Annotated in this window: 62 protein-coding genes and 1 tRNA gene (3 of these 63 cut by a window edge); 41 read left to right on the top strand and 22 right to left on the bottom strand. The window is 64.5% G+C overall.

Annotation, left to right across the window (positions count from 1 at the left end):
- The 9 genes in view from EPO50_RS06460 to EPO50_RS06420 are tightly spaced (at most 16 nt apart) and all read left to right on the top strand, a layout consistent with a single transcriptional unit that may run on beyond the window.
- Positions 1-439: the 3' portion of a sugar phosphate isomerase/epimerase gene (locus tag EPO50_RS06460; protein ID WP_296342125.1), read on the top strand. The gene continues 380 nt to the left of window position 1, outside the view; the window shows 439 of its 819 coding nt (coding positions 381-819); its start codon lies beyond the left edge, outside the window; it ends in the stop codon at positions 437-439.
- Positions 436-1,881, top strand: coding sequence for a mandelate racemase (locus tag EPO50_RS06455; RefSeq protein WP_296342123.1), 1,446 nt, complete (start codon positions 436-438; stop codon positions 1,879-1,881). Before EPO50_RS06460 ends, EPO50_RS06455 begins: the two co-directional genes overlap by 4 nt.
- Positions 1,878-2,909, top strand: coding sequence for an NAD(P)-dependent oxidoreductase (locus tag EPO50_RS06450; RefSeq protein ID WP_296342121.1), 1,032 nt, complete (start codon positions 1,878-1,880; stop codon positions 2,907-2,909). The genes EPO50_RS06455 and EPO50_RS06450 overlap by 4 nt, the downstream gene beginning before the upstream one ends.
- Positions 2,896-3,765, top strand: a complete 870-nt coding sequence (locus EPO50_RS06445) for a GNAT family N-acetyltransferase (protein ID WP_296342118.1) — start codon at positions 2,896-2,898, stop codon at positions 3,763-3,765. Before EPO50_RS06450 ends, EPO50_RS06445 begins: the two co-directional genes overlap by 14 nt.
- 9 nt (positions 3,766-3,774) lie before the next feature.
- The gene (locus EPO50_RS06440; protein ID WP_296342117.1) at positions 3,775-4,848 is read left to right on the top strand and encodes a dihydrodipicolinate synthase family protein; all 1,074 of its coding nucleotides are present in this window, start codon (positions 3,775-3,777) and stop codon (positions 4,846-4,848) included.
- A gap of 4 nt (positions 4,849-4,852) precedes the next feature.
- Entirely contained in the window at positions 4,853-6,271 is a 1,419-nt protein-coding gene (locus EPO50_RS06435; RefSeq protein WP_296342115.1) for an amidase, read from the top strand.
- Between the two features lie 16 nt (positions 6,272-6,287).
- A complete protein-coding gene (locus tag EPO50_RS06430; RefSeq protein ID WP_296342112.1) occupies positions 6,288-6,716 on the top strand; it encodes a hypothetical protein in 429 nt (142 codons plus the stop codon).
- 16 nt (positions 6,717-6,732) lie between these two features.
- Positions 6,733-7,569, top strand: coding sequence for an amidohydrolase (locus EPO50_RS06425; protein ID WP_296342110.1), 837 nt, complete (start codon positions 6,733-6,735; stop codon positions 7,567-7,569).
- The gene (locus tag EPO50_RS06420) at positions 7,569-7,772 is read left to right on the top strand and encodes a hypothetical protein (RefSeq protein ID WP_296342109.1); all 204 of its coding nucleotides are present in this window, start codon (positions 7,569-7,571) and stop codon (positions 7,770-7,772) included. The genes EPO50_RS06425 and EPO50_RS06420 overlap by 1 nt, the downstream gene beginning before the upstream one ends.
- A 6-nt stretch (positions 7,773-7,778) precedes the next feature.
- On the opposite strand, the gene EPO50_RS06415 is transcribed toward EPO50_RS06420, so the two are convergent.
- The 6 genes from EPO50_RS06415 to EPO50_RS06390 form a co-directional block, all read right to left on the bottom strand.
- Positions 7,779-8,750: a hypothetical protein gene (locus tag EPO50_RS06415; protein WP_296342107.1), complete on the bottom strand. Its 972-nt coding sequence runs from the start codon at positions 8,748-8,750 to the stop codon at positions 7,779-7,781.
- Positions 8,747-9,784, bottom strand: a complete 1,038-nt coding sequence (locus tag EPO50_RS06410; protein WP_296342105.1) for a hypothetical protein — start codon at positions 9,782-9,784, stop codon at positions 8,747-8,749. The genes EPO50_RS06415 and EPO50_RS06410 overlap by 4 nt, the downstream gene beginning before the upstream one ends.
- Positions 9,781-9,948 (bottom strand): hypothetical protein, encoded by a 168-nt coding sequence (locus tag EPO50_RS06405; RefSeq protein ID WP_296342103.1) that lies wholly within the window; start codon positions 9,946-9,948, stop codon positions 9,781-9,783. The genes EPO50_RS06410 and EPO50_RS06405 overlap by 4 nt, the downstream gene beginning before the upstream one ends.
- 66 nt (positions 9,949-10,014) lie before the next feature.
- Positions 10,015-10,296: a hypothetical protein gene (locus tag EPO50_RS06400; RefSeq protein WP_296342101.1), complete on the bottom strand. Its 282-nt coding sequence runs from the start codon at positions 10,294-10,296 to the stop codon at positions 10,015-10,017.
- Between the two features lie 17 nt (positions 10,297-10,313).
- A complete protein-coding gene (locus EPO50_RS06395) occupies positions 10,314-11,183 on the bottom strand; it encodes an FAD-dependent oxidoreductase (RefSeq protein ID WP_296342099.1) in 870 nt (289 codons plus the stop codon).
- 36 nt (positions 11,184-11,219) lie between these two features.
- Positions 11,220-11,996, bottom strand: coding sequence for an enoyl-CoA hydratase/isomerase family protein (locus tag EPO50_RS06390; protein WP_296342098.1), 777 nt, complete (start codon positions 11,994-11,996; stop codon positions 11,220-11,222).
- Between the two features lie 89 nt (positions 11,997-12,085).
- Here EPO50_RS06390 and EPO50_RS06385 point away from each other — a divergent pair, with 89 nt between their 5' ends.
- The 17 genes from EPO50_RS06385 (at position 12,086) to EPO50_RS06305 (ending at position 28,291) form a co-directional block, all read left to right on the top strand.
- Entirely contained in the window at positions 12,086-13,000 is a 915-nt protein-coding gene (locus EPO50_RS06385) for a branched-chain amino acid ABC transporter permease LivH (RefSeq protein ID WP_296342096.1), read from the top strand.
- 4 nt (positions 13,001-13,004) lie between these two features.
- Positions 13,005-14,420 (top strand): high-affinity branched-chain amino acid ABC transporter permease LivM, encoded by a 1,416-nt coding sequence (livM, locus tag EPO50_RS06380; RefSeq protein ID WP_296342094.1) that lies wholly within the window; start codon positions 13,005-13,007, stop codon positions 14,418-14,420.
- Entirely contained in the window at positions 14,417-15,238 is an 822-nt protein-coding gene (locus EPO50_RS06375) for an ABC transporter ATP-binding protein (protein ID WP_296342092.1), read from the top strand. Before livM ends, EPO50_RS06375 begins: the two co-directional genes overlap by 4 nt.
- A complete protein-coding gene (locus tag EPO50_RS06370) occupies positions 15,231-15,959 on the top strand; it encodes an ABC transporter ATP-binding protein (protein ID WP_296342090.1) in 729 nt (242 codons plus the stop codon). The genes EPO50_RS06375 and EPO50_RS06370 overlap by 8 nt, the downstream gene beginning before the upstream one ends.
- Before the next feature lie 10 nt (positions 15,960-15,969).
- Positions 15,970-16,332 (top strand): DUF6867 family protein, encoded by a 363-nt coding sequence (locus tag EPO50_RS06365; RefSeq protein WP_296342088.1) that lies wholly within the window; start codon positions 15,970-15,972, stop codon positions 16,330-16,332.
- Positions 16,333-16,385: 53 nt separating this feature from the next.
- Positions 16,386-17,498, top strand: coding sequence for a branched-chain amino acid ABC transporter substrate-binding protein (locus EPO50_RS06360; RefSeq protein ID WP_296342086.1), 1,113 nt, complete (start codon positions 16,386-16,388; stop codon positions 17,496-17,498).
- Positions 17,499-17,659: 161 nt separating this feature from the next.
- Entirely contained in the window at positions 17,660-18,100 is a 441-nt protein-coding gene (gene rpiB / locus EPO50_RS06355; protein WP_296342084.1) for a ribose 5-phosphate isomerase B, read from the top strand.
- A gap of 5 nt (positions 18,101-18,105) precedes the next feature.
- Positions 18,106-19,413 (top strand): serine hydroxymethyltransferase, encoded by a 1,308-nt coding sequence (gene glyA / locus EPO50_RS06350; RefSeq protein WP_296342080.1) that lies wholly within the window; start codon positions 18,106-18,108, stop codon positions 19,411-19,413.
- Positions 19,414-19,448: 35 nt separating this feature from the next.
- Complete coding sequence (gene nrdR / locus EPO50_RS06345) at positions 19,449-19,913, top strand: transcriptional regulator NrdR (protein WP_020695692.1); 465 nt, start codon at positions 19,449-19,451, stop codon at positions 19,911-19,913.
- 7 nt (positions 19,914-19,920) lie between these two features.
- Positions 19,921-21,009 carry a bifunctional diaminohydroxyphosphoribosylaminopyrimidine deaminase/5-amino-6-(5-phosphoribosylamino)uracil reductase RibD gene (gene ribD, locus EPO50_RS06340; RefSeq protein WP_296342078.1) on the top strand — a complete coding sequence of 363 codons (1,089 nt, stop codon included), beginning with the start codon at positions 19,921-19,923 and terminating at the stop codon, positions 21,007-21,009.
- Between the two features lie 9 nt (positions 21,010-21,018).
- Positions 21,019-21,621, top strand: a complete 603-nt coding sequence (locus tag EPO50_RS06335; RefSeq protein WP_296342076.1) for a riboflavin synthase — start codon at positions 21,019-21,021, stop codon at positions 21,619-21,621.
- Positions 21,618-22,769 (top strand): 3,4-dihydroxy-2-butanone-4-phosphate synthase, encoded by a 1,152-nt coding sequence (gene ribB, locus EPO50_RS06330; RefSeq protein WP_296342074.1) that lies wholly within the window; start codon positions 21,618-21,620, stop codon positions 22,767-22,769. Before EPO50_RS06335 ends, ribB begins: the two co-directional genes overlap by 4 nt.
- A gap of 2 nt (positions 22,770-22,771) precedes the next feature.
- Positions 22,772-23,260, top strand: coding sequence for a 6,7-dimethyl-8-ribityllumazine synthase (locus tag EPO50_RS06325; RefSeq protein ID WP_296342072.1), 489 nt, complete (start codon positions 22,772-22,774; stop codon positions 23,258-23,260).
- A complete protein-coding gene (nusB, locus tag EPO50_RS06320) occupies positions 23,257-23,724 on the top strand; it encodes a transcription antitermination factor NusB (RefSeq protein ID WP_296342070.1) in 468 nt (155 codons plus the stop codon). The genes EPO50_RS06325 and nusB overlap by 4 nt, the downstream gene beginning before the upstream one ends.
- A 6-nt stretch (positions 23,725-23,730) precedes the next feature.
- Positions 23,731-24,717, top strand: a complete 987-nt coding sequence (gene thiL / locus EPO50_RS06315; protein ID WP_296342069.1) for a thiamine-phosphate kinase — start codon at positions 23,731-23,733, stop codon at positions 24,715-24,717.
- A 78-nt stretch (positions 24,718-24,795) separates the two neighbouring features.
- On the top strand, positions 24,796-26,028 hold the full coding sequence (locus EPO50_RS06310; RefSeq protein WP_296342068.1) for an MFS transporter: 1,233 nt from the start codon (positions 24,796-24,798) through the stop codon (positions 26,026-26,028).
- Positions 26,029-26,182: 154 nt separating this feature from the next.
- Positions 26,183-28,291, top strand: a complete 2,109-nt coding sequence (locus EPO50_RS06305; protein WP_296342067.1) for a sodium-translocating pyrophosphatase — start codon at positions 26,183-26,185, stop codon at positions 28,289-28,291.
- Between the two features lie 80 nt (positions 28,292-28,371).
- Here the strand turns inward: EPO50_RS06305 and EPO50_RS06300 are convergent, their stop codons facing one another.
- Positions 28,372-28,872: an outer membrane protein assembly factor BamE gene (locus tag EPO50_RS06300; protein WP_296342063.1), complete on the bottom strand. Its 501-nt coding sequence runs from the start codon at positions 28,870-28,872 to the stop codon at positions 28,372-28,374.
- Between the two features lie 100 nt (positions 28,873-28,972).
- On the opposite strand from EPO50_RS06300, the gene EPO50_RS06295 reads away from it, so the two are divergent.
- From EPO50_RS06295 to EPO50_RS06260, 8 genes are all read left to right on the top strand, one after another.
- Positions 28,973-29,467, top strand: a complete 495-nt coding sequence (locus EPO50_RS06295; RefSeq protein ID WP_296342062.1) for a ubiquinol-cytochrome C chaperone family protein — start codon at positions 28,973-28,975, stop codon at positions 29,465-29,467.
- A gap of 72 nt (positions 29,468-29,539) precedes the next feature.
- A complete protein-coding gene (locus EPO50_RS06290) occupies positions 29,540-30,061 on the top strand; it encodes a DUF177 domain-containing protein (protein WP_296342060.1) in 522 nt (173 codons plus the stop codon).
- 123 nt (positions 30,062-30,184) lie between these two features.
- Positions 30,185-30,379, top strand: a complete 195-nt coding sequence (rpmF, locus tag EPO50_RS06285; RefSeq protein ID WP_020695704.1) for a 50S ribosomal protein L32 — start codon at positions 30,185-30,187, stop codon at positions 30,377-30,379.
- Between the two features lie 52 nt (positions 30,380-30,431).
- Positions 30,432-31,508 carry a phosphate acyltransferase PlsX gene (plsX, locus tag EPO50_RS06280; RefSeq protein ID WP_296342058.1) on the top strand — a complete coding sequence of 359 codons (1,077 nt, stop codon included), beginning with the start codon at positions 30,432-30,434 and terminating at the stop codon, positions 31,506-31,508.
- Positions 31,505-32,476, top strand: coding sequence for a beta-ketoacyl-ACP synthase III (locus tag EPO50_RS06275; protein ID WP_296342056.1), 972 nt, complete (start codon positions 31,505-31,507; stop codon positions 32,474-32,476). Before plsX ends, EPO50_RS06275 begins: the two co-directional genes overlap by 4 nt.
- Positions 32,477-32,625: 149 nt before the next feature.
- On the top strand, positions 32,626-32,937 hold the full coding sequence (locus EPO50_RS06270; protein ID WP_020695707.1) for an integration host factor subunit alpha: 312 nt from the start codon (positions 32,626-32,628) through the stop codon (positions 32,935-32,937).
- A 25-nt stretch (positions 32,938-32,962) separates the two neighbouring features.
- A complete protein-coding gene (locus tag EPO50_RS06265; protein WP_296342052.1) occupies positions 32,963-33,493 on the top strand; it encodes a MerR family transcriptional regulator in 531 nt (176 codons plus the stop codon).
- 187 nt (positions 33,494-33,680) lie between these two features.
- A complete protein-coding gene (locus tag EPO50_RS06260) occupies positions 33,681-33,986 on the top strand; it encodes a hypothetical protein (protein ID WP_296342051.1) in 306 nt (101 codons plus the stop codon).
- On the opposite strand, the gene EPO50_RS06255 is transcribed toward EPO50_RS06260, so the two are convergent.
- Positions 33,949-35,169, bottom strand: a complete 1,221-nt coding sequence (locus EPO50_RS06255) for a TCR/Tet family MFS transporter (protein ID WP_296342049.1) — start codon at positions 35,167-35,169, stop codon at positions 33,949-33,951. The genes EPO50_RS06260 and EPO50_RS06255 overlap by 38 nt on opposite strands.
- Before the next feature lie 68 nt (positions 35,170-35,237).
- Between EPO50_RS06255 and EPO50_RS06250 the strand changes: the two genes are divergently transcribed.
- The 4 genes from EPO50_RS06250 (at position 35,238) to EPO50_RS06235 (ending at position 39,743) form a co-directional block, all read left to right on the top strand.
- Positions 35,238-36,293: a hypothetical protein gene (locus EPO50_RS06250; protein WP_296342048.1), complete on the top strand. Its 1,056-nt coding sequence runs from the start codon at positions 35,238-35,240 to the stop codon at positions 36,291-36,293.
- Positions 36,294-36,372: 79 nt separating this feature from the next.
- On the top strand, positions 36,373-37,170 hold the full coding sequence (locus tag EPO50_RS06245; RefSeq protein ID WP_296342046.1) for a hypothetical protein: 798 nt from the start codon (positions 36,373-36,375) through the stop codon (positions 37,168-37,170).
- Positions 37,171-37,259: 89 nt separating this feature from the next.
- Positions 37,260-38,141: a carbohydrate ABC transporter permease gene (locus EPO50_RS06240; protein ID WP_296342044.1), complete on the top strand. Its 882-nt coding sequence runs from the start codon at positions 37,260-37,262 to the stop codon at positions 38,139-38,141.
- A 333-nt stretch (positions 38,142-38,474) separates the two neighbouring features.
- On the top strand, positions 38,475-39,743 hold the full coding sequence (locus EPO50_RS06235) for a GAF domain-containing sensor histidine kinase (protein ID WP_296342042.1): 1,269 nt from the start codon (positions 38,475-38,477) through the stop codon (positions 39,741-39,743).
- A gap of 72 nt (positions 39,744-39,815) precedes the next feature.
- Here the strand turns inward: EPO50_RS06235 and EPO50_RS06230 are convergent.
- Positions 39,816-39,892: transfer RNA gene (locus EPO50_RS06230), tRNA-Pro, on the bottom strand.
- Between the two features lie 107 nt (positions 39,893-39,999).
- Here EPO50_RS06230 and EPO50_RS06225 point away from each other — a divergent pair.
- Positions 40,000-41,274, top strand: coding sequence for a nitrate/nitrite transporter (locus EPO50_RS06225; RefSeq protein ID WP_296342040.1), 1,275 nt, complete (start codon positions 40,000-40,002; stop codon positions 41,272-41,274).
- 19 nt (positions 41,275-41,293) lie between these two features.
- On the opposite strand, the gene EPO50_RS06220 is transcribed toward EPO50_RS06225, so the two are convergent.
- The 12 genes from EPO50_RS06220 to EPO50_RS06165 form a co-directional block, all read right to left on the bottom strand.
- Positions 41,294-41,902, bottom strand: a complete 609-nt coding sequence (locus EPO50_RS06220; RefSeq protein WP_296342039.1) for a glutathione S-transferase family protein — start codon at positions 41,900-41,902, stop codon at positions 41,294-41,296.
- Positions 41,903-41,969: 67 nt separating this feature from the next.
- The gene (locus EPO50_RS06215; protein WP_296342037.1) at positions 41,970-43,307 is read right to left on the bottom strand and encodes a Rieske 2Fe-2S domain-containing protein; all 1,338 of its coding nucleotides are present in this window, start codon (positions 43,305-43,307) and stop codon (positions 41,970-41,972) included.
- Positions 43,307-44,641 carry a Rieske 2Fe-2S domain-containing protein gene (locus tag EPO50_RS06210; protein ID WP_296342035.1) on the bottom strand — a complete coding sequence of 445 codons (1,335 nt, stop codon included), beginning with the start codon at positions 44,639-44,641 and terminating at the stop codon, positions 43,307-43,309. Before EPO50_RS06210 ends, EPO50_RS06215 begins: the two co-directional genes overlap by 1 nt.
- Before the next feature lie 15 nt (positions 44,642-44,656).
- Entirely contained in the window at positions 44,657-45,946 is a 1,290-nt protein-coding gene (locus EPO50_RS06205) for an O-acetylhomoserine aminocarboxypropyltransferase (protein ID WP_296342033.1), read from the bottom strand.
- A gap of 91 nt (positions 45,947-46,037) precedes the next feature.
- Positions 46,038-46,733, bottom strand: a complete 696-nt coding sequence (locus EPO50_RS06200; RefSeq protein WP_296342031.1) for an ABC transporter ATP-binding protein — start codon at positions 46,731-46,733, stop codon at positions 46,038-46,040.
- The gene (locus EPO50_RS06195; RefSeq protein WP_296342029.1) at positions 46,733-47,491 is read right to left on the bottom strand and encodes an ABC transporter ATP-binding protein; all 759 of its coding nucleotides are present in this window, start codon (positions 47,489-47,491) and stop codon (positions 46,733-46,735) included. The genes EPO50_RS06200 and EPO50_RS06195 overlap by 1 nt, the downstream gene beginning before the upstream one ends.
- Positions 47,488-48,753 (bottom strand): branched-chain amino acid ABC transporter permease, encoded by a 1,266-nt coding sequence (locus EPO50_RS06190; RefSeq protein WP_296342027.1) that lies wholly within the window; start codon positions 48,751-48,753, stop codon positions 47,488-47,490. Before EPO50_RS06190 ends, EPO50_RS06195 begins: the two co-directional genes overlap by 4 nt.
- Complete coding sequence (locus EPO50_RS06185; RefSeq protein ID WP_296342025.1) at positions 48,750-49,700, bottom strand: branched-chain amino acid ABC transporter permease; 951 nt, start codon at positions 49,698-49,700, stop codon at positions 48,750-48,752. Before EPO50_RS06185 ends, EPO50_RS06190 begins: the two co-directional genes overlap by 4 nt.
- Positions 49,701-49,786: 86 nt before the next feature.
- Positions 49,787-51,019: a branched-chain amino acid ABC transporter substrate-binding protein gene (locus EPO50_RS06180; RefSeq protein WP_296342024.1), complete on the bottom strand. Its 1,233-nt coding sequence runs from the start codon at positions 51,017-51,019 to the stop codon at positions 49,787-49,789.
- A gap of 137 nt (positions 51,020-51,156) precedes the next feature.
- Complete coding sequence (locus EPO50_RS06175) at positions 51,157-51,981, bottom strand: GntR family transcriptional regulator (protein ID WP_296342022.1); 825 nt, start codon at positions 51,979-51,981, stop codon at positions 51,157-51,159.
- Positions 51,982-52,120: 139 nt separating this feature from the next.
- Positions 52,121-52,666, bottom strand: coding sequence for a TetR/AcrR family transcriptional regulator (locus tag EPO50_RS06170; protein ID WP_296342021.1), 546 nt, complete (start codon positions 52,664-52,666; stop codon positions 52,121-52,123).
- 4 nt (positions 52,667-52,670) lie between these two features.
- Positions 52,671-53,144, bottom strand: coding sequence for a DUF4442 domain-containing protein (locus EPO50_RS06165; RefSeq protein WP_296342019.1), 474 nt, complete (start codon positions 53,142-53,144; stop codon positions 52,671-52,673).
- A 188-nt stretch (positions 53,145-53,332) separates the two neighbouring features.
- On the opposite strand from EPO50_RS06165, the gene EPO50_RS06160 reads away from it, so the two are divergent.
- The gene (locus tag EPO50_RS06160; RefSeq protein ID WP_296342017.1) at positions 53,333-53,782 is read left to right on the top strand and encodes a tripartite tricarboxylate transporter TctB family protein; all 450 of its coding nucleotides are present in this window, start codon (positions 53,333-53,335) and stop codon (positions 53,780-53,782) included.
- A 1-nt stretch (position 53,783) separates the two neighbouring features.
- Positions 53,784-55,257 carry the 5' portion of a tripartite tricarboxylate transporter permease gene (locus EPO50_RS06155; protein WP_296342015.1) on the top strand. The gene runs 29 nt beyond the window's last position, so the window shows 1,474 of its 1,503 coding nt (coding positions 1-1,474); it begins with the start codon at positions 53,784-53,786; the stop codon falls past the right edge of the window.
- Positions 55,246-55,257, bottom strand: partial view of a lactonase family protein gene (locus EPO50_RS06150; RefSeq protein ID WP_296342013.1) — the 3' end only. The gene runs 1,083 nt beyond the window's last position; only the last 12 of its 1,095 coding nucleotides appear in the window; the start codon falls outside the window, past its right edge; the stop codon is at positions 55,246-55,248. The two genes, EPO50_RS06155 and EPO50_RS06150, sit on opposite strands and share 41 nt — an antisense overlap.

Here is a 55,257-nt window from a genome sequence, read left to right as displayed (position 1 = left end):
CGAGGAGGCCTGGGCCAAGGCTGCCGAGGCGTCGCAAAAAGCAGGCGTGGTCTATTGCCTGGAGCCGCTCGCCCGGCCGGACTGCAACTTCGTCAATACGCTGGCCGAAGGGGCGGCTGTGGCGCGCCGCATCGCCAACCCTGCTTTCAGGATCATGGTCGACACACTCGCCAGCAGCCTGGAAGAGAAGGAGCCGGTGGCCGACGCCATCCGGCGCTGGATGCCGACGGGCCTGATGGCGCACGTGCAGTTCAACGACCGCAACAAGCGGGGGCCGGGGCAGGGCGACGATAGGTTCGCTTCCGTCGTCGGCGCGTTGCGCGAGACCGGCTATACCGGCTGGGTCGCCATGGAACCCTTTATCTACGAGCCCGACGGGCCGACCTGCGCGGCGCGCATGATCGGCTATGTGCAGGGGCTGCTGGAGCAAGACGTATGAAAGTGAAACTGGAGGCGGTCGATCGGTTCGAGCGCGATCATCGCCTGCGTCTGCCGTTCCGCTTCGGCGTGATCACGGTCACCCAGGGCATCCAGGCGATCATCCGCGTGCGCATCGCGCTGGAGGACGGCCGGACCGGCGAGGGCGTCGCGGCGGAAGCGCTGGGCGCCAAGTGGTTCGAGAAGAGCCCCGAGTTCTCCGATGCCCAGAACCTCGACCAGCTTCGCCAGGCGTTGCAGCTCGCCATCGAGCACTACACGGCGCAGGGCTTCGCCACGCCGTTCGGTCTCTATGCCGGCGCCTACCGCCAGCAGATCGCCCGCGGCGCCGAGCTGGGATTGAACCCGCTGGTCGCTTCCTATGGTCCGGCGCTGCTGGATCGGGCGATCATCGACGCCTTGGGCAAGATCACCGGCCAGTCCTTTGCCCAGATGATCGCGGCGAACGTGCCGGGCATCGAGGCGACCGACCTCACGCCCGATATCGACGCCACGCATCTGGCCGCTTTCCTGGCAGGCCTGAAGCCGAGCACGTCCATCGATCTTCGCCATACCGTGGGCCTCGTCGATCCGCTGACGACGGCCGAGCGGCCGGCGTCGGAGCGGGTGAACGACGGCCTGCCGGAAACGCTGGAAGAGGTCGTGTCGTACTATGGCGGCCGCTACTACAAGCTGAAGGTCGGCGGCGATGTCCGTGCCGATCTCGACCGGCTGACCCGCATCGCCGCCGTCCTCGATGCCGGCGCCGGCGACTATCGCGTCACCTTCGACGGCAACGAGCAGTACGACGACGTCGACGGCATCGTCGAGCTCTGGCGCAAGGTCGAGGAGACGCCGGCGCTGGCGAAGATGGTGAAGGCGACGCTGTTCATCGAGCAGCCGATCAAGCGTCAGGCGGCGTTGAGCCGCCCGGTCACGGCACTGGCAAAGTACCGCCCGGTGATCATCGACGAATCCGACGGTGAACTCTCGACGTTCCCGCAGGCGCTCAAGCTCGGCTATGCCGGCGTTTCCAGCAAGAACTGCAAGGGCTTCTACAAGTCGATCCTGAACGGCGCCCGCGTGGCCAAGCTCGGGCCGGGCTACTTCATGTCGGCCGAGGACCTGACGACGCAACCCGGCGTCAGCGTCCAGCAGGACCTGGCCCTGGTCTCGCTGCTCGGCCTCACGCATGTCGAGCGCAACGCCCATCACTTCATCGACGGCATGTCGTCGGCCTCCGAGGCGGAGCAGACGGCCTTCGTGAAGGCCCATCCCGATCTCTACGAGCGGCAGCCCGGCCGGCCGGCGCGACTGCGTGCCAAGGGAGGCAAACTGGCGCTGGGTTCGCTGGGATGTCCGGGCTTCGCGGTCGGCGTCGATCTCGACTTTGCAGCGTTGCGGGCGATGCCGGCGGCGCCTAAGGACCGGCTGCAGCCCGCCCATCCCGGAGGCAAGACATGAGCGCCAATCTTCCCGCCGGCTTCGCAAGCGTCGAGGCGGTCGAGGATTTCATGACCGCGCCGTCGGCCGAACTCGTGGCCGACCTGGCCGCGACGCCGGGCGACATCATGGTTCTGGGCGTCGGTGGCAAGATGGGTCCGACCCTTGCCCGCATGGCCAAGCGCGCCGCGCCAACCAAGCGCGTGATGGGCGTCGCGCGTTTCAGCGAGCCCGGCGTGCGCGAGGCGCTGGAGAAGGCGGGTGTCGAGCCGATCGCCGCCGACCTGCTGGATCGTGCTGCACTGGAGCAACTGCCGAAGGCTACCAACGTCGTCTTCATGGCCGGCCGTAAGTTCGGCGCAACGGGCAATGTGCCGCTCACCTGGGCAATGAACGTCCAGGTGCCAGCCATGGTGGCGGAGGTCTTCAGGGAGTCGCGCATCGTCGTCTTCTCGACGGGCTGCGTTTATCCCTTCGTGCCCGTCGAAAGCGGCGGGGCGACCGAGGACGTGGCGCCCGTGCCGCCGTCGGGCGACTACGCCAACTCCTGCGTCGGCCGCGAGCGCATGTTCGAGTACTTCTCCGCGCAACATGGCACGCCGGGCCGGCTGTTCCGGCTGAACTACGCCATCGACATGCGCTACGGCGTGCTGCACGACGTCGGCCGCAAAGTGCGCGATGGCGAACCGATCGATCTCTCGATGGGCCATGTCAATGTGATCTGGCAGGGCGATGCCAACACCGTGGCGCTGCGCTGCCTCGCGCGCGCCACCACGCCGACCACGCCGATCAACGTGACCGGCCTCGAAACCATCGAGATCCGCTGGCTTGCCGCGGAGTTCGGCAAGCTTTTAGGCAAGATCCCGACGCTCACCGGCAAGGAAGCGCCGACCGGCTGGCTGAACGATGCCAGCCGCATGGCCAAGGAGTTCGGGCCGCCTAGCGTACCGCTGTCGAAGATGATCGAGTGGACGGCGGACTGGCTGGAACGCGACATGGTCACCTTGAACAAGCCGACGCATTACGAGGTGCGCGATGGCAAATACTGACGCGCTCGACGTCAGGCCGATCGCGCCGGAGCAAAGCGACGCGGTATGGCCGCTGTCGATCGAAGCCGGCTGGAACCAGAACATCGCCGACTGGCGCTTCATGTTGGGTGCCGGTCGCGGTTTCGGCTGTACCGGCGCCGACGGCACATGGCAGGCGAGTTCGCTGGTCCTGCCGCTGGGACAGAAACTCGCCTGGATCAGCATGGTGCTGGTCACGCAGGCGCGGCGCCGGGGTGGAGTCGGGACGGAGCTGTTGAAACGCTGCATCGAGGAGGTCCGCTCGGCCGGTGCCGTCGCCGGTCTCGATGCGACTGATCAGGGCCGGCCGATTTATCTCGGCCTCGGCTTCCGCGATCTCTATCGCATCGCCCGCTGGCATTTCGACCGTGCGGCGGGCGGGGCGGTGGCGCCTCCCCAGGGCGTCACGGTTCGGCCGATTGCCCACGCAGACCTGCCACGCCTCGCGACTTACGACCGACCGCTCACCGGCATGGAGCGGCCATCCATCCTGGTGCATCTCGCGCTGCGCCAGCCGGCGCGGGCGTGGATCGCCGAGGATGCGGCCAGCAAGATCGTGGGCTTCGTGCTGGGACGCGAAGGCAGGACGGCCACATCGTTGGGCCCTGTCGTGGCCGACAGCGAAGCCGTCGCGCTGGCGTTGATATCGAAGGCCGCAGCGGCGGCGCCTGGTCCTTTCATCATCGACGTACCGGACGCGCATCGCGCAGTGCGGGAATGGCTCGAGGCGCAGGGCGCAACGTCGCCGCGAGGCTATATGCGAATGACCTTGGGCGAGGCGAAGGGGCTCGACGATCCCGGCCATGTCTTTGCTCTCGCCGGTCCGGAACTGGGTTAGGATACGATCATGACGACCGACAAGGCTCTCCACTGGCGCGACCTGCCGGCGCCTGTCCTGTCTCTCCTGCGGCAAGGCACGGTGATCCCGGCGCACCCGCTGGCGCTCGACACCGACCGCAAGTTCGACCAGCGCTCGCAACGTGCCATCAGCCGCTACTACCTCGATGCCGGTTCCGGCGGTCTGGCGGTCGGCGTGCATTCGACCCAGTTCGCGATTCGCGAGGTCGGGCTCTACAAGCCGGTGCTGGAACTCGCCATCGAGACGGCGCGCGACTGGACCGACCGGCCCTTGGTGATGATCGCAGGCGCTGTCGGCAAGACCGCGCAGGCGGTCGAGGAGGCACGGACCGCTCGCTCGCTCGGCTATCACGCCGTTCTTCTGTCGCTCGCCGCCTTGAAGGGTGCGAGCGAGGACGAGCTGATCGAGCATTGCACGGCCGTGGCCAGGGAAATGCCGCTGATCGGCTTCTACCTGCAGACGGCGGTGGGTGGCATTCCGCTATCGCGCGCCTTCTGGGCTCGCTTTGCCGCGATCGACAATGTCGTGGCGATTAAGGTCGCGCCCTTCAATCGCTACCGCACCCTCGATGTCTGCTTCGGCATTGCAACGGCGCAGGCCGAGGATCGGATCACGCTCTACACCGGCAATGACGATCACATCGTCGCTGATCTCGTGACACCGATGGTCGTACGCACTGGCAATCGCGAGGTCACTCTGCGTTTCCAGGGCGGCTTGCTGGGGCACTGGAGTGTCTGGACACGCGGGGCAGTGAAGATGCTGGAGCGGCTGAAGCTGTCGGTTTCGGCCGGCGCCATTCCTCCCGAAGTGCTGGCGCTCGATTCCTTCGTGACCGACTGCAACAGCGTCGTCTTCGATGTCGATCACGACTTCGCCGGCTGCATTCCGGGCTGCCACGAAATCCTGCGGCGGCAGGGGTTGCTGACGTCGATCGAATGCCTCGATCCGCACGAGAAGCTGAGCGAAGGGCAAAGCGCCGGCATCGACCGGCTCTATGCGACCTATCCCGAATTGCATGACGATGCCTTCGTCGCGGCCAATATCGAGCGCTGGCGGAACTGACGTCGTGGAGAACCTATTTGCGACGCTCGATGCGCTCGCCGTCGCGGATCTGATCAAGACCCGGAAGGTCGGCGCGCGTGAACTGCTGGACGCCACGCTCGCGCGATTGCGCGCCGTCAACGGCAGGCTGAACGCGATCACGGATTTCTACGAAGGCGATCTGCTCGAACGGTCGATTGCCGCGGCCGGCGAGGGGCCGTTTCAGGGCATTCCCTTCGTGGTCAAGCAGCTCATGGCCGATTGTGCCGGGACGGCAACCACCCTGGGCTCGAGGTTCTTCGCCAAGGAGCCCGTTGCAGCCGCCGACAGTACGGCGGTCGCGAGGATGCGTCGGGCTGGCCTTGTGATTGTGGGCCGGAGCAACACCAGCGAGTTCGGCCTGGCGCCCACGACTGAGCCGGCCTTTGGCGGCGCAACGGTGAGTCCCTGGCGCGACGACCTTTCTCCCGGCGGATCGTCAGGCGGCTCCGCGGCCGTCGTTGCGGCGCGGGCTCTGCCTGTCGCGCATGCCACGGATGGTGGTGGTTCGATCCGCATTCCGGCATCACTTTGTGGCTTGTTCGGCCTGAAGCCATCGCGTGGCCGCGTGAGCCTGGCGCCGCTCGGCGAGACTCTTGCCGGGGCAGGCGCGCAACTCGGCGTCTCGATCTCGGTGCGTGACAGCGCAGCGCTGCTCGATGCCATTGCCGGCGATGCGCCCGGCGATCCCTACAGCACGCCTCCTGCCAGTGGCAGCTTCCTTGACGCCACCCAACGGCCGCCCGGGCGGCTGCGGATCGCCTTCATGCATGCGCTCAAAGGCAGAGTGCCGCTCGATCCGGCGCTGGTCGCAGGTGTCGAGCAGACGGCAGCCCTGTTGAGCGAGCTCGGCCATCATGTCGAGCAAGCTGAGCCCGAACTCGATGGCGCGGCGATGGGTGCGGCGTTCGGAACGGTCATGGCCGCCAACACATTCACCAACATTCAGCTACGCGCCAACGGCCGCGTGCCGGGGGCGGGCGATCTCGAATCGGCGACCCGGCTCACCGCCGAAGCGGGCAGCAAGATCAGCGCAGATACCTATATCCGCGCCGTTCAGACGTTCCATCGCACCGGCCGGCAGCTCGGCAGCTTCTTCGAGCGCTACGATATCCTCCTTTCGCCGACAGTGGCGCGCACGCATCTGCCGCTCGGGACCGTGCGCATGGACGGCAGCCTCGCGCTTTACGAGGAGGGATTGGCACCGATGGTGCCGTTCACGTCCGTCTGCAACATGACGGGTGTGCCAGCGATGTCGGTCCCGCTCGCGTGGACGGGCGACGGGCTGCCGATAGGTATGCATTTCGTAGGCCGCCTTGGCGCGGAGGAGATGCTATTCTCGCTTGCAGCCCAGCTCGAACAGGCGCGTTCATGGCGCGAGCGACGGCCACCTCTGCAGGCGTAACCGAAGGAAAGACGAGATGCGCACGATCATCGTGGGTTTCATCGCGGGCTTCCTGAGTGTGCTGATCTTCCATCAGCTCGGCTTCTTCATCGCCACCGAGCTCGGGTTCGGCCGCTCCGTCATCTACAACATGCGGCCGGTGCCACCGTTCGGCGTGCCCCTGATCCTGTCGGCGGCGTTCTGGGGCGGCCTGTGGGGCATCGTCGGTGCCTACATCGTGCCGCGCCTGCCGGTGTGGCTGGACGGCCCAACCGGCTGGATCCTGTTCGCTGGGATCGTGGTGACCCTGGTCAACTGGTTCATCGTGCTGCCGATCAAGGGTTTGCCAGTCGGCAACGGATTCAACCTGCCCGGCGTCGTCGTGGTGCCGATCGTCTATGCCTTCTGGGGCTTCGGGATGTGGGTATTCGTCGGTCTGCTGCGACGAGCGCTCGGCTGGCGCTAGAACGGGAGTCGTCTCAATGCTGATCGCTGATGCCCAGGTGCACATCTGGGCAGCCAATACGCCTGAGCGTCCGTGGCCGGCCCGCGCCGAGCCTCACCGCGCGCCGTTGGGCAAGGACGAGCTGCTGGCCGAGATGGACAAGGCCGGCGTCGATCGCGTGATCCTGGTGCCGCCATCGTGGGAGGGCGATCGCAATGATCTCGCCCTCGATGCAGCGGTGCACCACCCAGATCGCTTCGCCGTCATGGGCCGCTTTGATCCCGAAGCGCCGGGCGCGCGCGGCCAGGTCGCGGGCTGGAAGAAGCAGAAGGGCATGCTCGGCATGCGTTTCACTTTCCATACGGAGATCCTGCGCAAGCCATTGCTCGACGGCAGCTTCGACTGGGTCTGGGGCGAGATGGAGAAGGCAGGCATTCCCGCCATGGTGCTGTTTCATCACGAGTACATGCACCTCGCCGATGGCATCGCCGAACGTTATCCAGGGCTGCGCTTGGTGCTCGATCATCTCGGGCTGAAGAGCGGCAAGGGCGTCACGGAGGCGTCGAATTTCGCGACGCTCGACAACGTGTTGGCATTGGCGAAGCGACCGAATGTGGCGGCCAAGGTTTCAGCGTTGCCGTGCTACGCGGACGACAAGGCTTATCCTTTCAAATCGCTACACGCACATATCGAGCGCGTACTCGATGCCTTTGGACCAAAGCGTACTTTTTGGGGAACCGATTGGTCGCGTCTGCCTTGTAACTACCGCCAGGGCGTCACCATGTTTACGGAGGAATTGCCGTGGCTCAAAGGCCATGACCTCGAATGGGTGGTGGGCCGTGGCATATGTGAGTGGATCGGATGGAGGATCTGATGCTTGGCACCAAGCGTACCGTCCCGCTGTGGCAAAAGCAGCCTCGGCGTCTGCCTGTGGAGCAGTCGCTGACGGCTGGTCGAACGAGCAGCCGCGTGGCCAAGCCCGCGATCGCGGCGAAAGCTAAGGCCATCGAGGTTGCCCGGATGAGAAGCCGGATGATGGCTGAGGCCAAGCGGATGGGGCGTTTCTCCGAAGCGTAGCAGAGCCTAGAGGGGACGCGTGACCGTCTCCGAGCCGCCGCCCCAGATCGGCAGATAGCTCATCTTGTAACCGGCGCCGCCGGTCACGATGACATGGATCGCCTCGGGCGCACGCGCGACGCCCTGGCCCTCATCGAAGAGATGGCGTTGCACGCGCGCGAGGTCCCAGGCGTCGTGACGCACGATCTTCTCGGCCATTTCCAGCGGCAGGAGGACGACCTGTTCGCCACGCTCGTTCTTGCGGCTGATCCCCGACATTACGATCGCAGCGCGCATGCCCGCGGCAATTGGCGAGAGGATCGCTTCCGGCGTCGCGCCTTCGCCGTCGCCTGGCAGTATCTCCGCCGTGCCCGAGACGCCCATGATGGTGAGGGCGCTGGCGTCGCTGCCGAGGCCACGGCGAGCGGTCAGCGTGGGGAAGGGGCCGTCGTGTCGTTCGGCAAAGCAGAAGCTGTATTTGCCCGGCTGTCCCATGGTCGCCATGTCGCCGACGTCAGAACGTGCGCCGCCGATGTTGCGGATGACGAGCTGCAGCGCGCGCCCGATGCTGGCATTGGCGCGATTGCCGGGGCCGAGGCAGTTGGTGCCGGCATTTACGCCCAGCTTGCGCGCTATGGGGCCGTGCAGGCAGAGGGCGACGCATGCAGTGCCGGTGGTGGTGGCGATGCCCAGGAGATTGAAGCCCGGTTCGAGAGTCGCTTCGGCAGCAGCCAGCACGACCGGCAATTCGGCAGGGCGGCACCCAGCCAGGACACATTGATAGGCGACGGCATCGGGGCTGACTTCCCCGAACATCGGCGGCATCAGTCCGCGGGCTTCGCTGCGATCCTTGATGCCGGCGACCATCGCGTCGAGGCGTCGGCCGGTCGGCGGCACCAACGGCAGGCCGTCCGACAGTTCGGCATCCGTCAGGATCTGCTGTGCGTCTTCCCAGCTCGTCTGCTCACTGACGACCGGCCAGCCGCACCACTCCGTCATCGCGCAATGCGCGTGCAGGCGACCGTAGTGCCGCCGAAGGACGGGATGAAGGCCGAGTGCTTGCCCGGTCCGCCGGCCACCGTGATGTGGATGTCTTCCGGCGCCCGCGCAATCGTGAACCAGTCCCCATCGGGCTTGTGGCCCGTGCTGATGTAGGTGTCCTGGTTCTCGGCCGAGATCCGCGAGACATGGACGCGCGAGCGAGCGAAAAGCTCCTGCCGGATGCTCTCGATCGTAAAGCCGTCGCGCTTCAAGGTCGCGGCATGTTCGGGGCCGATGATCACGAACATCGGGCCCTTGCCGTAGATCGTGTTGGCGCCGGGCGTCGCCATGCCGCCGGCAAAAGTCGTCAGCAGGCCGTCGCCGCTGGTGCTGCCATGGTCGTTGAGGTTATGCGGGCCTTCGCCCGACATGACCGTGACCACGCTGTCGGTCGGCGCGAAGCCGCGCTGGACGTGGTAGGGCGTCCAGGGATTCTCTTCCTCGTTCTCGCCGAAGCAGAAGGTGAACTTGGCGGGATTGCCCTGGGTCGAGCGGTCCATCTCACCCGGCTTGGCTCCGGCGACGTTCAGCAGCATGAGGCCGAGTGCCCGGCCGATAGTGGCATTGGCCTGCCAGCCCTGGCCGAAGCAATTCGAGCCGCAGTTGATCTTGAGTTCGTGACGGACCGGTCCGCTCACCATCACCATGGGCGCGCAGGAGTGCGTCGTGGCGAGCGTTCCGTGGAGATTGTAGTCAGGATCGAGGACGCCCCGCAGCGCTGCGGTCACGACCGGGAAATACTCCGGCTTGCAGCCGGCCATCACGGCGTTGGCCGCGAGCGCCTGCAGGGTCGGCACGATCTGGCGCGGCGGCACGGGCGGGTAGGGGCGGTTGTCGCCCCGCACCGTCTCGACGAACTTCGCGACCTTGGCCTCGGTCGGGACATAGAGCGGCATGCCGTCGCTCCAGCCCTGTTCGGTGGCGAAGTCGTTGAACGCCTCGACGTCCATATCGTCGAGGTCGATCACTTCCTGCTCGGCGATATCCTTCATTTCGTCGCCTCGCTCAGTCCCTTGGTCGCCGCTTCGATGCGCTCACGCAGCTCTTCCGCGTTGAGGCCACCGATCGGATGCTTCACCACGATCAGCCGTGGTTCGACCTTGCGGGCCTTCGCCTGGGCGAGGACCAGCGGCTTGAAAGTTTCAGTGGCGATCACGTAGGCCGTGATGCCGAGCTTCTCGAGTTCGATGCTGTCGTGGAAACTCCACGATGAACAGCTTCCTCAATCCGCTATGGCGAGGAGGGCACCGCGATACTTCGCGGCGACCTCCTGAAGCAGATCCTTTGGCGCCGGCTGGCTGGCGCTGTTTTTGGAAAGGAAGTCGATATTGTCGACCGTTCGGAACGCGCCGAGCTTGTCGCGGATGCCGGACAGCAGTTCGCGGGCGTTCGGCTTGGAGTTGGAAACGAGCGCGATGGCGTCGGTCGCCCAGTTGACGGGTTTCAGCGCCACCTTTGCGCCACCGGCAGCCGCCAGTCCAAAGGTCGGGTTGATGATACGCATGCCCGTGCTCCTCACCGCTATGGCTTGAGCGCCGCCACGATCTCCCTGGCCACCTTCTGGCCGTCGGCGATCGCGTCGGCGATGTAATGCCGTGCTCCGGCCCGAACGTCACCCACCGCGAAGATCAGCGGCGCCGAGGTCCGGCCCTGTTCGTCGACAACGATATGCCCGGTGGCGTCGCGTGCAAGCGAATCCGGCACGAATTCCGCAGCGGGAGACTGGCCGACATAGACGAACACCGCGTTGGCCGAAATGTCGTTTCGCGCGCCGTCGTTTTCGATGGTCACCGACTCCAGACCGTTGCTGCCGCCAAGGCCGACGATACGGCCCGGCAGGGTCTTGATGCCGTCGGCGACCTTGCCGTCCGGCGTGCCGAGCAGGGTCACGTCGCTGGCGATGCCGACGAGGGCCGCCGCCTCGTAGGGCGCCCAGCCAGTGGCGCCGGCGACAATGACGGACTGGCCGGCATAAAGCGGGCCGTCACAGATCGCGCAGTGCGACAGGCCGCGGCCTTCGTAATTTTCTTCCTCGGGGACGCCGAGCTTGCCCTTGTTCAGGCCAGTCGCCACGACGATGGCGCGACCTTCGTGCTGCTCGCCGTCCGCCGTCTCGATGGTGAACGGGCCGCTTCCGGTGATGGACGTCACCTCGCCGAAGCCGATCTCGACGCCCGCCACGACTGCATCGTCGGTGAGGCGCGCGGCCATGTCGGTGCCGTTGAACATCTCCTCGAAGTCGTGGAGTTCGCCCAGATTCACGAGCTCGCCGCCCGGCGCGAGCTTGTCGAGGCAGAAGGCCTTGAGGCCGGCTCGCGCGGCTTCGGTGGCGGCAGTGAGGCCCGCGGGGCCGGCGCCGATGACGATCACGTCGTGGGAGGGAGGTGCCATGTATCCTTTACCTAAATCGCCGTCACCCTAGAGGGCTCATCGGCCCTTGAACACGGGCTTACGCTTCTCGATGAAGGCGCGCATCGCCTCCTTCGAATCCTCGGTGCCCTGCAGGTTCACCGTCATGTTCTGCTCGAAGCGATAACCGTCGCGCAGGGTCATCTCCTCGATCGTGTTCAGCGCATGCTTGGCCGTGACGCTGGCGATCGGGCTCTTGGCGGCGATCTGGCGGGCGAGGTCCATCACGGTGTCCATCAACTTGTCGTCGGGCACGCAGGCCTCGACCACGCCGAGCCGATAGAGCTCGGGGCCCGGCACGCGATAGCCCGTCAGCATCATGCGCCGCGCCCGCGAATGGCCGAACAGGCGCATGGCGTGGCGTCCACCGCCCATCAGGCCGACATCGATCTCGGGCAGGCCGACCGAGGCGCTCTCGCCGGCGACGAGAATATCGCAGGAAGCCGCGACCGCGAGGCCCGCGCCGAGCGCGGGGCCATTGATGGCGGCGATTACCGGCTTCTTGCATTCCATGATGGCGTGGAAGCACTCGCGGGCATAGCGCATGCCGCGCCAGGCATCGCCCGGTCCGCGCTGGGCGCCGGCGCGGGCCTTGATATCGACGCCGGCACAGAAGCACTTGCCCTTGCCCGTAAGGACGGCGACCCGCACCTCGTCGAGGTCGGAGATCCGGTCGAAGGCGCGGATCATCTCATCCTGTAGTTCGGCGTTCTGTGCATTCACCGGCGGGTTGTCCATCGTCACGACGGCAATGTGGTCCGCGATTTGCACCCGGATCATCTTGAGATCGTCCATCCATTTCCTCCCAAGGTTCGTTCAATACACCGCTTGCCAGTGCCCGCGAAAGCATCGTACGTCGCAAGGGCAGGGAGTCAGAGCAAGACATGGCGTACTTCACGCAACAGCTGATCAACGCCATCACGCTGGGCGCCATCTACGGCCTGATCGCCATCGGGTACACGATGGTCTATGGCATCATCGGCATGATCAATTTCGCGCACGGCGAAGTTTTCATGATCGGTGCGTTCATCTCGCTCATCGGGTTCATGATCTGCAGCATGCTGGGGATCGGTTCGGCGCCGGTCGCGATCCTCCTCGTGCTGTTGCTGGCGATGGCCTTTTCCGCCGTCTACGGCTGGTCGATAGAACGCACGGCCTATCGACCATTGCGCGGTTCGTTCCGTCTCGCACCGTTGATCTCCGCCATCGGCGTGTCGATCGCCCTCCAGAACTACGTGCAGCTCGCCCAGGGCGCGCGGCCCAAGCCGGGCGGGCAGATCGTTTCGGGCGGATTCAATCTCTTCACCGATGATGGCTTCGACGTTCGCGTCACCTGGCTGCAGATCATCATCGTCGTGGTGACGATCGTGCTGATGGCGGGCTTCACCTGGCTGATTGCGCGCACCTCGCTCGGGCGTCAGCAGCGAGCCTGCGAGCAGGACATGAAGATGGCGTCACTGCTCGGCGTCAATGTCGACCGCACGATCTCGCTCACCTTCGTGCTGGGCGCTGCTCTGGCGGCCGTCGCCGGCATGCTGTTCCTGATGTACTACGGCGTCATCGACTTCTTCATTGGCTTCCTCGCCGGCATCAAGGCCTTCACCGCCGCCGTGCTGGGCGGCATCGGTTCGCTGCCGGGCGCCATGCTGGGCGGGCTGCTCATCGGCCTGATCGAGGTCTTCTGGGCCGGCTATTTTTCCAGCGAGTACAAGGACGTTGCCGCCTTCGCGATCCTGGTCCTGGTGCTGATCTTCCGGCCGACCGGACTGCTCGGCAAACCGGAGATCGAGAAGGTCTGAACGCATGGGTTCGCGTCTGCCCCAGATGCTGAAGGACGCGGGCCTTACCGCCTTCGTCGGAGCGGCACTCGGCATCTTCATCGTTGGCTTCCGTACCGTCGATATCGGTCGCGGACTTACCTTCGACTACCACCTCGTCGACCTCGCGGTGGCTGTCGTCGTGATCTTCGTGGGACGTCTCGGCCTGTCGCTGGCGGCGAACGGCCTGCGGTGGCCCGCGATTGCACTAGGGGCCGTGATGATCGCAGCGGGCGCCTCGCCGATGCAACTGCCCTCGAGCTTCCTGCACTGGTTCGTGGCGCTGGGCGGCGTGCTCCTGGTGATCCGCGCCATCTGGCCCTGGGCCAACAGTGCAGTGAACGAAGCGGCGCGCACACCCTCGGGGCGAGCACTCTCCACGGCCGGTACCAAATGGTTCGGCTGGTTGCTGCTGGCGGGGGCGGTTGTGATGCCGTTCACGCCCTTTGCCGACCAGAAGACGATGGATCTCGGCGTGCTGATCCTGACCTACGTGATGCTGGGCTGGGGGCTTAACATCGTCGTCGGCCTCGCGGGCCTGCTCGATCTCGGTTACGTCGCTTTCTACGCGGTGGGCGCTTATTCCTATGCGCTGTTGAGCACACAGCACGGCCTTGGTTTCTGGTCGGTGCTGCCGCTCGCCGGCATGATGGCGGCGCTGTTTGGCATATTGCTGGGTTTCCCGGTGCTCAGGCTGCGCGGCGACTACCTCGCCATCGTGACCCTGGGGTTCGGCGAGATCATCCGCCTGATCCTGCTCAATTGGTTCGACCTGACTAACGGGCCGGCTGGCATTGGCTCAATTCCGGGGCCGACCTTGTTTGGAGCGGTGTTCGCCGAAACGGCGCCGGCCGGCAAACAGACCGTGTCGGAAATGCTCGGCATTCCGTTCGACGGCAATCATCGCCTGATCTTCCTCTATTACATCATCCTCGTACTGGCGCTGATCACCAACGTGTTCACCCAACGCATGCGCCGCCTGCCGGTCGGTCGCGCCTGGGAGGCGTTGCGTGAGGACGAAACCGCCTGCCGGGCGCTAGGCATCAACCCGACCAACACCAAGCTCACGGCCTTCGCCATCGGCGCGATGTTCGCGGGCTTCGCTGGGTCGTTCTTTGCCGCCAAGCAGCGCTTCATCAGCCCCGAGAGCTTCGTGTTCATCGAATCGGCGATCATCCTCGCCATCGTGGTGCTGGGCGGCATGGGCAGCCAGATCGGCGTGGTGCTGGCCGCGGTCCTGCTGATTGGCCTGCCGGAGTGGTTCCGCGATCTCGGCAACTACCGCATGCTCGCCTTTGGAATGGCGATGGTGCTGATCATGGTATTCCGCCCGCGCGGACTGATCGCCCATCGCGAACCCTCCATTCGCCTGCATCCCGCCGGATCGGGAGGCAGCGGATGAGCGTGGCTACCGCCACACCGCTCATCGAGGTCGAACATCTGACCATGCGCTTCGGTGGTCTGGTGGCGATCGACGATGTCTCCTTCACCGCCCGCCCGCGCGAGATCACCGCGATCATCGGGCCCAACGGCGCCGGCAAGACCACGGTGTTCAACTGCATCACCGGCTTCTACAAGCCGACCGTCGGGCGGCTGACGCTGCGCGGGGGCAGGGGTGAATTCCTGCTGGAGCGCATGCTGGGCCATGAGATCGGGCAGCGCGCGAAGGTGGCGCGGACTTTTCAGAACATCCGGCTCTTTCCCGGCATGACCGTGCTGGAGAATCTGCTGGTCGCGCAGCACAACAAGCTGATGCGCGCCTCCGGCTGGAGCATCCTGGGCCTGCTGGGGATTGCGCGTTACCGCGATGCCGAGAAGGCTGCGGTCGAATTGGCACGAAGCTGGCTGGAGCGCATCAGGCTTCTCGCCGACGCCGACCGGCCGGCGGGCGAACTCCCTTACGGAGCGCAGAGGCGACTCGAGATCGCCCGCGCCATGTGTACCGAGCCCGAGCTTCTCTGCCTCGACGAGCCGGCGGCCGGACTCAATCCCCGCGAATCTGCAGAGCTCAACGAACTCCTGGTCTCGATCCGCGATCGCGACGGTATCGGCGTGCTGCTGATCGAGCACGACATGAGCGTGGTCATGAACATATCCGACCACATCGTCGTGCTCGACTATGGCCGCAAGATCGCCGAGGGCAACCCGGCGGCGATCAAGAACGACCCGGCAGTCATTCGCGCCTACCTCGGCACCGACGACGAGGCGATCGATGGCTGAGACGTCGATCCTGTCGGTGAAGGGACTGACCACCTTCTATGGCGCGATCCAGGCCCTGCATGGTGTCGACCTCGACGTCGCGCGCGGCGAGATCGTGACCCTGATCGGCGCCAACGGAGCCGGCAAGTCGACCTTGCTGATGACGATCTGTGGCAATCCGCGGGCGCGCTCAGGCAGCATCCGGTTCGACGGCGAGGAGATCACGTCGCTTCAGACGCACGAGATTGTGCGGCGTGGCGTGGCGCAGGTGCCGGAAGGCCGACGCATCTTCCCGCGCATGAGCGTGTTCGAGAACCTGCAGATGGGGGCGACGCTCGCCGATCCTGCGCATTTCAGCAGCGATCTCGATCGTGTCTTCACGATGTTCCCTCGGCTCGCCGAGCGGCGGACGCAACGCGGCGGTACGCTGTCGGGTGGCGAGCAGCAGATGCTGGCGATCGGCCGGGCGCTGATGAGCCGGCCGCGGCTGCTGTTGCTCGATGAGCCGTCACTTGGCCTTGCGCCGTTGATCGTGCGTCAGATCTTTGATGCCGTCGGCCGTATCGCCCGTGAGGAGAACGTCACGGTCTTCCTGGTGGAGCAGAATGCGTTCCATGCGCTGAGGCTCGCCGATCGCGGCTATGTGCTGGCGAACGGACGGGTGCGCTTGAGCGGCACCGGCCGCGAACTGCTGGCAAACCAGGAAGTCCGCGCCGCCTATCTGGAAGGCGGTCACGGATGAGCCCGCCCTCATGAGCCCACTCGACACCTTCATGTTCGATTGGTTCGGCGACACGCTGTTCAACGTCGTGCTGTTCAATCTCGTCCTGGTCGGGCCGGCGTCGTTTGCCGCGGGGCACGCGGTGGCGCTGATCTGGCGGCCTTGGCCGCAGATCGTTTTCTACACCGCGCTTCTCGCCGCGACGCTGCGTTTCCTCGACTACGCGCTGGCCAATGGCGAGCTGTGGTCGATCGGCGGCTTCGTGCTTGGCTGGGCTGTGCAACTCGCCATCGCGGCTTTCGCCTATCGCCTGACACGCGCGCGTCAGATGGTTCACCAGTATCCCTGGCTCTATCGGCGCAAAGGCTTGCTGGGTTGGGAGGAGCGGCACTAATGTAACCGCCATGCTCCGCACCAGCGGAGGGGGCTCAATAAGGGAGACTAGGGATGAAGAAGTTATACGGCACCCTGGCCGTCGCCGCCGTCGCGCTCATGGCGACACCGGCGCTTGCCCAGATCAAGATCGGCTCGGCCGGTCCGATGACAGGTTCGAACGCGGCCTTCGGCGAGCAGCTCAAGCGCGGCGCGCAGATGGCAGTGGAAGACATCAACGCCGCCGGCGGCGTGAACGGCCAGAAGCTCGAGCTCATAATCGGTGACGATGCCTGCGACCCGAAGCAGGCGACGGCCGTGGCCAACAAGATGGTCTCCGACAAGGTGGTGTTCGTGGCCGGGCATTTCTGCTCGGGTTCCTCGATCCCGGCGTCGGACATCTACAAGGAAGGTAAGATCCTCCAGATCACGCCGGCTTCGACCAACCCGAAGCTGACCGAGGATGCGGCCACCAAGGGCAACACGACCGTGTTCCGCACCTGCGGCCGTGACGACGTGCAGGGCACGACGGTCGGCAACTACATCCTGAAGAACCACAAGACGGCCAGGGTCGCGATCCTCCACGACAAGTCGCCCTACGGCAAAGGCGTGGCTGACGAGACCAAGAAGGCTCTGAACAAGGGTGGTCTGCGCGAGGCCATGTACGAGGCCTACAACGACACCGACAAGGACTTCGCGGCCCTCGTCAACAAGATGAAGCAGGCCAAGATCGACATCATCGTGCTCGGCGGCTACCACACGGCGGGCGCGCTGATCATCAAGCAGTCGCGCGAGCAGGGGCTGATGGCCCAGATGATGGGCTTCGACTCGCTGGAGACCGCCGAATTCGCCCAGCTGGGCGGTGCGGCGACCAACGGCGTGCTGATGTCGTTCCCGCCGAAGGCCGAGGACGACCCGAAGAATGCGGCACTCGTGAAGAAGTTCCGCGACGCCAAGTACAATCCGGAAGGCTACACGCTGTTCAGCTACGCCGCGGTGAAGGCTTGGGCCGACGCTGCCAACAAGGCGAAGTCGACCGATGCAGCCGCGGTCGCCGCGGCGCTGCGCTCCGGCAAGTATGACTCCGCCGTCGGCGTCCTCGAATTCGACGCCAAGGGCGACATCAAGAACGCGGTCTACGACATCTACGTCTGGAAGGACGGCAAGTCCTACCCGTCGACCAAGTAGGCGACCCAGCCATTCGCGAGGAAGGCCCGGCCAGCGCCGGGCCTTTTTCGTTCCAGTTCAACGTCTTGTAGGTGGGTTCCCACGATTTTGGGGGACGGTGACATTACGGCCCCGAATATGGTAGCAGGGGGCTCAACAGCTAGAGGGGATCGATCGTCGACATGCCGGGGGGCGCCATCGCGGTCGCGTCGGATCATGCCGGCTTCGACCTGAAGGAAATTCTGAAGCGCGACCTGCAGGAAGCGGGTCACGAGGTGCTCGATCTTGGCACCAATTCGACCGCATCTGTCGACTATCCAGACTTCGGCAAGGCGATGGGCGACGCCATCGCTTCAGGCAAAGCTGCACGCGGCGTGCTGGTCTGCGGCAGCGGTATCGGCATTTCGATTGCCGCCAACCGCAACCCCAAGGTCCGGGCGGTGCTGGCGCACGACGTGACCTCGGCGCGGCTGTCGCGCGAGCACAACGACGCCAACGTGATCGCCTTTGGCCAACGTCTGATTGGCGTCGAGACGGCGCGCGAAGCGCTCCAGGTCTTTCTGTCTACCGAATGGGCCGGCGGTCGCCATGCCGGCCGTGTCGAAAAGCTTTCAAAGGGTTGAGCGAGATGAGCCAAGCTGCTGCCAAGTCCGGTGAGTCGCCGTTGCCGATGTTCACCAAGAGCCTTGCCGAGGCCGATCCTGCAATCGAGGCAGTCCTCAAGGGTGAGCTGCACCGCCAGCGCGAGCAGATCGAGCTGATCGCCTCTGAAAACATCGTATCGCGCGCCGTGCTCGAAGCGGCGGGTTCGGTGCTCACTAACAAGTATGCCGAGGGCTATCCCGGCCGGCGCTACTACGGCGGCTGCGAGGAAGTCGACAAGGCCGAGCAGCTCGCGATCGAGCGCGCCTGCAAGCTGTTCGACTGCTCCTTCGCCAACGTGCAGCCGCATTCTGGTGCGCAGGCCAACCAGGCCGTCTTCATGGCGCTCTTGAAGCCGGGCGATACCTTCATGGGCATGGCGCTCGACCAGGGCGGCCATCTCACGCACGGCTCGCCGGCCAACCAGTCGGGCAAGTGGTTCAAGGTCGTGTCCTACGGCGTGAAGCCCGACACGCATCTGATCGACTACGAGCAGATGGAAGAGGTGGCACGCCGGGAGAAGCCGAAGCTGATCGTGGCCGGCGCTTCCGCCTACTCGCGCTCCATCGACTGGGCACGCTTCCGCAAGGTCGCCGACGAGATCGGTGCCTATTTCATGGTCGACATGGCGCACTATGCCGGCCTCGTTGCGGCCGGCGTCTATCCGAGCCCGCTGCCACACGCCCATGTCGTGACGACGACGACGCACAAGACGCTGCGCGGCCCGCGCGGCGGCATGGTGCTGTCGACCGATGTCGATCTCGGCAAGAAGATCAACTCGGCAGTGTTCCCCGGCCTGCAGGGCGGGCCGTTGATGCACATCATCGCCGCCAAGGCCGTGGCCTTCGGTGAGGCGCTGCGACCGGACTTCAAGGTCTATGCGCAGAACGTCATCGACAATGCGCGCGCGCTGGCCTCGGCGCTGACCGAGCGTGGCTTGAATATCATCTCGGGCGGAACCGACAGCCACGTCATGCTGGTCGATCTGCGTCCGAAGAAGGCGACCGGCGTGTCGGCCGAGAAGGTGTTGGATCGTGCCGGCATCACGGTGAACAAGAACAGCATTCCGGGCGATCCAGAGAAGTACACGATCACTTCGGGCGTGCGGCTCGGTTCGCCGGCCGGCACGACGCGCGGCTTCGGCGTCGCCGAATTCCGCCAGATCGGCCATCTGATCGCCGACGTGCTCGACGGCATCGCCAAGAACGGCCCGGACGGCGATGCCCAGGTCGAAGCGCAAGTGCGCGCCAAGGTGCACGCGCTTTGCGCCCGCTTTCCGATCTACCGCGACTGACAACGCGCCAATCTAGAAAATAACAGGGGGAATAGATGCGCTGTCCATTCTGCGGTCACGAGGACACCCAGGTTAAGGACTCGAGGCCGACTGACGACAATTCGGCGATTCGCCGGCGGCGCTACTGTCCGTCCTGCGGCTCTCGCTTCACGACCTTCGAGCGCGTCCAGTTGCGCGAGCTGACGGTGGTGAAGAAGAATGGCCAGCGCGTGGCGTTCGATCGCGACAAGCTCGCGCGCTCGATCCAGGTCGCCTGCCGCAAGCGGCCGGTCGATCCCGAGCGCACCGAGCGCGTGGTGAACGGCATCGTGCGCCGCCTCGAGAGTTCGGGCGAGAGCGAGATCCCCTCGACGCAGATCGGCGAACTGGTGATGGACGCACTGCGTGCGCTCGACCCGGTGGCCTATGTGCGATTCGCCTCGGTCTATCGCAATTTCCGCGAGGCAAAGGACTTCGAGGAATTCATCTCCGACCTCGCCGATACCAACTTCAAGGACTGACCCGATGATGCGCGCGGCCTTAGCGCTGGCGCGCCGCTCGCTCGGGCGCACCTGGCCCAATCCTGCTGTCGGCTGCGTGATCGTGCGCGACGGCCAGGTGATCGCGCGGGGCCGAACGCAGGATGGCGGCCGGCCGCACGCCGAAGCCGACGCCATCGCCCAGGCGGCGGCCCAGGGCCTGTCGCTGAAGGGCGCCACGGCCTGCGTCACGCTCGAACCCTGTTCACATCATGGCCGCACGCCGCCCTGCGCCGATGCGCTGGTGGGAGCCGGCGTCGCGCGGGTCGTCTCGGCGCTCGAGGATCCCGATCCGAGGGTGAAGGGGCGGGGGCACGAGCGGATGCGGGCAGCGGGCATCGACGTCGTCGTTGGCGACGGCGCGGCCGAGGCTGCGGAGATCAACGCCGGCTTCCTGACGCGCGTGAAGGAGGGACGGCCGCTCTTTCATCTCAAAGTTGCCAGTTCGCTCGATGGCCGCATTGCGACCGCGTCGGGTGAGAGCAAGTGGATCACCGGCCCGGCGGCACGCCTGCACGGCCACCACCTGCGAGCCACCCACGACGCGATCCTGGTCGGCGTCGAGACGGCTTTGGCCGACGACCCCGATCTCGGGTGTCGGCTGCCCGGCCTTATCGAGCGATCGCCGGTCCGCCTCGTGCTCGATTCAAAAGCCCGACTGTCGCCGCAGTCCAAGCTGGCAACGACGGCGGGGCAACGTCCGGTATGGCTGCTCTGTACCAAGGCCGCGTCGCCGGCGGCACGCGACGCGCTGGCCAGGCAGGGCGTCGAGATCATCGAGGTGGAGGCTGGCGCGGATGGTCGCATCGACGTGGCCGCCGCCGGCCAGCTATTGGGCGCGCGCGGATTGACCCGCGTCCTGATCGAAGGCGGCGGACAGGTGGCGGCCTCGTTCCTGAAGGCAGGCCTCGTCGACCGTATCTCCAGTTACCGGGCAGGGCTTCTGTTGGGCGGCGACAGCCGCTCTGCGGTCGGGCCACTGGGCCTGGAGCGGCTGGGTTTCGCGCCCCGGTTCCGGCTGGGTTCGGCCCGGCAACTGGACGGCGACACGCTGGAAACCTGGCGGCGGGAGGCTTAAGGAACGGCCATGTTTACGGGTATCGTCACCGACATCGGTGAAATCGTCTCGGTCGATGCAGGCGGCAATGCGGGCGACCGGCGCTTTGTCATCGCGACGAAACACGACCTGACGGCGGTTCCCATCGGCGCGTCGATCGCCTGCTCGGGCTGCTGCCTCACCGTGGTCGAGAAGGGCGACGGCCGGTTCGCCGTCGACGTGTCCGACGAGAGCCTGTCCAAGACCCATCTCGGCGGCTGGAAGGCTGGCGGCAAGCTCAACCTGGAACTGTCGCTGAAGCTCGGCGACGAACTCGGCGGCCATCTGGTCTATGGCCATGTCGACGGCGTCGGCAAGATCGTTTCGATGACGCCGGTCGGTGGCAGCATGCGCTTCGACTTCGAAGCGCCGGGCGATGTCGCGCGCTTCGTGGCGTCCAAGGGCTCGGTCACGATCGACGGCATTTCACTCACGGTCAATGAAGTGGATGGCAATCGTTTCAGCGTGAACGTGATCCCGCACACGCAGGCGGTCACGACGCTGGGGCAGGCAAAGGTCGGCCAGCAGGTCAACCTTGAGGTGGATATGCTCGCGCGTTACGTTGCGCGATTGTTGGAGCACGGAAAAACATGAGCGCGCTCGAAAAGGACGCTTGGCGGATCACCTTCTCGGAAGTGAAGGCCGCGGCCGAGGACATCATCGAGGAAGCCCGCAAGGGCCGGATGTTCATCCTCGTCGATGACGAGGACCGCGAGAACGAGGGCGACCTCGTCATCCCGGCGCAATGGGCGACGCCCGAAGCGATCAACTTCATGGCCAAGCATGCGCGCGGCCTGATCTGCCTGGCGCTGACGCGCGAGAGGGTCGAGCAGCTTGGCCTGTCGCTGATGGCCCAGAACAACGGTACGCGCCATGCGACCGCCTTCACTGTGTCGATCGAAGCGCGAGAGGGTGTCACCACCGGCATCTCGGCAGCCGATCGCTCCCGAACCGTTTCTGTCGCGATCGATCCGTCCTGCGGCCCTCAGGATATCGTGACCCCGGGCCACGTCTTCCCGTTGGTGGCGCGCGATGGCGGCACGCTGGAGCGCACTGGCCACACCGAGGCCGCCGTCGATCTGGCGCGTCTTGCCGGCCTGACACCGGCCGGTGTGATCTGCGAGATCATGAACGACGACGGCACGATGGCCCGTCGCAACGATCTCATTACCTTCGCTCAGCGGCATGGCCTCAAGATCGGCACCATCGCCGACCTGATCGCCTATCGCCGGCGCTACGACTCGATCATCAAGCGCATCAGCGAGACCCATCTCGACAGCACCTACGGCGGCGATTTCCGCTGCGTCGTCTACGTGAACAAGGTGACGATGGCGCAGCACGTTGCGCTGGTGAAGGGCGACCCGGCGACGGGCGGTCCGATCATGGTGCGCATGCATGCCGTCAACCTCTTCACCGATACACTCGGCCAGAGGAGCGGCGGTCGCGGTGGCGAGATCGAAGCCTCGATGCGCGAGATCTCCAAGGAGGGCAGGGGCGTGATCGTGCTGATACGCGAACCGCTCACGGTCGTCCTCGCCGAACAGCGCCGTCGCGCCGGCGAACCGATCCCGCCATCGGGCCAGGAGTTGCGCGACTACGGTGTCGGCGCCCAGATCCTGATCGATCTTGGCGTCAAGGAGATGATCCTGCTCACCAACAGCAAGAAGAGCATCGTCGGTCTCGAAGGTTTCGGCCTCAAGGTGGTCGGCCAGAGGCCGGTACCCGGCCGCACGGCGATCTGACCATGTCGACACGGACGGAAACGCCGACGGCGCGGCCGGCAGTCGCCGGCGTCAAGGGCGCACGCATCCTGATCGTCGAGTCTCCTTATTATACGGAGATCGCTGCGGCATTGGTCGCGGGCGCGGAGCGCGAGATCAAGAAGAACGGTGCCAAAGTCGAGCGCGTCGCCGTGCCGGGCGCCTTCGAGATTCCCGGCGCCATCGCTCTGGCCGCCTCGAAGAAGGGCAAGCGCTACGACGGCTATGTCGCGCTGGGCTGCGTCATTCGCGGCGAGACCTCGCACTATGACTATGTCTGCGGCGAGAGTGCGCGTGGACTGATGGACCTCTCCATTCAGAAGAAGCTGGCGATCGGCTACGGCATCGTGACAGTCAACACGATGGAGCAGGCCGAGGCGCGCGCCTTCATCGACCGCGGCGACAAGGGCGGCGACGCTGCTCATGCCTGCCTCGCCATGGTGGCACTCGGCCGCCGCTGGAAGAGCTCGTGAGCGACAAGCCCGCGCCCAGCCGTCGCCAGGCTGCGCGGCTGGCGGCGGTTCAGGCGCTCTATCAGTGGCAGGAAGGACAGGACGCTCCGGCCGAGATCGTCGAGCAGTTCCTGAAGGTTCGGACGGGCGAGACGGGCGAGGGCGGGATGCGCCGCGATGCCGACCGTCCGCTATTCAAGGACGTCGTCGAAGGAACCGCCTCGCACAAGTTCGAGCTGGAGAAAACCGTTTCGGATGCGCTGGCGCAGGACTGGACCTGGGCGCGTGTCGACCGGCTCGTGCGGGCGATCCTGTTGGCGGGCACCTACGAGCTGGTGCATCGTCACGACGTGCCGGCACGCGTGGTGATCAACGAGTATGTCGAGATCGCGCACGCCTTCTATGGCAAGGGCGAGCCGAACTTCGTGAACTCCGTGCTCGACCGCGTAGCGCGCCAGTCGCGCTCGGCCGATCTGGCGAAGTAGCACGCCGTGGCGCCGCGCCGGCGTATCGGCGAGTTCGAGTTGATTGCCCGCTATTTCGCGCCGCTCGCCCGCGGCTTCGACGGCGCCGGCGGCCTCAAGAGCGACAACGCCTTCCTGCCCGCCGATCCGCGCCACGATCTCGTGGTGAAGACCGACACGATCGTGGCCGGCGTTCATTTCCTGGCCGATGAGCGGCCCGAGCGTGTCGGAGCGAAGGCGCTGCGCGTCTGCCTTTCCGACCTCGCGGCCGGCGGTGCGACGCCTTTCGTCTATCAGCTCTCGCTCGCCCTGCCGGCAGCTTGGCGCGAAAGCTGGATCACTGGTTTCGCGAAGGGATTGGCGGCGGACCAGCGTCGCTACGGCGTGGTGCTCTGCGGCGGCGATACGGTCGTGACGCCGGGGCCGCTCACCGTAACGATCACGGCTTTCGGCAAGGTCGCGCGTGGCAAGGGCCTCGGTCGTGACAGGGCACGGGCGGGCGACGAACTCTGGGTGAGTGGCACGGTCGGCGATGGTGCGCTCGGCCTTCTGGCGGCGCGCGGGCAATTGCGAGGCATCACGCCTCGACAGGGTGCCTCGCTCGAGGAGCGTTATCGCCTGCCGCAGCCGCGCTCCGCGCTGGGCTCTCGCCTGATCGGGATCGCGAGCGCGACTACCGACGTTTCAGATGGCCTGCTGGCTGACGCTGGCCATATCGCCGAAGCCTCGCGGCTGGCGGTGAGTGTCGAGCGCGATGCCGTGCCGTTGTCGGCGGCGGCGCGCGCTGCCGTGGCGGCCGAGCCGAAGCTCTGGGCAAATGTGCTGGGCGGCGGCGACGACTACGAACTCGCCATCGCAATCCCGCCGCGCAAGCGGGCCGGGCTGCTCAAGGCGGCACATGCGGCGGGGATCGAGGTGACCCGGATCGGCCGCTTCGTGCGCGGTGCCGGCGTGCAGCTCACGATCGGCGGAAGACCAGCGGCGGTGACGCGCAAGGGTTACGTTCACTTCTAGTGATACGCGTCCCCGGCGTAGCTGAGTCGCACCACTGGAATGGCCGCGCACAGCCTTGCCGACTAGAGTGCGCGCCCAATGGACGGTTCGATCAAGGTGCAGGAAACGACGGCGGCGACCAGCGGCGGCATGCCGCCGCGCTCGATGCGCAACATCGCCCTGCTGGCGATGTGTCAGGCGCTTACCCAAAGCAGCAACACGCTGATGTTCGCTTCCTCGGCGCTGGCGGTGCTGACCATCGTCACACCGGACATGCGCATGTGGGCCAATCTGCCGGTCACTATGCAGCATCTGGGCGTCATGCTCTCGGTCTTCCCGGCTTCGCTGCTGATGATGCGCCGCGGCCGCAAGTTCGGTTTCCGCAGCGGCTCGATCATGGGCATGGTGGGTGCCTCGTGCGCCGCGATCGGCCTCGGCATCGGCAGCTTTCCGGTCATGTGCCTGGGCGGCATCTTCCTGGGTTACGGCATTGCCAACATGCAGCTGTACCGCTTTGCCGCCGTCGAGCTGGCGCCGGGGCACTACCGCGCGCAGGCGATCTCCTATGTGACGGCCGGCGGCGTGCTGGCTGGCATCATCGGACCCACCCTGGCGCGCTTTACCCCTGATCTCTGGCTGCCGACATTCCAGGCGAGTTTCGTGGCGGTGGTCGTCGTCCACATCCTGGTTTTCATCGTTCTGGGCTTCATCGAGTTCCCATCGGTGAAGACCGACGAGGCAGCCGGTCCGCAGCGGCCGCTGCTCGAGATCGTGACCCAGCCGACCTACATGGTGGCCTGTGCCGGCGGCATGATCGCCTTTGGCGTGATGTCGTTCGTGATGGCCGCTTCGCCGCTGGCCATCGTGCAGTGCGGCCTCGACAAGACCGAAGCGCCGGTCACGATCTTCGTTCACGTCATGGGCATGTTTCTGCCGTCGTTCTTCACGGGACACCTGATTGCCCGGTTCGGCGTCTTCAACATGATGATCGCGGGCATCGTCCTGCTTGTGGCGGGCGTGGCCGTCGCGCTGATGGGTGTCACCGAGTGGCACTTCCGGGGCGCGCTCAGCCTGAACGGGGTGGGGTGGAACTTCCTGTTTGTCGGCGCCACGACCTTGCTGACGACGACCTACCGCCAGGCGGAGCGCGGCAAAGCCCAGGCATTCAACGACTTCATGGTGTTCGGCGTGACGACCGTATCCAGCTTGATGGCGAGCGTCGTGCTGGAACTGGAGGGCTGGGCGACCCTCAACTATGTGGCGCTGGTTCTGGTGCTGATCGCGTTCGTCGTCATCGCCGTTTTCCGCCTGCGCCACCCGTCACGCGCCTGACGCCAACCCTTTGACGTGACGTGGTTTTTGCCTAGTCGCGTGTTGCGCCGATAGGGCGCATCTGTCATTTTTTGGCCGCCTTCGCGCCGGGGGAGATACGCACCCGGGCCGCGATGCGCCGGAAGCGCTGTGAAAACAACGGGTTAATAAAAATATGTCCAATATTCTATGGGCCGTTATCGGCTGTGGCGTTATCGCCCTGCTGTACGGCATCGTTACCGCGTCGCGGGTCATGGCATCAGATGCCGGCACGCCACGCATGCAGGAAATCTCGCAAGCTGTGCAGGAAGGAGCGGCTGCTTATCTGCGCCGCCAGTACACCACCATCGGTATCGTCGGCGTGGTCGTGCTGATCATTCTGGCCATACTTCTGGGCAAGTTCGCCGCGATCGGCTTCCTGATCGGCGCCGTTCTGTCGGGAGCCGCAGGCTTCATCGGCATGAACGTCTCGGTCCGCGCCAACGTGCGCACCGCGGCTGCCGCGCAGAAGAGTCTGGGGCAGGGCCTCGACCTCGCCTTCAAGTCGGGCGCCATCACCGGCATGCTGGTGGCGGGCCTCGCGCTTCTCGGCGTCGTCGGTTATTTCGCGGTGCTTCTCAACATGGGCATTCCCGCCGGCGGCCGCGTCATGGTCGACTCGCTGGTGGCCCTGGGCTTCGGCGCTTCGCTGATCTCGATCTTCGCCCGTCTCGGCGGCGGCATCTTCACCAAGGGTGCGGACGTCGGCGGCGACATGGTCGGCAAGGTCGAAGCCGGCATTCCGGAAGATGACCCCCGCAATCCGGCCACCATTGCCGACAACGTCGGCGACAACGTCGGCGATTGCGCCGGCATGGCGGCCGACCTGTTCGAGACCTACGCGGTGACCACCGTCGCCACCATGGTCCTGGCCTCGATCTTCTTCCAGGCCGATCCAGTCCTCGTCTCCAAGCTGATGACCTATCCGCTGGCTATCGGCGGCGTCTGCATCCTGACCTCGATCATCGGCACCTACTTCGTCCGGCTCGGCTCGGACAACAACATCATGTGGGCGATGTACAAGGGCTTCATCGCTGCGGCGGTGCTGTCGATTCCGGCTATCTGGTTCGTGACCTCGCATGTCGTCGGCATGGGCACGGTCATGAAGGTCGGCGCAATGTCGTTCACCGGCCTGTCGTTGTTCTGGTGCTCGCTGGTCGGCCTCGCCGTCACTGGCCTGATCATCTGGATCACCGAGTACTACACCGGCACCGACTATCGCCCGGTCAAGGCGGTGGCACAGGCGTCGGTCACCGGTCACGGCACCAACGTGATCGCGGGCCTCGCCATGTCGATGGAGGCCACCGCGCTGCCGGCGCTGGTGATCTGCTCCGGCATCGTGGTCTGCTACATCCTGGCCGGCCTGTTCGGTATCGCCATCGCCACCACCGCCATGCTGGCGCTGGCCGGCGTGGTCGTGGCGCTCGACGCTTACGGCCCGGTGACGGACAACGCCGGTGGCATCGCCGAAATGGCGGGCCTGCCGAAGGAAGTGCGCAAGAACACCGACGCGCTCGACGCGGTCGGTAACACCACCAAGGCTGTCACCAAGGGCTACGCCATCGCGTCGGCTGGTCTTGGCGCCCTGGTGCTGTTCGCGGCCTATACCGAAGACCTCAAGTACTTCATCGGTCAGGGCAAGCTCGGTGTTCAGGGCACAGTGCAGTTCAGCCTCGAGAACCCGTATGTCATCGTCGGCCTGCTGATCGGCGGCCTGCTGCCGTATCTCTTCGGCGGCATGTCGATGCTGGCCGTGGGCCGTGCCGCGCAGGCGGTGGTCGAGGAAGTGCGGCGTCAGTTCAAGGAGAAGCCCGGCATCATGGCGGGCACCGACCGGCCGGATTACGGCCGTGCGGTCGACATGCTCACCAAGGCGGCGATCAAGGAAATGATCGTCCCGTCGCTGCTGCCGGTGCTGTCGCCGATCGTGGTCTACTTCGTCATCTCGGCGATCGCGACCAAGGCCGATGCCTTCGCCGCGGTGGGCGCCATGCTGCTCGGCGTGATCGTCACCGGCCTGTTCGTCGCCATCTCAATGACGGCGGGCGGCGGTGCCTGGGACAACGCCAAGAAGTACATCGAGGAAGGCCATTTCGGTGGCAAGGGATCCGAGGCCCACAAGGCCGCGGTGACCGGCGATACCGTCGGCGATCCGTACAAGGATACGGCGGGCCCCGCGGTCAACCCGATGATCAAGATCACCAACATCGTGGCGCTGCTGCTGCTCGCCGTGCTCGCGCACTGAGCTGCTGAAGTCTCCACAAAGAGAAAGCCCCGGTCGAAGGACCGGGGTTTTTTCGTTGGGCTGCCTGTTTCGGGCTGTCTCTAGGGGGCGCCTGTCGGAGCGCCGCCGCTGGTCGGAGCGCCGGGGTTGCCCGACTGGCGGGGACCGCTGAAGCGACCGACGTTGCCCAGGATCTGCTCGAGAACCGTGAGCTGCTTGCCCGAAGTCGGAGTCGTGCGCTGGACCATCGCGATGTCCTCCGCATCCTTCAGGTCGTAATTCTTGATGCCTTCGACGCGGCCGGAATCGTTGAAGGTCACCTGGATGACCTTCTGCTCGGTGATCTTCGGCTTGGTGAAGGCCCAGTACTCCTGGGTCTCGCTGATGTAGTACCAGATGTTCGGATTGAACGTGGCGACAGCCGATGGCGATCCGACGACGCGCACGACGTCTTCGCGGCTTTGCGTGCCGACTTCGAGCTTTTCGACGGAGCCCGGTGTCGGCGTGAAGCCGCGCTGGTCGACGACATTGCTGCAGCCGCCGAGGATGACGGCGGGTGCGAGGAGGGCGCTCGCCAGGGCAAGCGGGACGGTGCGACGCATGGACGGTTTCTTGGCTTCGCGAGAAAGAGGGGCCACAACATGTCGTGATGCGCGACGCCGGTCAACCGGCCGAGGCACAGGTAATGGGGGAGGAACGATCGTGTTTCGTCGCAGGAAGCCGGAGGAGGAGTTTGCTGCTTCCGTTTACAAGCGTACGGCCGAGCAGTCGCGGACGCCCGAGCTCTATGAGACCTGCGGCATTCCCGACAATCTCTACGGCCGCTTCGATTCGCTCTCCCTGCATGCGGCGCTGATGATCGACCGTCTGCGTCGCGAGCCCGATGGTGACGCCGTGGCGCAGGCCTTCTTCGACGCCATGTTCCGCCATCTCGACCTCACCCTGCGCGAAATCGGTGTGCAGGATCTGGGCGTCGGCCGACGCATCAAGATCATGGCTGAGGGGCTGCACGGGCGGGCGCTGGCCTACCGGGAGGCGCTGGCCGGCGGCCCGACGCCGCTCGACGAGGTCTTGCGCCGCAATGCCTATGGCGGTAACCCGCCAGACCAGGCGGAAACTGTCAGTGCCCTCGAGGCCTATGTCCGAGGTTACGCCACCCAGCTCTCGGCAACGTCCCGTTCTGATCTCATAAAGTGAATTAATAAAATGCCACAACGGACTGATAATAAATCAAAATCTGAAATAGAGCGCCTCGTCGATCTCGAGCGGATGGGCACGAATGACGCCGCCGTCGACATCGTCGCCACCGACGCCGAACGGGCGGCCCTGGCCAAACGGTTCGGCTTTCTCGGCCTGCCGGCCTTTTCCGCCCGCGTGACCGTCGACCGCCGTCCCGGCGGCCAGGTGATCGTGGAGGGGCGGCTGCGTGGCAAGATCGTCCAGGCTTGCGTGCTGAGCCTCGAACCGGTCACGCAGGAGCTGGATGACGCCTTCCGGCTGGTTTTCGCCGAGAGCACTTCCGACGAACGCGATCCCGAGAGCGGCGAGGCAGTCCTCAGCGCCCAGGCGGATGCGCCCGAGCCGCTCACCGGGAATATGCTCGATGTCGGCGAAATCGTAGCCGAACAGCTCTCGCTGACCGCCGATCCTTATCCCAGAAGGCCCGGAATCAAGCTTGAAGACGTGCTCCCCAAGCTGCGCACGGCAGGCCGCCGGGGCCCACCGGAACAGCGCCGTCACCCCTTCGCCGGACTGGCGGCCTTGAGGGACAAACCGCGTCGCGGCCGCTAAACTGTTGCAGCGGTAAAACGATTTGGCTAGAGAAGGCCGCCCGCCGCGCCTGTAGAGCGCGGCCGCAGCTTTTTTGGGGCAGGCGCAGTCGTCTTGAAACGCCGCCCCGTCGTGGAGATCGTTATGGCAGTTCCCAAGAAAAAGGTTTCGAAGTCCCGCCGCAACATGCGTCGCTCGCATCATGCGGTGCCGACCATGGCCTACATGGAGTGCAAGAATTGCGGCGAGCTGAAGCGCCCGCATATGGTTTGCACGCATTGCGGTTACTACCGCGAGGACATGCCGGTCCTGGCCGACAGCGCGTCGGCCGAGAAGTAGTCTTCAGCACGCCGCCGGCCATGTGCTGGCATTCGACAGGCGGAGCATAGCGGTGGGCACGGGTAAGATTGTCCTGGCGCTCGATGGCATGGGAGGCGATCACGCCCCCGATGTCATCGTGAACGGTGCCGACATTGCCCGCGAGCGTTATCCCGGTACGTCTTTCCTGCTGTTCGGCGATCCGGCACGGCTGAAGCCGCTGGTCGACAAGCGCAAGGGCTTGTCGCAAGCGCTTGAGATCGTGCCGGCCGAGGATGCCGTGCTGGCGGAGGACAAGCCGTCGTTCGCGCTGCGCCGCCGGCGCAAGTCGAGCATGTGGCTGGCCGTCGAGGCAGCCGCTCAAGGTCGCGCCGACACCGTGGTTTCCGCCGGCAATACCGGCGCGCTGCTCGCCATCTCGATGTTTGCCATGCGCACCGTGGCTGGTGCGCACCGTCCCGCGCTGGCTTCGTTTGTGCCGACGTCGCGCGGCGAGACGGTCATGCTCGATCTCGGCGCCAATCTCGAATGCGATGCCGACAATCTCGCCGAGTTCGCCGTGATGGGCAGTGTCTTTGCCCAGGTCCTGCTCGGTCTGGACCGGCCCAAGGTCGGCCTGCTGAATGTCGGGTCCGAAGAAGAGAAGGGGCACGAGGAGTTGCGGCAGGCAGCGCGGTGGCTGCGCCGCCCGGAGGCACCGGTCAACTTCCACGGCTTTGTCGAGGGCAACGATATCGGCCGCGGCACGGTGGATGTGGTCGTCACCGACGGGTTCACGGGAAATGTCGCGTTGAAGTCGATCGAGGGAACGGCGAAGCTCTATACGCAGTTCGTTCGCGATGCTTTCAGAACATCGACCTTCGCCAAGATCGGCTTTCTCTTTGCCGCTGGCGCCTTGGTGAAGATGCGCAAGCGCGTCGATCCGCGCCGCTACAATGGCGGTGTCTTTCTCGGGCTCGACGGCGTCTGCGTGAAGAGCCATGGCGGCACCGATGCGCTGGGCTTCGCCTACGCCGTCGGCGTGGCCGTCGACCTGGTTCGCTATGAATACAAGAACAAGCTTGCCGAGGGGCTGACCAAGCTACGCGAGGTCACCTCGGTCGCCGAGGCGTCGCCAGAGGCGCTGCAGGCAGGCGGAGGGGCCGAGTGATTCGTTCTGTTGTCCAGGGATGCGGCGCCTATCTGCCGGAGCGTATCGTCACCAACGACGAATTGGCCCGCAAGGTCGAGACCTCCGACGAATGGATTCAGCAGCGCACCGGCATCCGTCAGCGCCACATCGCGGCCGATGGTGAATTCACCTCGCATCTCGCGATCAAGGCCTCGCAGCGCGCACTCGACCATGCCGGCATCAAGGCGTCGGATCTCGACCTGATTGTGCTGGCGACGGCGACACCCGACGAGACGTTTCCTGCCACGGCAACGCGCGTGCAGGCTGAGCTCGGCATGACCCGTGGTGCAGCGTTCGACGTCCAGGCCGTCTGCGCAGGCTTCGTCTACGCCGTCTCGGTCGCCGACAGCCTGATCAAGAACGGCGTCGCCTCGACGGCACTGGTGATCGGTGCAGAGACTTTCTCACGCATCCTCGATTGGAACGATCGCGGGACCTGTGTTCTCTTCGGCGATGGCGCCGGCGCCATCGTGCTCAAGGCGGAGCAGGGCAAGGGCACCTCGGCCGACCGTGGCATCCTCGCGAATGCTCTGCATTCGGATGGTCGCCAACACGACATCCTCTATGTCGATGGTGGACCGTCTTCGACTCGCACGACCGGCTTCCTCCGTATGGAAGGCAAGGAAGTCTTCAAGCACGCCGTGGTGAACATGGCCGCCGTGGTGGGTGAGGTGCTGGAGAAGGCGGGTCTGGAGTCCAAGGACATCGACTGGCTTGTCCCGCACCAGGCCAACAAGCGCATCATCGATGGCACTGGCCGCAAGCTCGGCCTGCCGGCGGAGCGCGTCGTGGTGACGGTCGACAAGCATGCCAACACGTCCGCTGCCTCAATTCCTCTGGCGCTCGATACGGCTGTGAAGGACGGTCGTATCAAGAAGGGCGACCTGCTGCTGATGGAAGGTATCGGTGGCGGCCTCGCCTGGGGCGCCTCACTCGTCCGCTGGTAGGCCAATAGGCCGATTTTTCGGCCGAATGACGAAATCGTCCGTAACGGAACGTGAACAGACGGCGATTCAAGTCCAGCCTCTATCCTACTGATATTGACCGCTTTCCCACCTTAGAGTAAGGATTAAGTAGGGGGAAGGAAGGGTACCGGATGGAAGGCCGGACTATCACGCGAGCCGATCTCAGCGAGTCAGTGTTCCAGGAAGTGGGACTGTCTCGTAATGAGTCGAGCGACCTTGTGGAGACGATCCTCTCCGAGGTTGTGGAGGCTTTGGCACGTGGTGAATCGGTGAAGATCTCCTCGTTCGGGAGCTTCACGGTTCGCGACAAAGGCCAACGCGTGGGTCGCAATCCAAAGACTGGGCAGGAGGTTCCGATCCTGCCGCGGCGGGTACTCGTCTTTCGAGCGTCGAATGTCCTTAAATCTCTGATCAATGGGACACCCGGCGAGGAAAAAGGATAGCTGTGAGCTGTCGAGGGGATGAGAGATGGCTGTATCGGTTCAGGCCGCTGAAAGGCGGGTTGAGAAGTCGGCGCAGGCCTTTCGCACGATCAGCGAGGTCGCGACGGAGCTGGACGTCCCGCAGCACGTTCTGCGGTTCTGGGAAAGCAAGTTCAGCCAGGTCCGCCCGCTGAAGCGCGGTGGTGGTCGCCGCTATTACCGGCCGGAGGATATCGACCTCCTGCGCCGCATCCGTACGCTGCTGTACGAAGACGGTTACACCATCAAGGGCGTCCAGCGCCTGCTGAAGGAGGGCCGTGGCCGTCTGCCGGCACAGCGACTCGATCTCGCCGCTGAAAGTGCCCTGGAGAGCCTGCGCATCGTCTCGGCGCGCGCCGAAGCCATGGCGGCCGGAAGCAATCGCCAGCCGTTACCGCGGACGGGCCCGCAGCCGTCGACCACGACGCCGCGCGCGGCTGTTCTCGACCTGCACAAGCGGCGGGAGATCGAGTCCGTGCTCGAGGATCTGGAGCAGGCGCTGACGCAATTGCGCAGCACGCTCAAGGCGCACAACTAAGTCGCTCCTCCGCACCGCCTCAGGGTGGGCGCAAGGGGTGGCCAGTTTTGATCCTGACAGCCACAAGATCGAGTGGCGATTGTAAGAGAGTGTATCAAGCATCTGATTTTGCTTGGGTTTTTGCCGAACGGGCGTATTTTCCATCGCGAGGGGCTTTTTAACGGTATCGTCAGAGGGGGACGGAGCCGTGTTTGTAGATCGCGAACTGGCGCGCCATCAGGCGCAGTCATTGAATGCACTCGCATTCAATGACAATGGGTTGGAAGAAGATCTCCCAACTTTACACGAGCTACTTTACCTGCGTCGCGGCCTGTCTCAGGCCGGCGGCAAGCTGCCGTTGTTTGACCTCGATGGGCAATCCATCGATGTTGCCATCGTCAAGAAGTGCTTGAAGCGGGGCTGGGCACAACCCTGGTTCAACAACCCGCTGAAGCCCGACTGGCTGGTGTGCAGGCTTACCGAGGCGGGCCGGCAGGCCGCGACCGAGCTGTAACGCTCCAGGCGGCCACGCTGGCTGCCGCCAGCAACAGCCCGGCCAGCAGGAACGGGGCGCCCGGCCAGGGACTGCCGGGTAGCGCGATGAAGTGCGCGAAGGTCAGCGAGAATATTGCGGGGCCGACCAGCGAGGAGAGGCTGGCGAGCGAATTGTTCGCGCCCTGAAGCTGGCCTTGCTCGGAAGGGCCGACCAGCCGGCTCATCAGGCCGAGAGCCGCCGGACCCGACAGGCCCCAGAGCGCCATGATCGGCACGCCCGCCCAGAACAGCATTCCCGTCGGCGCCAGCCCGTAGATCGTCATGCCGATCGCCCCGAAGACGAGTCCCCCGATCAAGATGCGGCGCTCGCCGAGCCAGGCGACGGCGGGGCCCACCAGCGCCCCCTGCACGATGGCAGAGCAGATACCGACCAGCGCCAGGGTGAGGCCCACGGTCTCTTCCTTCCAGCCGTAACGAAAGCCGGCGTAGAGGACGAACACGGTCGGCAGCACCTGATGGGCGAGCCCACCCAGGAAGTTGACGGCCGAGAGGCCGAGCAACTGCGCGTGCGAGGCCAGCAGCCGCAACGAGCCCACCGGGTTCGCGCGCTTCCAGGCGAAGGCCATGCGCCTGTCCGGCGGCAGCGACTCCGGCAGCACGAACCAGCCGAAGGCCGCATTGAGCAGTGTCGCACCGGCGGCCACCCAGAAGGGCAGCCGCGGATCGATGCCGCCCAGCAGGCCGCCGAGCGCCGGTCCCAGCACGAAGCCCAGGCCGAAACCGACGCCGACCAGTCCGAAGGCCTTGGCGCGAGCCTCGGGCTTGGTGACATCGGCGATATAGGCGAAAGCCGTGCTGATGGTCGCGGCCGTGATGCCCGAGATCACCCGGCCGATGAACAGCAGGGTGAGCGAGGGCGCCAGCGCCATGAAGATGTAATCGAGACCGAGCCCCAGGCAGGAGATCAGGATGATCGGCCGGCGGCCGAAGCGGTCCGACATCGCCCCCAGCAACGGCGAGAACAGGAACTGCATCAGCCCCCAGACCGTGGCGAACACGCCGAAGATCTCCGCCGCGCCCGCCGTGTCGCCGTCCATGAAGCCGAGCACGATCGTCGGCAGCACGGGGATCATCAGACCCAGCGACAGCACGTCCAGCGTCACGGTGCAGAAGATGAAGGCGAGCGCCCGCCGGGTGTTCATTGCGGTGGTAGGTGCGACCCGCGCGCCGTCGGCGCAAGGGCGATCTTGCGGTGATATCCTCTCCGGGCATGACGCTCGTCTTTCGCCGACTGCTGCTTGCCTGCACCGTGCTGCTTCTGCTGCCTGTCGACCTGTCGCACGCCCAGGAGATCAAAGGGCCGATCCGCGGGCTCATCTCCATGGGTGCCTATCGCTTCGTCGGTTACGGCGGCGATCCGGTCAACACGCTCGAACCGCTCAACGCCAAGCCCGGCATCTTCGGGGGACTCGTCGTGATCGCGAGCTGGAAGCAGCTCCAGCCCACGCCCGGCGCCGAGATCGGCCCCGACAACGTCATCGACCGAGCGCTCGCGGAGGTTCGCGCCTACAACGAACGGAATCCGCAGAAGCCTCTCGGCGTGAAGCTCAGGGTGAGGGGCGGCTTCGAGGCGCCGGACTGGGCCAAGCAGCTCGGCGGTCCGCCGATCGCGACGATCTTCAACGAAAAGCCACGCACCGTCGGTCGCTTCTGGAGTCCGGCCTATCGGCAGGCGTGGGCCCGGCTCCAGCAGCAGTTGGCCGCGCGCTTCGACTGGCGGCCGCTGATCAACGAAGTGGCGATCACGAGCTGCATGTCCTACACGGCCGAACCGTTCGTCGTGCCGATCCAGGAAGGCGTCCTGAGGTCGCTCCACGCGGCGGGCTTCTCCGAGCAGGCCTACAGGGAATGCCTCGCCAACGCGGTCGCCGACTATGCGCCGTGGCAGCATTCGCGGCTGGTGCTCTCGGTCAATCCGTTGCGCACCGGGCCGGGGCAGGGCAATGGCGACCAGGCCTTCACGGAAGGTCTCATGCGCGGCTGCCGCCAGACGCTCGGCCGCCGCTGCGTGTTCGACAACCACGACCTCGACACCGAACTTCCCGGGCCGCTCCATCGCATCTACGCCACGATGAAGCAGCTCGGTCCGGAGATCGAATTCCAGACCTGGCGGACGACGCCCAAGGACTTCGACGGCACGATCAGGCTGGGCGTTTCATACGGCGCGAGCGCGATCGAGCTCTATCAGGACTATGGCGGGTTTCCGTTGGTGGCGGACGCCAGGCTCCGGCAATGGGCGGGGATGCTGGAAAGGAACGGCAGGTAAAGAGGGGCGGCGTGACAGGATTTGAACTTAGCCAGCACCAGATAGACCACGACCACTGCGGCGATATGCAACTGGTCGCGTGACTGTCCGCATGGTGCAAGCATCAATGTTTCATAGTTCGTATCTGTTCATCTGCGCCTGTGCGCTTGCCGCCATGTTCGGCGGCGGGCTGGTTGGCCTCTTCACCGCGCGGGCCCTTCCTGCCCATCACCGGAGCAAGGAGTCGGCTGCAGTGGTCAAAATGTTGGCCGCCGTCGTCGCTTCGCTGACCTCCCTTGTCCTTGCTCTCATGTTGTCTTCGGCGAGCAGCGCCTATTCCGTCAATGCGGGGATCGTGACGAAGCTCAGTTCCGACATCATCCAGCTCGATCACATGCTGCGGGCATACGGGCCGGAGGCGAACGAGGCCCGGACCAACTTGAGGGCCTATGCGGGCCGGAAGAACGAGGAGCTGTTTCCCGTGGCGACAGCGCCATCAATGGCTCCGCGAGAGACCGCGGACCTGCTGGACACGCTTCTTGATTCCATCCTGTCCCTGTCACCTGCTGACCGACGACACACGGCGCTGGCCTCACAAGCCCTGACCATCACCAACAACATCTACGCCGAACGATGGCTGCTGTGGGAGAATCCCGGGACGACGGTACCCGTCCAGTTTCTCATCGTGATGATCTTCTGGCTCTGCTTGATCTTCGTTAGCTTCGGCCTGTTCGCACCTGCCAATCTCACGGTGATCGCGAGCTTCTTCCTCTCCTCGCTCGCCGTCACAGGGGCCATATTCCTGATCCTGGAACTTGGAGAGCCCATGCACCACAACTGGCTCCAAGTTTCCGGTGATCCCCTGCGCCGCGCACTACTCGAGATCGGTCGTTCCTAGAGTATCGAGGGAACGCTTGACCGTCTCTGCGTTGCCGGACGCTTTTCTGTCCAAGTGACACTCGCCCTCCAGCTTAGAGACTTCGACTGATGGCTTTTTTTGTCAGGTTGATGCAGCGCAAATCGACCATCGCTTTCCTGATGACGCTGCCGCTGATCATCCTGATCCTCGTGCTTGTGGCCTATCCCGCGGGTTTTGCCGTCTATATTTCGATGCTCAACAGGGGGATGACGAAGTTCGTCGGGCTGGGCAATTTCGAGTTCCTGCTGGGACGCCACACCTTCTGGATGGTCGTCTACCAGTCGTGTCTGTTCACCTTTTCCGCCGTCTTCTTCAAGGTGATCATCGGCTTCGTGATCGCCCATTTCGTTCACAACATCCCGACCAAGGGACAGCGCAAATGGCGCGGCATGCTGCTCGTGCCCTGGGTTATTCCGCCCGCCATGAGCACGCTCGCCTGGCGGTGGCTATTCGACCCGTCCTACAGCGCCTTCAACTGGATTCTCGAGCACCTCGGCCTGGACCGCATCTATTGGCTCGGAGAGACCGGCTGGGCGCGCTTCTCCGTCATCCTGGTGAACGTGTGGTTCGGCGCGCCGTTCTTCATGATTATGTATCTGGCGTCATTGAAGTCAGTGCCCGAGCAACTCTACGAGGCGGCGTCGATCGACGGTGCGACGTGGTGGCAGCGCACCCGGTACGTGACCCTGCCGATGATGCGCAACATCATCGCCATCACGGTGCTGTCCTCCGTGATCGGCACCTTCGCCAGCTTCAATATCGTGGCCGTGCTGACCAACGGCGGCCCGCTCGGCACGACCCAGGTGTTCGCGACCTACGCGTTCGGCGTCGGCATTCTTGGCGGCAACCTGCCGTTGGGCGCCAGCGTGTCATTGTTCATGGTGCCGATCCTGGCGGTGGCCGCGATCTTCATCCTGCGGGGCGTCATGAAGCGGGGGAGTGAAGCCTGAAGGTCGATGCCGCGGGAGCCGAGTGGCGGGGCGGGCGCAATCCGCTTCGGTTGGGCAGGGCGGGTCCCGTTCTTCCACTTTTCCCCGGTCTCCACCGAACTATTCACGGGAGTCTTGCCAGCTCGTGCAACCATCATCGTGATCGAGCGTTGAGGAGTATCGGGCAGCTACTCCACCCGTTTGCTGCTTCGAACTTCTCCCCCGAGAAGGTGAAAGGGCTCGCCCCCCGCGGGCCCTTTCTTTTTGCCCGACCTGTTCGACCCCCGATCTATAATTCGAAGGGGCCGCACATCGGCGTAGCCGTCAAATACACGGCCGTCTAATCTTCGCCGAATGACCGACATTCAAGACGATATCGCCGCGATCCAGCGAATCGACGCCATCCCGACGATCCTGAATGTCGTTTGCAAGACCACAGGAATGGGATTTGCGGCCGTGGCGCGGGTCACTGAAGACCGCTGGGTGGCGTGCGAAGTCCTCGACAACGTCCATTTCGGTCTGCCGGCCGGCGGCGAGCTCAAAGTCGAAACCACGCTGTGCCACGAGGTCCGGGGAAGTGGCCAGGAAATCGTCATCGACAACGTTGCGGAAGATCCGATCTACGCCGCGCATCACACGCCTCGTCTTTACAACTTGCAGAGCTACATCTCCGTTCCCATCGTCCTGCCGGACGGTTCCTTTTTCGGGACGCTCTGCGCCATCGATTCCAAGCCGGCGAAGCTCAAGAACGAGACGACGATGGGCATGTTTCGGCTCTTCGCTGAGCTGATCGCCTACCACCTCGACGCCGACAAGAAGCTGACCGAGAGCCGTGCACAGGTCCTCGATCAGCAGGCGGCGGCAAAGTTGCGCGAGCAGTTCATTGCCGTCCTGGGGCACGACTTGCGCAACCCATTGGCCGCCATCCAGGGCGGCGCGCACCTCATCGCGAAGGAACACCAGGATCCAAAGACCGCTTTCGTCCTTCGATTGATGCAGCAAAGCGTCTCCCGGATGTCGAGTTTGATCGACAACATTCTGGATTTTGCCAAGGGGAGACTCGGCGGCGGGTTGAGTGTCACGCGCCAGAGTGGCCAGCGTCTCGAACCAACCCTGGAGCAGGTAATCAATGAGATAAGAGCGAGCCATCCGGAGCGGCTCATCCATGGCAGCATCGACATTGCCGGCGATGTCGACGTCGATCACGCCCGGCTGGCCCAGCTGCTATCGAACCTGCTGGGAAACGCCATCACCCATGGTTCGGATGAAGCGCCGATCGAGGTGAGTGCGGCAATCGTCGATGGGCACTTCGAGCTTGCCGTGACCAATGGTGGCGATCCCATTCCGCCGGAAGCCATGGATCGCTTGTTTCAGCCTTTCTACCGCGCAGATACGCGCCCCGGCCAACAAGGCCTCGGGCTTGGCCTTTACATTGCGTCCGAGATTGCGAAGGCGCATGGCGGACGACTGGACGTGAGGTCCGAGGACCGCAAAACCCGGTTCACTTTCCGAATGCCGGTCGAGCCGAAGGTGGCGGCGAGGAGGGGGCTGCGGGTCAGTAACCCCCGCGATCCGGAAGAGGTGGCGAGGGCGCTCGGCAGGGAGAAGACGACGAAGCGTTAGTGACGCGTCTTGCGATCGGCATACCGTGCCAGACGGCAGGGCCACGAAAACCCAATAAATGCGGGGTTAAGATGGTCGGGGCGACAGGATTTGAACCTGCGACCCCCAGTCCCCCAGACTGATGCGCTACCAGGCTGCGCTACGCCCCGACCGGATGCCTGGGCCTGTCGGCCCGCGGCACGGGGGCTTTAGCGCGAATGGCAGCGTTGCCGCAAGCCGGCTTGCGTCGATCTCTTGGCCGACAGATACAGGGACCATGATCGATTCCGCCAGTCGCGTCCTGCTGTTCTCCTCCATCGGCCACGCCCTGATGCACATGATGACGGCTTTCTACGCCGTGATCGTGCTGACTCTCGCCGTTTCCTGGAACCTGCCGGCGGAGGATCTGCTGCGTCTCTACGCCCCGGCCACCATCCTGCTGGGGGTGATGTCGCTGCCGGCCGGCTGGGCCTCCGACCGCTTCGGCGCCCCGGCCATGATGGTCGTGATGTTCCTGGGCCTCGGCCTGTCCTCGATCGCCTGCGGCTTCGTGCCGACCGGCGACACGTTCTTGCTCTCCCTGGCGCTCTGCGGCATCGGCGCCTTCGGGGCGATCTACCATTCCGTCGGCATCGGCTGGGTCATCCGCACGGCCAAGGAACAGGGGCACGCCATGGGCGTGAACGGCCTCTGGGGCAGTGCGGGCCTTGCGCTCTATGGCATCGTGCCGGGCGTGCTGATCACGCTCGCCTCGTGGCGGGCGGCCTTCATCGTGCCGGGTCTCGTCTGTATCGCTGTGGGCGCCGTGCTCTTCGTGCAGATGCGGCAAGGCAAGGTCGGTGATCGTCCGATGCCGGCGACTCCCGGCGTGCAGGTCGGCCGCCGCGAGTTCTGGCGCGTCTTCTCCGTGCTGTCCGTCACCATGGCCCTGGAAGGCGTGATCTGGCAGGCCGTGATGTTCGGCGCTGCGCTGGTCTTCGAGGTGAAGCTGGCAACCGAGATCAGCGCATTGCGCGACGGACTGGCTTCGTGGGGCGTTGCGACCAAGGTCGTGCTGTGGGTCGGGCTTGCAACCTCGATGATCTACGTCGTCTCGGGCTTTGCGCAGTACGCCATGGGCCGGCGCATCGTCGATCGCTATCCGCTGAAGGCGACCTACATCGTCGCCTCGGCGCTACAGATCGGCGCCATGCTCGCCCTCGCAATGGGCAACGGCTACGTGGCACTGCTGGGCGCCATCGGTTCGGCGGTGCTGAGTGCAGCGGCTGGCCCGATCGAGAACATCCTGATCGCCCGCTACACGCCCAGCCGCTATCACGGGCTGGGTTTCGGCGCGAAGTTCGTCGTGGCGTTTGGAGCGGGGCCGCTGGCGATCCTGTTGATCGCCTGGATACGCGAGACGACCGGCAGTCTCGAACTGCTGTTCCTGGGCCTTGCCGTCACGTCGGTGGTGATCACGTTGGTGGCGTTTCTGTTGCCGGGCAACGATCGCGGCCAGGAAGCCATCGCGGAAGCAAGACGGCCGACGCCGCAAGCGGCGCCGGCCGAGTAGTAGGTCCGCGTCTCTTCGCTTACTTGGTGCCGCGGGCGGCCTTGTAGCCCGGTCGTGCCAGGCAGCGATCGAGCCAGGCGCCGGCATTGGGGAAGGGCGCGAAGTCGAACTTGATCGGCTTGGCCCAGCTGCAGATCGAAGCGAGGTTCAGGTCGGCGACCGTGAAGGTCGAGCCCAGCAGGTAATCGCGGCCCTGCAGAGCGCCGTTCAGCACGGCGAAGGGCTTGGGTAGCGCCTTCTGCGCTTCCGCGACCGCCTCCGGCTTGCGCTTGTCTGGCGCCGTCATGAACATGTCGATCAGGACCGTGAGCAGGTGGCGCTCGACTTCCGTCATGCCCCAGAAGCTCCACTGCCAAACCAGTGCCTGGTCCTCGAGGCTCGACGGCATGAAGCCATCCTTGCCGTGCTTGGCCGCCAGGTAGAGGTTGATCGCCATCGACTCGAAGAGCTTGAAATCGCCGTCGGCCAGCGCCGGCACCTTGCCGTTGGGATTGATCTTCAGAAAGTCGGCACCCTTGAGATCCTTCATCTCCAACGCGACATGCTCGAACGGAATGCCGAGCTCATGCACGATCCACAAAGGGCGGGCGGCGCGCGAAGCAGTTGGCCCGTAGATCTTGACGGTCACTTAGTAATCTCCCCGATCCCAAAAACGGTGCCGACGATAGATCAGCCCGACAGGCCGGTCTAACGTTCTATTCCGCCAGTCCATATTCGTGGCCGACATAGCCGTGCGGATGGCCGAAGCGCTCGTTCATGATTGTCGCGAGGTCCTTCTCGGGGGCCGCGATCCAGCCGCCGGCGCGTACCGCATAGCGGCGCGATGCGGCAGCGGAACGCGGCAGCTCGCCCTGCTGCAAAGCGCGGGCTGCGCCCATCACCAGCTTGCGGAATTCGACGATGCCGACATCGGTCGGGCCGAGATGTTCCTTGGTGCGGTCCTGGATCGCGCCCTGGCTGTCCTGGATCGCGGCATCCTGGTCCGACACGCCGCTGATGCCGGTGAAGCTCAACGTCTTCTGAAGTTCGCGGTCGATCAGGTAGTCGTTGCCCATGTTGCGCTTGGGCACGTAGTGCTCGTCGATCTCGGCATGGAGGCTCAGTCCGCCCGCATACTTGGTGCGCTCGGCGTTGGTGAGTGGCCGATCCGGGACCCAGCTATAGGTGTAGACCCAGCATGTGACGTCATCGATGGGGACCCAGCTTTGCCCATGGTAGACTTCGCCAGGGAAGGCGACGGGCACCAGCGCATGATTGGGCGCGAGGTACTGGGCGATGCGCCAGTAGAGGTCGGTGGTGTCGGTCTTGCGGCCGGCAGCGATCACCAAGCCGGCGTCGTGGCCCTGGACCCTGAACTTCGGCCGTGGATCGTCGGTCACCCAGCGGCTGCGATCGGCGAGGCCTGATTCCTGGCCGATCGCCGAGGTCTTGCGCAGGATGTCGAGCTTGACCGCCTCGTCCTTGGTCGGGATGGCATGCAGGAACGAGAAATGCGCAGTGTCGATGGCGCCCTCGAGGCTCTGCACCCAATTACAATCCTGCCGTTTCTTCGAGACGTAGCGATGGGCGGCGGGAACGAGGCCCAGCTCGAGCTGCGGCAGCTCCGGCATCAGTTCGCGCGGCCCCATATAGACCCAGATCAGGTCAGCCCATTCGCGCGTCGGATAGGCGAGTAGCTTGATCGTGTCCTTGTAGCTGGACTCGGGTGGCGAGGTCGGCAGGTCGATGCAGTTGCCGTCGAGGTCGAACTTCCAGCCATGGAAAGCGCAGCGAATGCCACACTCCTCGTTGCGCCCGAAGAAGAGATTGGCGCCGCGATGCGGGCAGTGCGGTTCGACGATGCCGACACGGCCGTCGGTCGCGCGAAAGGCGATCAGCTCTTCGCCCAGGACCTTGATCTTCTTCGGCGGCCCGTCGCGCTCCGGAAGCTCCTCCGAAAGGAGCGCCGGCATCCAGAAGCGGCGCAGCAGGTCGCCCATCGGCGTGCCCGGGCCGCTTTGCGTGAGAAACGCGTTGTCGGCCGGGCTGAGCATCAGTCACCTAATCCGTAGTGGTTGCCGATATAGCCGTGGCTGTGACCGAACCGTTCGGTCATCACCGTGGCGAGGTCCTTGTCCGGTGCGGCGACCCAGCCGCCCGAACGCACAGCGTAGCGGCTGGCGTGCTGTACGGAAGAGGGTTGTTCGCCCTCCGCCAGCCGGCGGGCCGCTCCCATCACGAGTTTGCGAAACTCGACGACGCCGATGTCGGTCGGACCGAGATGCTCGCGAGTGCGGTCCTGGATCGGCCCCTGGCTGTCCTGGATGGCTGCGTCCTGCTCGGACACGCCGGTGATGCCGCTGAAGTTCTCGGTTTTCTGCATCTTGCGATCGATCAGATAATCGTTGTGCATGTTGCGCAACGGCATGTAGTTCGCGTCGACCTCCGAGTGGACGTTGAAGCCGCCGCGGAACTTGGCGCGCTCGGAATTGCTGAAAGGCCGCTCGGGCTGCCAGCAGTAGGTGTAGATCCAGCAGTTCACGTCGTCGACCGGGACCCATGACTGGCCCCAGTAGATCTCGCCGGGGAAAGCGGCCGGCGTATAGGCGTGATTGGGCATCAGGAACTGCGCGATGCGCCAGTAGAGGTCGCGGCTGTCGGTCTTGCGCGCGCCGCCGATCACGAGGCCGGTGTCATGGCCGAGCACGGTGAACTTCGGACGGGGATCGTTCTGCACCCAGCGGATGCGGTCGTCGGGCTTGGACTGGTCGCCGATCGCGGCATTGCTCATCGCCCTGCGCGCGGCCTCGGCGTCGGTCTCCAGCACCTTGTGCAGGAAGGAGAAGTGCGACGTGTCGATCGCACCTTCGAGGCTCTGGACCCAGTTGCAGTCCTGCCACTTCTTGGTGACGAAGCGGGAAGAGGCGGGCACCAGCCCCAGTTCGAGCTGGGGCAGTTCCGGCATCAGCTCGCGCGGGCCCATATAGACCCAGATCATGTCGGCCCATTCGCGCGTCGGGTAGGCCAGCAGCTTGATCGTGTCCTTGTAGGCCGACTCCGGCGGCGACGTCGGCAGATCGACGCAGTTTCCGTCGATATCGAACTTCCAGCCGTGGAAGGAGCATCGCAGGCCGCACTCTTCGTTGCGGCCGTAGTAGAGATTGGCGCCGCGATGCGGGCAGTGCGGCTCGACGATGCCGACCCGCCCGTCGGTCTGGCGGAAGGCCAGCAGATCCTCGCCCATGATGCGGATCTTCTTGGGTGGACCATCTCGCTCCGGCAGCTCCTCCGAGAGGAGCGCCGGCATCCAGAACCGGCGCAGCAGCTCGCCCATCGGCGTGCCTTTGCTGGCGGAGGTGAGGAACTCGTTGTCGGCCTTGCTCAGCATGGCGGTCCGCTGGCGTTAAGCCGTTGCCTTGGCGAGGGCCTGGTCGAGATCGGCGATGATATCGCCTACCGTCTCGATGCCGATCGACAGCCGCAGCACGTCGGGACCGGCGCCGGCCGCGACCCGCTGCTCGTCGGAGAGCTGGCGATGCGTCGTCGAGGCGGGATGGATGATCAGGCTCTTGGCGTCGCCGATGTTGGCGAGGTGCGAGAAGAGCTCGACACTGTCGACGACCTTCACGCCGACGTCGTAGCCGCCCTTGACGCCGAAGGTGAAGACCGAGCCTGCGCCCTTCGGCAGGTACTTCTTCGCCAGCGCATTGTACTTGTTGGACGGCAGGCCGGCATAGTTCACCCAGGCGACCGCCGGATGCTTTTCCAGATGCTGCGCGACGGTGAGCGCGTTGGCGCAATGGCGCTCCATGCGAAGCCCCAGCGTCTCGATGCCGAGCATGGTGAGCCAAGCGTTGAACGGCGCCTGCGAGGGGCCGAGATCGCGCAGGCCGACGGCGTGGCTGTGGAAGGTGTAGGCCATGTCGCCGAAGGTCTCGAAGAAGTTCAGCCCATGATAGGCGGGCTCGGGGCCGGCGAGGCTCGGGAACTTGCCGCCGCGCGACCAGTTGAACTTGCCGGAATCGACGACTGCACCGCCCATCGACGTTCCCGTGCCGCTCAGGAACTTGGTGGTGGAGTGCACGACCAGGGTCGCACCGTAATCGATCGGCTGGCAGAGCCAGGGTGTCGCCAGCGTGTTGTCGACCAGCAGCGGCACGCCGGCATCTTCGGCGATACGGGCGATCGCCTCGATGTCGCTGATGACGCCGCCCGGATTTGCGAGGCTCTCGATGAAGAAGGCCTTGGTGTTGTCCGTCAGCGCGCGCTTGAAATTGTCCGGCTGGTCGGCGTCGACGATGTTCGCCTTCCAGCCGAACTTTGGATAGGTGTTCTTCATCTGCTGCAGTGAGCCGCCATAGAGGCGGGACGCGGCGACGATCTCTGCGCCGGGTGACATCAGCGGGAAGAGGGCGAGCACCTGGGCCGCATGACCGGACGAGGCGACGGTGCAGCCGCGGCCACCTTCGAGCGTGGCAATGCGCGCCTCGAGCGCGGCATTCGTCGGATTGGTCAGGCGCGAGTAGATGAAGCCGACGGTCTGCAGGTTGAAGAGTGCGGCGGCGTGGTCGGCGTCTTCGAAGACATAGGCCGTGGTCTGGTAGATCGGTTGCGCGCGCGCGCCGGTGGCGGGATCGGGGGCGGCTCCTGCATGTACCGACAGGGTCTCGAAACCGTATTGCTTGTCGCTCACTGAACTCTCCACGACCGAGGCTTGGAAAGGCAGACGATGTCCGCCTGGATTTGAAGCCCCAAAGTGGCCGCGCCGATCTCAGCCGTCAAATCTAGACCTCCAGCCACTCCTTCCTGATTGTCGCATCGGCGCTCAGCGAGGCCGGTGTTCCTTCGAAGACGACACGGCCATGGCCCATGACATAGACTCGCCGCGAGATTTCGAGCGCGATGGTGAGTTTCTGTTCTACGAGCAGGATAGACACGCCTCGTTCGGCGATGCGCCGCAACAGGTCGGCCACGAGTTCCACCATTCTCGGCGCCAGCCCCTCCGTCGGTTCGTCGACCATGATCAGATCGGGATCGCCCATCAGCGTCCGGCAGATCGTCAGCATCTGCTGTTCGCCACCCGAAAGCACTCCGGCCGATACCTCGGCGCGTTCCTCGAGCCGGGGAAACAGGGCAAACATGTCCTGCATCGACCATCGGCCTTGCGCGTGCCGCTTCTTCTGCCCAAGCAGGAGGTTCTCGCGTACGGTCAATCCCGGGAAGATGTCGCGATTTTCCGGTACGTATCCCACGCCAAGACGCGCAATCTCGTATGACTTCAGTCCCAGAATGTCGCGGCCCTTGAAGCGGATCGTGCCGGTACAGACGACATCGCCCATGATCGCTTTGATGGTCGTCGATCGCCCAACGCCGTTGCGTCCAAGGAGAGTGACGATCTCGCCTTCCGTCAGGTGAAGATTGACACCCTGCAGAACGTGACTTTTCCCGTAGTAGGCATGGACATCCTGGAGTTCGAGCATCAGTGGGCAGTCCCCGCCGTTCCAAGATAGGCGTCTTGAACGGCCTTGCTGGCTCTTATCTCGCTGGCGGTTCCGGTCGCAATGATCTCGCCATAGACGAGGACCGAGATTCGGTCTGCGAGATCGAACACCACACCCATGTCATGCTCCACCATGACGAGGGTCTTGCCGATCGTGACCTCACGGATCAGGTCGATCGTCCGGCGAGTCTCGCTGTGGCTCATGCCTGCCGTCGGTTCATCGAGCAGAACGACATCGGCACCACCGGCGATCGCGATGCCGATTTCCAGTGCTCTTTGGTCGGCATAGCTCAGGACTCCAGCCAGGACATCGCGGCGTCCGCTCAATCCGGTCCGAGTCAGGACATCCTCGACTTTCGCGGAAACATCGCTCAGGCGATCCGCCCAGCGCCAGAAGCAGTAGCGATAACCGGTCGACCAGAGCAACGCACAGCGGATGTTCTCGGACACCGAAAGGCGTGGAAACAGGTTGGATACCTGGAAGCTGCGCGACAGCCCCCGGCGATTGATTGCCGATGGCTTGAGGCCCGTGATGTCGTGGCCGTGAAGGGCGACCGTGCCGCCGCTCGGTGGAAAGCGGCCGCTGATCAGATGGAAGAGCGTCGACTTGCCCGCGCCGTTGGGGCCAATGATGGCATGGCGTTCGCCGGCGACGACGGACAGCGACACCCCTCGGATGATGGATGTCTTGCCGAAATCCTTCCGGAGATCGGTGAGAGCGAGAGCCGGCTCCTTCATGGCGCTGCCTTGCGCAAGCGGCTGTCAATCTCGTTCCAGGCGCCGCCGACCAATGGCCAGGTGCGGCGGAACAGAAAAAACCCGCACACGGTGACAAGGATCGCTACACCCCAGGCCAAAGGCTGCGTCGTGTCGACTTGGATCCAGAAGAGGCGCAGCAGCGGCCCTTCGTGTGCGTTGAGCGTGACGTGATAGTTCATCTCCAGCAACGCGATGGCGCCGACGGCGAAGACGGAGCCTGCGGCTGCGCTCAGCAGATATGACGGGATCAAGTGATGCAAAACCCGCGCTCGCAGCGGAGGCAGATGCCGTTCAATCAGGCCTGCGATCCCAGTCGGGGCAAACAATACCGTGATTACGAACAACAAACCCAGATAGAGCAGCCAGGCCGGCGTGACGTCGCTCAGGGAAAGCTGGATCAGGCTGATCACGATGGCGCCGATGACCGGCCCGTAGAAGAAACTCGCGCCGCCGATGTAGGTCATGATCAGGACCGACCCGGAGGCGGCCGTAGACAGATTGGTCGCCGTCATGATTTCGTAGTTGATGGCGGCCAGGCCGCCGGCGACGCCGGCAAAGAAGGCCGAGACGATGAACGACAGCAGCCGGACGATCTGCGGGCTATAGCCGATGAATTCCGCCCGTTCCGGATTGTCGCGGACCGCCGTGGCCATGCGTCCAAGCGGTGTGCGCGTGAACGCGTACATGGTGATGGCCGACAGCACGCCCCAACCCACGATCAGGTAGTAGACCTGGATCTGCGGCACCAGGTCGATACCGAACAGAGTCGGTCCGACGCTGCGATCCGTCGTGACACCCGACTCACCACCGAAGAAGCTCTCCAGGATCAGGGACGAGGCGGCCACCAGTTCGGCGATGGCCAGTGATATCATCGCAAACGCCGTCCCGTGACGCCTGGTCGACAGGATGCCGAAGAGCAGGCCGAACGCCGCTCCGGCAAGTCCGGCGAAGAGCGGGACGATGAGCACGGGTATCGGCAGTTGGTGCCGGCCGATCAGATTGATCAGATGGATGGCTGCGAACCCGCTCAGGCCGAAATAGACGGCATGACCGAACGAGAGAAGCCCGGTCTGACCCAGTAGGATGTTGTAGGAGAGTGCGAAGACGATGGTGATGCCGATCAGGCACATCTTCGTTAGCGCGGTCTTCGAGGGAATGAGCTCTGGCAGCAGCAGCGCCAGCGCGATTGCCAGGAACCAGACAATCTGTCCGGCGTGCCTGCCGATGGAAAGGGATGTCATACGTCGCGACTCCCGAAGAGACCGCGGGGGCGCACCACGAGCATCACCAGAAGCATCAGGTAGGGCAGGATCGGGGCAATCTGGGCGATCGTCGTATGCTGGATGTCACCGAGGATGTTGCCGGCCTTGGCGTCAACGCCGATTGCCTTGATGAAGTCGTCGAGAGACACGTCCATGACGACGGCGAATGTCTGGACAAGCCCGATCAGAAGGGAGGCAAGCAAGGCGCCGGGCAGCGAGCCCAATCCGCCGATGACCACGACCGTGAACAGGATGGCTCCAAGCGCTCCCGCCATGTTGGGGGAGGTCACGAAGATCGGTCCGCCGATGACGCCAGCGAGGCCGGCCAATCCGGCGCCGACGCCGAAGACCAGCATGAAGACTTGCGGCACATTGTGCCCGAGCATGCCGACCATGTTCGGATGGGTGAGGGCGGCGCGTATGACGAGGCCAATCCGCGAACGCGAGAGGATTGCGAACAGTCCGACGAAGATCGCCACCGCGAGCACCAGCACGAAGATCCGGTAGGCTGGGTAGGGGGTGTCGAACAGCCGGAACAGCGGAAAGTCGAGCTCAGGGGGGACCCGATAGGGCACACCGATCCGCCCCCAGATCATCTGAACGGCTTCCTGGATCATGAAGGCGACGCCGAATGTGAAGAGCAGCTCGGAAACGTGCCCGTGCTGATGTACGCGCCGCAGGCCGTATCGTTCGAGTAAGGCACCGCCGAGCCCAAGCGCCAGCGGTCCGAGTATCAGGGCCGGCAGAAAGCCGATCGTCTTCGATATCTGGTAACCGAGATAGGCCCCCAGCATGTACATGCTGGCATGGGCCAAATTGAGCACACCCATCATGCCGAAGATAAGCGTGAGGCCGCTGGCAAGCATGAACAGCAGCATCCCGTAGATGATGCCGTTCAGGGTCGAGATCGCGAGTTGTTCCAGCAAGACCGTCGTCCAGGCAAAGGGAGGGCGGAGTGCAAGCCGCCGCGGGCGTAGATGTAGGATCTGTCGCCCGCGGCGAGGCTGTCAGCCTATGGCCGCTGCATCTTGCAGGTCGTTGGAACTTCGGTCTCCTTTGCCGCCGACATGCCGACGGTCTTGAAGCCGAACGGTGTCTTCTCGAGCTTCTTGGGTACGTCGTCGGACATCACCGAGACGTAGAGCGGCTGATAGAACTGATGGTCCTGGGCGCGGACGTACGTGTCGCCGAGAGGAGTCTTGAAGGCCATCGTCTCAAGCTTTAGGGCGACGGCCTTCGGATCGGTGGTTTTTGCCTCGTCCATGCTCTGCGCCAGCATCGTGATCACGGTGTTCAGCCGGTAGAAGAAGAGGTCGCGATTGAACTTCTTCCCGAACTCCTCGGCCATTTTCTCGGATGTCGCCTCTGGTACGTTCATGTGCCATTCGCTGACGGCGAACACCCGGCCGACGCCTGCCGCACCGAGGGCGGTGACGCCACCTTCGCCGTTGGCGAAGTAGGTGAACCACTTGACGGGCAGGCCGAGTTCGCCGCCGGTCTTCACGAGCTGATTGAGGTCGTTGCCCCAGTTCGCGGAGATCACGGCATCGGCGCCCGTTGCGCGGATCTTCGCAATGTATGGCGTGAAGTCGGTGACCTTCTGGAGCGGAATCAGCTCGTCTCCGACGATCTGAATGTCCGGCCGCTTGTCCTTCAGCATTTGCGTCGCTGCTGCGCGCACGGCCTTGCCGAACGAGTAGTCCTGATTGAACAGGTAGACCTTCTTGATCGAAGGGTCCTTCTGGATCTGATTGGTGATGGCGGCCGTCCGAATGTTGACGTCCGCATCGAAGCGGAAATGCCAAAAGCTGCATTTGTCGTTCGTCAGCACGGGATCCAGCGCCGCGAAGTTGATGTAGAGCACCGACTTGTCGGGATTGCGGCGATTGTGCTTCTCGAGGAAGTCCACGATTGCACCCGCCACGGCGGAACTGTTGCCGTGGAATACGTAGCGCGCGCCCGCGTCGATTGCCTTCTGTAGCTGTACGATCGTTTCCTGCGGGTCGAACTTGTTGTCGAAGGCGACGACGTCGAACTTCCTGCCGCCGAGCACGCCGCCTGCCGCGTTTTTCCGTTCGGCAAAGAACTGCAGATGCTGTCGCATGCTCTCGCCGATGAAACCGTTCGGACCGGATTGTCCGTCGATCAGGGCGAGCTTCACGGTCGAGGCGTCTTGAGCGGGAGCAGGGCTGGTCAGGGCCAATGCGGCGAGCGCAGTGCCTGCCAGGATACGAGCGAATTTCATGGATTTCCTCCTCTGCACCAGCGTTGTGGTGCGACGACGCGCATGCAGTCGCGCGTCGTCCTTATCTGGCGGGCCAGGGTCGCAAGAGTCAAGATACTTGTGATCACAGATCACAAAATATTCCGAGATACGGTCGATCAGCGTGAGCGCGGGCCAGGTGTCCTTGCGGCTTCGCCAGGCGATGCCACTCTGCGCTGCGCGGCCTTTTTTCTTCCCGACATGCCAGCCGGAGCCGAGTGGTGTGTTTCCTTGTCGTCCTGCGAGGCGGCCTCACGCAGCTTCTGCTCTTCGAGCAGATGACCCACGATTACTTTCTCCGCGCGGCGAATGTCGCGCGTGATTCCGGCAGCCGCGGCGCGTCCGTTGCCGGATCTGAGCGCTGCGAGAACCTGACGATGCGGGTGATCGTCGCTTCGGATCGCAATGCCGCCGTAGATATCACTGCGCACGACGTAGCTGAGTTGCGGCCCGACCCGCAGCCAGAGGCTTTCGATCAGCCGCAACAGCAGGGCACGTCTAGCGGCGACGTAGACGAGATGGTGAAACTCCCGATTGAGCCGAAGTGCTGCCTCGAGGTCGCGAACATCGGAGGCTTCTTCAAGCGTCGTGAGTACGCGTTCGAGTCGATCTAGCTCGCGCGGCGTGATGCGGACCGCCGCTTCGGCAGCCGCCTTGCTTTCGAGGGCCACGCGAATGAGGCAGAGTTCTTCGTAGTCGGCTGGACTGAGGATTGGCACCGTTAGTGTGCCGCCAGCCGAACCGACAAGCGCGTTCTCTGCTTCGAGCCGTCGCAGCGCTTCCCGTATCGGCATCATGCTGGTGCCGAGAGCGTCGGCCAGCTCGCGGATGACGATACGCTGGCCGGGCAGCATCTTGCCTGCAACGAGAGCGTCCCTGATCCGGTCGTACACCTTCTCATGGACAGTGGAGTGGCTCACCGGAGAGAAGTCGGGGAGCCTCATTGAATTCTTCATGCGCGCTCGTTCTGCTTTTGGGGGCATGCACCAACAACGCACATAATCATTCGATCGTGCATCATGGCTCCAAGTGCACGCGATACTATTCTGTTTGATCAGTGATCACAAGAACAGTGCGGCAGCATCAAACCAGCGAAGCAATGAACTCCACGGCCTTGCGGTCGTTGGCCGCCCGCCAGGTCTCGGTGCGATAGAGGCCGAGCAGGCCGTGCACCAGACCCCAGATGCGAAAGACGCGGGCCTTTGCGTCCTTCGCACCGCCGACGCCTATGATGGAAGCGGCGGTGACCCGGCGAATGGCCGGGCCGATGCCGGCAGAAGCGCCGTACCATTTGCGCAGGGGCATCGAGAACATGAGATCGTAGAGATGTCCGTTCGCCAGCGCGAAACGGGCGTAGCTGCTCGCCAGCTGGCGTGGCTCGCCGGGCGAGACTTTTTCGAGCGCATCGGCCAGGCGGGCGAAGCCCACGGCCGCGACCTCGACCTTGAGCGCATCGAGGGACGCGAAATGACGATAGAGCGCGCGATGGTTGACGCCGATCCGTTCGGCCACGGCGCGCAAGGTCAGCGCGTCGCGGCCCTCGGTGGCGAGCAGGGCAAGTGCGGCATCGACCGCGGCGCGTTTCGTGTCGCCGTGATGGAAGGTCTCGCGCTTGGGCTTGCGGGCCACGATGTCAGGCGCGACCGCGCGAGACGTGCCAGTTCACCTGCATCTCGCCGATTTCGGCTCCGTCTTCATTCTTCAGCGTGACGACGACGGGGAAGCGCACCTTGCCTTCGGTTTTGACGGTACTGAGCAAGGCGTCGGGTTCGGCATCGACCCGGGCCTCTGCCGACACGCGGCCCTTGGCGAGGCCGAGGTATCGGATCGTCGCCTCGGCAGCGACTGGCCGGACCTCGAACAGGATCGGGGCGAAGGTGCCGGCCATTGCGGCACCCGACGCCGTTTCGCCGAGAGCGAAGAGGGCGGCCGCATGCTGCGTGCCGATATGGTTCAGACCCTCGGGCCGGAAGGGAAGGTGCGCCGAGGCGCGGCCTTTCCCGACGGTGTCGATCTCGACGCCGGCGTGACGGGCGAACGGGACGCTCCGGCCCAACTGGGTGCGGATCGTGTCGTAGAGCATGGTGCGAGCGTTAAATGTCTCCATTGGAGACATTTAGTCGATGATGTGACCTTTGTCGAGTTTCTCTCGCAGAACGGCCCTCGGCCGGCAGTTTGTCAGGTTCGCGTAAGTATCGAGGACTACCGTTGGCTTCTTGCAGAACAACTGCACGACGAATGAACGCCAGCGGCGTCTTTGCTGGCGTTCTGGCCATGGTCGGGGGGAACGACAGCGTGAATCGGTATCTGAGCAAGGACTTCCTGTCCGGGCTGATGTTCGTCGGCTTCGGCGCGGCGGCGCTTTACTTCGGACAAAAGCTGGCGATCGGAACGGCGGTGCGCATGGGGCCGGGTTACGTGCCGCGCATGCTGTCGCTGATTCTTTTGGGGCTGGGAATCCTCATCTGTGTTCTCGCGCTGATAAACGGCGGAGAGGAAGTCGAGAAGCCGAAGTGGAAACCCATCACCCTGGTGACCATCGGCATCGTCTGCTTCGCCTTGCTGTTGGAACGCGCCGGCCTGTTCCCGGCCCTGGTCGTGTTGATCCTGATCTCCTCGCTCGCGGGTGAAGAATTCAAGCTCTTCGAGGTGATCGGCAACATCGTGGTGCTGTCGATCCTCTGCATCGTCGTGTTCAAGCTCGGACTCGGCATGAACATCTCGATCCTGGAAGGGGTGTGGTAAGATGGATCTGCTGCACAATCTTGCCCTTGGCCTGAGCGTCGCCGTCAGCCTGCAGAACCTGATGTATGCGCTGCTGGGCTGCATGGTCGGCACCCTGATCGGCGTGCTGCCCGGCATCGGCCCGGTGGCGACCATCGCCATGCTGCTGCCGATCACCTTCCACCTGCCGCCGACGGCCTCGCTGATCATGCTGGCCGGCATCTACTACGGTGCGCAGTACGGCGGTTCGACGACGTCGATCCTGGTCAATCTGCCCGGCGAAGCCTCGTCGGTGGTGACCTGTCTCGACGGCTATCAGATGGCGCGCAACGGCCGAGCGGGGGCGGCGCTCTCGATCTCGGCGGTAGGCTCGTTCTTCGCTGGCACCGTCGGCACCATCCTGATCGTGCTGTTCGCCGAGCCATTGACCCTGATGGCGCAGAAATTCGGCCCGGCCGACTATTGCTCGCTGATGGCACTTGGCCTGATCGCGGCGATCGTGCTGGCCAGCGGTTCGGTCACCAAGGCCATCGCCATGGTCTTCCTCGGCCTGCTGTTCGGCCTGGTCGGCACCGACGTCAATACCGGCGCCCAGCGCTACACGTTCGACATCCCCGAGCTCAGCGACGGCATCGACTTCGCCCCGATCGCCATGGGCCTGTTTGGTATTGCCGAGATCGTGGTCAACCTCGAACGACACCTCACACGCACCGGGGCGATCAAGGTTTCTTCGCTGTGGCCGACGAGTGATGAAATCCGGCGGGCGATCCCGGCCGTCCTGCGCGGTACCACCCTGGGCTCGATCCTCGGCGTGCTTCCGGGCGGCGGCCCGACACTGGGCGCCTTCTCGGCCTACACATTGGAGAAGAAGCTCTCCAAGACGCCTCAGATGTTCGGCAAGGGCGCGGTCGAGGGCGTTGCCTCACCGGAGGCGGCCAACAACGCTGCCGCTCAGACCTCGTTCATCCCCATGCTGACCTTGGGCATCCCGTCCAATGCGGTGATGGCCCTGATGGTCGGCGCCATGATCATCCAGGGCATCCAGCCGGGTCCCGAGGTCATGACCAAGAAGCCGGATCTCTTCTGGGGCATGATCGTCTCGATGTGGATCGGCAACGCCATGCTGGTCATCATCAACCTGCCGATGATCGGCATGTGGGTGAAGCTGCTGACGGTGCCCTACCGCTTCTTGGCCCCGGCGATCCTGCTTTTCTGCTGCATCGGCGCGTACAGCCTGCAGAACAGTACCTTCCACGTGATGCAGGTCGCCGTCTTCGGCGTGCTGGGTTACATCTTCGTGCGACTGGGCTGCGAAGGTGCGCCGTTCCTGCTGGGGCTGGTCCTGGGACCGCAGATGGAGGAATACTTCCGGCGCGCCATGCTGCTGTCGCGTGGCGATCCGATGGTCTTCCTCGAACGTCCGATCAGCCTTGGCCTGCTGATCGCGACGGCGGCACTGCTGGTGCTGATGGCTCTGCCCAGCGTCAAGAAAGCCC

This window comes from Reyranella sp. (assembly GCF_004297405.1).
Lineage (GTDB): Bacteria > Pseudomonadota > Alphaproteobacteria > Reyranellales > Reyranellaceae > Reyranella.
The sequence above is the reverse complement of the archived record's forward strand: the minus strand, read 5'-3'. Positions and strand labels throughout refer to the sequence as shown.

Bases quoted from the DNA above. Each gene is read 5' to 3' on its own strand.
- EPO50_RS06325 (WP_296342072.1), top strand. From the start codon at position 22,772: ATGTCGACACGGACGGAAACGCCGACGGCGCGGCCGGCAGTCGCCGGC.
- EPO50_RS06265 (WP_296342052.1), top strand. From the start codon at position 32,963: ATGGCTGTATCGGTTCAGGCCGCTGAAAGGCGGGTTGAGAAGTCGGCG.
- EPO50_RS06445 (WP_296342118.1), top strand. From the start codon at position 2,896: ATGGCAAATACTGACGCGCTCGACGTCAGGCCGATCGCGCCGGAGCAA.
- EPO50_RS06385 (WP_296342096.1), top strand. From the start codon at position 12,086: ATGGCGTACTTCACGCAACAGCTGATCAACGCCATCACGCTGGGCGCC.
- EPO50_RS06225 (WP_296342040.1), top strand. From the start codon at position 40,000: ATGATCGATTCCGCCAGTCGCGTCCTGCTGTTCTCCTCCATCGGCCAC.
- nrdR (WP_020695692.1), top strand. From the start codon at position 19,449: ATGCGCTGTCCATTCTGCGGTCACGAGGACACCCAGGTTAAGGACTCG.
- EPO50_RS06175 (WP_296342022.1), bottom strand. From the start codon at position 51,981: ATGAGGCTCCCCGACTTCTCTCCGGTGAGCCACTCCACTGTCCATGAG.
- EPO50_RS06240 (WP_296342044.1), top strand. From the start codon at position 37,260: ATGGCTTTTTTTGTCAGGTTGATGCAGCGCAAATCGACCATCGCTTTC.
- EPO50_RS06300 (WP_296342063.1), bottom strand. From the start codon at position 28,872: ATGCGTCGCACCGTCCCGCTTGCCCTGGCGAGCGCCCTCCTCGCACCC.
- EPO50_RS06395 (WP_296342099.1), bottom strand. From the start codon at position 11,183: ATGGCACCTCCCTCCCACGACGTGATCGTCATCGGCGCCGGCCCCGCG.
- EPO50_RS06370 (WP_296342090.1), top strand. From the start codon at position 15,231: ATGGCTGAGACGTCGATCCTGTCGGTGAAGGGACTGACCACCTTCTAT.
- EPO50_RS06425 (WP_296342110.1), top strand. From the start codon at position 6,733: ATGCTGATCGCTGATGCCCAGGTGCACATCTGGGCAGCCAATACGCCT.
- EPO50_RS06365 (WP_296342088.1), top strand. From the start codon at position 15,970: ATGAGCCCACTCGACACCTTCATGTTCGATTGGTTCGGCGACACGCTG.
- EPO50_RS06165 (WP_296342019.1), bottom strand. From the start codon at position 53,144: ATGGAGACATTTAACGCTCGCACCATGCTCTACGACACGATCCGCACC.
- ribD (WP_296342078.1), top strand. From the start codon at position 19,921: ATGCGCGCGGCCTTAGCGCTGGCGCGCCGCTCGCTCGGGCGCACCTGG.
- EPO50_RS06310 (WP_296342068.1), top strand. From the start codon at position 24,796: ATGGACGGTTCGATCAAGGTGCAGGAAACGACGGCGGCGACCAGCGGC.
- rpiB (WP_296342084.1), top strand. From the start codon at position 17,660: ATGCCGGGGGGCGCCATCGCGGTCGCGTCGGATCATGCCGGCTTCGAC.
- EPO50_RS06215 (WP_296342037.1), bottom strand. From the start codon at position 43,307: ATGCTCAGCCCGGCCGACAACGCGTTTCTCACGCAAAGCGGCCCGGGC.
- rpmF (WP_020695704.1), top strand. From the start codon at position 30,185: ATGGCAGTTCCCAAGAAAAAGGTTTCGAAGTCCCGCCGCAACATGCGT.
- glyA (WP_296342080.1), top strand. From the start codon at position 18,106: ATGAGCCAAGCTGCTGCCAAGTCCGGTGAGTCGCCGTTGCCGATGTTC.
- EPO50_RS06360 (WP_296342086.1), top strand. From the start codon at position 16,386: ATGAAGAAGTTATACGGCACCCTGGCCGTCGCCGCCGTCGCGCTCATG.
- EPO50_RS06305 (WP_296342067.1), top strand. From the start codon at position 26,183: ATGTCCAATATTCTATGGGCCGTTATCGGCTGTGGCGTTATCGCCCTG.
- EPO50_RS06180 (WP_296342024.1), bottom strand. From the start codon at position 51,019: ATGAAATTCGCTCGTATCCTGGCAGGCACTGCGCTCGCCGCATTGGCC.
- livM (WP_296342094.1), top strand. From the start codon at position 13,005: ATGGGTTCGCGTCTGCCCCAGATGCTGAAGGACGCGGGCCTTACCGCC.
- EPO50_RS06250 (WP_296342048.1), top strand. From the start codon at position 35,238: ATGACGCTCGTCTTTCGCCGACTGCTGCTTGCCTGCACCGTGCTGCTT.
- EPO50_RS06410 (WP_296342105.1), bottom strand. From the start codon at position 9,784: ATGAAGGATATCGCCGAGCAGGAAGTGATCGACCTCGACGATATGGAC.
- EPO50_RS06235 (WP_296342042.1), top strand. From the start codon at position 38,475: ATGACCGACATTCAAGACGATATCGCCGCGATCCAGCGAATCGACGCC.
- ribB (WP_296342074.1), top strand. From the start codon at position 21,618: ATGAGCGCGCTCGAAAAGGACGCTTGGCGGATCACCTTCTCGGAAGTG.
- EPO50_RS06375 (WP_296342092.1), top strand. From the start codon at position 14,417: ATGAGCGTGGCTACCGCCACACCGCTCATCGAGGTCGAACATCTGACC.
- EPO50_RS06400 (WP_296342101.1), bottom strand. From the start codon at position 10,296: ATGCGTATCATCAACCCGACCTTTGGACTGGCGGCTGCCGGTGGCGCA.
- EPO50_RS06200 (WP_296342031.1), bottom strand. From the start codon at position 46,733: ATGCTCGAACTCCAGGATGTCCATGCCTACTACGGGAAAAGTCACGTT.
- EPO50_RS06190 (WP_296342027.1), bottom strand. From the start codon at position 48,753: ATGACATCCCTTTCCATCGGCAGGCACGCCGGACAGATTGTCTGGTTC.
- EPO50_RS06390 (WP_296342098.1), bottom strand. From the start codon at position 11,996: ATGGACGATCTCAAGATGATCCGGGTGCAAATCGCGGACCACATTGCC.
- EPO50_RS06255 (WP_296342049.1), bottom strand. From the start codon at position 35,169: ATGAACACCCGGCGGGCGCTCGCCTTCATCTTCTGCACCGTGACGCTG.
- EPO50_RS06335 (WP_296342076.1), top strand. From the start codon at position 21,019: ATGTTTACGGGTATCGTCACCGACATCGGTGAAATCGTCTCGGTCGAT.
- EPO50_RS06290 (WP_296342060.1), top strand. From the start codon at position 29,540: ATGGGCACGAATGACGCCGCCGTCGACATCGTCGCCACCGACGCCGAA.
- EPO50_RS06455 (WP_296342123.1), top strand. From the start codon at position 436: ATGAAAGTGAAACTGGAGGCGGTCGATCGGTTCGAGCGCGATCATCGC.
- EPO50_RS06270 (WP_020695707.1), top strand. From the start codon at position 32,626: ATGGAAGGCCGGACTATCACGCGAGCCGATCTCAGCGAGTCAGTGTTC.
- EPO50_RS06440 (WP_296342117.1), top strand. From the start codon at position 3,775: ATGACGACCGACAAGGCTCTCCACTGGCGCGACCTGCCGGCGCCTGTC.
- EPO50_RS06195 (WP_296342029.1), bottom strand. From the start codon at position 47,491: ATGAAGGAGCCGGCTCTCGCTCTCACCGATCTCCGGAAGGATTTCGGC.
- EPO50_RS06415 (WP_296342107.1), bottom strand. From the start codon at position 8,750: ATGACGGAGTGGTGCGGCTGGCCGGTCGTCAGTGAGCAGACGAGCTGG.
- EPO50_RS06450 (WP_296342121.1), top strand. From the start codon at position 1,878: ATGAGCGCCAATCTTCCCGCCGGCTTCGCAAGCGTCGAGGCGGTCGAG.
- EPO50_RS06420 (WP_296342109.1), top strand. From the start codon at position 7,569: ATGCTTGGCACCAAGCGTACCGTCCCGCTGTGGCAAAAGCAGCCTCGG.
- EPO50_RS06210 (WP_296342035.1), bottom strand. From the start codon at position 44,641: ATGCTGAGCAAGGCCGACAACGAGTTCCTCACCTCCGCCAGCAAAGGC.
- EPO50_RS06430 (WP_296342112.1), top strand. From the start codon at position 6,288: ATGCGCACGATCATCGTGGGTTTCATCGCGGGCTTCCTGAGTGTGCTG.